The organism is Dactylosporangium darangshiense (assembly GCF_039537565.1).
Taxonomy (GTDB): Bacteria; Actinomycetota; Actinomycetes; order Mycobacteriales; family Micromonosporaceae; genus Dactylosporangium; species Dactylosporangium darangshiense.
Window position 1 is genome coordinate 168889 of record NZ_BAABAT010000004.1, and the last position, 56734, is coordinate 225622.

General features: G+C 72.1%; 50 protein-coding genes and 2 pseudogenes (2 of these 52 running past the window's edge). 33 read left to right on the plus strand and 19 right to left on the minus strand.

Going from position 1 to position 56734, the window contains the following annotated elements; translation table 11 throughout:
• The 10 genes and pseudogenes from ABD901_RS10630 to ABD901_RS10675 all read left to right on the plus strand — a co-directional run.
• A protein-coding gene (locus tag ABD901_RS10630; protein ID WP_345124587.1) for a basic secretory protein-like protein crosses the window boundary here: on the plus strand, nucleotides 1-1205 show its 3' portion. It extends 211 nt beyond the left edge of the window; the window shows 1205 of its 1416 coding nt (coding positions 212-1416); its start codon lies beyond the left edge, outside the window; the stop codon is at nucleotides 1203-1205.
• A gap of 27 nt (nucleotides 1206-1232) precedes the next feature.
• Nucleotides 1233-2582 carry an efflux RND transporter periplasmic adaptor subunit gene (locus ABD901_RS10635; RefSeq protein ID WP_345123919.1) on the plus strand — a complete coding sequence of 450 codons (1350 nt, stop codon included), beginning with the start codon at nucleotides 1233-1235 and terminating at the stop codon, nucleotides 2580-2582.
• Nucleotides 2579-3250: pseudogene (locus ABD901_RS10640) on the plus strand (ABC transporter ATP-binding protein); the annotation flags it as partial. The gene ABD901_RS10635 and the pseudogene ABD901_RS10640, both read left to right, overlap by 4 nt.
• Nucleotides 3250-4434 carry an ABC transporter permease gene (locus tag ABD901_RS10645; protein WP_345123921.1) on the plus strand — a complete coding sequence of 395 codons (1185 nt, stop codon included), beginning with the start codon at nucleotides 3250-3252 and terminating at the stop codon, nucleotides 4432-4434. The pseudogene ABD901_RS10640 and the gene ABD901_RS10645, both read left to right, overlap by 1 nt.
• A gap of 145 nt (nucleotides 4435-4579) precedes the next feature.
• Entirely contained in the window at nucleotides 4580-4795 is a 216-nt protein-coding gene (locus ABD901_RS10650; RefSeq protein ID WP_345123924.1) for a helix-turn-helix domain-containing protein, read from the plus strand.
• A 108-nt stretch (nucleotides 4796-4903) separates the two neighbouring features.
• Nucleotides 4904-5005 carry a 30S ribosomal protein bS22 gene (locus ABD901_RS10655; protein WP_007465623.1) on the plus strand — a complete coding sequence of 34 codons (102 nt, stop codon included), beginning with the start codon at nucleotides 4904-4906 and terminating at the stop codon, nucleotides 5003-5005.
• Between the two features lie 120 nt (nucleotides 5006-5125).
• Nucleotides 5126-6199: an NAD-dependent epimerase/dehydratase family protein gene (locus ABD901_RS10660; RefSeq protein WP_345123926.1), complete on the plus strand. Its 1074-nt coding sequence runs from the start codon at nucleotides 5126-5128 to the stop codon at nucleotides 6197-6199.
• Nucleotides 6111-7052, plus strand: coding sequence for a lysophospholipid acyltransferase family protein (locus ABD901_RS10665; RefSeq protein ID WP_380139825.1), 942 nt, complete (start codon nucleotides 6111-6113; stop codon nucleotides 7050-7052). The genes ABD901_RS10660 and ABD901_RS10665 overlap by 89 nt, the downstream gene beginning before the upstream one ends.
• Entirely contained in the window at nucleotides 7052-7855 is an 804-nt protein-coding gene (locus ABD901_RS10670) for an HAD family hydrolase (RefSeq protein ID WP_345123930.1), read from the plus strand. Before ABD901_RS10665 ends, ABD901_RS10670 begins: the two co-directional genes overlap by 1 nt.
• Before the next feature lie 89 nt (nucleotides 7856-7944).
• Complete coding sequence (locus ABD901_RS10675; RefSeq protein WP_345123932.1) at nucleotides 7945-9078, plus strand: hypothetical protein; 1134 nt, start codon at nucleotides 7945-7947, stop codon at nucleotides 9076-9078.
• Nucleotides 9079-9415: 337 nt separating this feature from the next.
• Here ABD901_RS10675 and ABD901_RS10680 read toward each other — a convergent pair whose 3' ends face one another.
• The 3 genes and pseudogenes from ABD901_RS10680 to ABD901_RS10690 all read right to left on the minus strand — a co-directional run bounded on the left by ABD901_RS10680 (nucleotide 9416) and on the right by ABD901_RS10690 (nucleotide 12610).
• The gene (locus tag ABD901_RS10680) at nucleotides 9416-10312 is read right to left on the minus strand and encodes an HAD family hydrolase (RefSeq protein ID WP_345123934.1); all 897 of its coding nucleotides are present in this window, start codon (nucleotides 10310-10312) and stop codon (nucleotides 9416-9418) included.
• 404 nt (nucleotides 10313-10716) lie between these two features.
• Nucleotides 10717-11592, minus strand: a pseudogene (locus tag ABD901_RS10685) (DUF5667 domain-containing protein); the annotation flags it as partial.
• Between the two features lie 160 nt (nucleotides 11593-11752).
• Nucleotides 11753-12610: a sigma-70 family RNA polymerase sigma factor gene (locus tag ABD901_RS10690; protein WP_380139823.1), complete on the minus strand. Its 858-nt coding sequence runs from the start codon at nucleotides 12608-12610 to the stop codon at nucleotides 11753-11755.
• 519 nt (nucleotides 12611-13129) lie between these two features.
• Between ABD901_RS10690 and ABD901_RS10695 the strand changes: the two genes are divergently transcribed.
• From ABD901_RS10695 to ABD901_RS10705, 3 genes are read left to right on the plus strand one after another with little or no spacing between them, the layout of a single operon-like run.
• Entirely contained in the window at nucleotides 13130-14629 is a 1500-nt protein-coding gene (locus ABD901_RS10695; RefSeq protein ID WP_345123938.1) for an AMP-binding protein, read from the plus strand.
• Entirely contained in the window at nucleotides 14626-14850 is a 225-nt protein-coding gene (locus ABD901_RS10700; protein WP_345123940.1) for a glutaredoxin family protein, read from the plus strand. Before ABD901_RS10695 ends, ABD901_RS10700 begins: the two co-directional genes overlap by 4 nt.
• A 5-nt stretch (nucleotides 14851-14855) precedes the next feature.
• Nucleotides 14856-15503 (plus strand): HAD family hydrolase, encoded by a 648-nt coding sequence (locus ABD901_RS10705; RefSeq protein ID WP_345123942.1) that lies wholly within the window; start codon nucleotides 14856-14858, stop codon nucleotides 15501-15503.
• Here the strand turns inward: ABD901_RS10705 and ABD901_RS10710 are convergent.
• Both ABD901_RS10710 and ABD901_RS10715 read right to left on the minus strand, forming a co-directional pair.
• Nucleotides 15474-16118: a response regulator gene (locus ABD901_RS10710; RefSeq protein ID WP_345123944.1), complete on the minus strand. Its 645-nt coding sequence runs from the start codon at nucleotides 16116-16118 to the stop codon at nucleotides 15474-15476. The genes ABD901_RS10705 and ABD901_RS10710 overlap by 30 nt on opposite strands.
• A gap of 114 nt (nucleotides 16119-16232) precedes the next feature.
• Nucleotides 16233-17534: a sensor histidine kinase gene (locus ABD901_RS10715; RefSeq protein ID WP_345123946.1), complete on the minus strand. Its 1302-nt coding sequence runs from the start codon at nucleotides 17532-17534 to the stop codon at nucleotides 16233-16235.
• A 460-nt stretch (nucleotides 17535-17994) separates the two neighbouring features.
• Here ABD901_RS10715 and ABD901_RS10720 point away from each other — a divergent pair, with 460 nt between their 5' ends.
• The 5 genes from ABD901_RS10720 to hemB are packed head-to-tail and all read left to right on the plus strand — an operon-like array spanning nucleotide 17995 to nucleotide 23494.
• Nucleotides 17995-18699: a redox-sensing transcriptional repressor Rex gene (locus ABD901_RS10720; protein ID WP_345123948.1), complete on the plus strand. Its 705-nt coding sequence runs from the start codon at nucleotides 17995-17997 to the stop codon at nucleotides 18697-18699.
• Complete coding sequence (locus ABD901_RS10725) at nucleotides 18696-20009, plus strand: glutamyl-tRNA reductase (RefSeq protein WP_345123950.1); 1314 nt, start codon at nucleotides 18696-18698, stop codon at nucleotides 20007-20009. The genes ABD901_RS10720 and ABD901_RS10725 overlap by 4 nt, the downstream gene beginning before the upstream one ends.
• Entirely contained in the window at nucleotides 20006-20935 is a 930-nt protein-coding gene (gene hemC / locus ABD901_RS10730; protein WP_345123953.1) for a hydroxymethylbilane synthase, read from the plus strand. The genes ABD901_RS10725 and hemC overlap by 4 nt, the downstream gene beginning before the upstream one ends.
• Complete coding sequence (locus tag ABD901_RS10735) at nucleotides 20919-22499, plus strand: bifunctional uroporphyrinogen-III C-methyltransferase/uroporphyrinogen-III synthase (RefSeq protein ID WP_345123956.1); 1581 nt, start codon at nucleotides 20919-20921, stop codon at nucleotides 22497-22499. Before hemC ends, ABD901_RS10735 begins: the two co-directional genes overlap by 17 nt.
• Nucleotides 22500-22513: 14 nt before the next feature.
• Nucleotides 22514-23494, plus strand: coding sequence for a porphobilinogen synthase (hemB, locus tag ABD901_RS10740; protein ID WP_345123958.1), 981 nt, complete (start codon nucleotides 22514-22516; stop codon nucleotides 23492-23494).
• 64 nt (nucleotides 23495-23558) lie between these two features.
• Here hemB and ABD901_RS10745 read toward each other — a convergent pair whose 3' ends face one another.
• Entirely contained in the window at nucleotides 23559-24230 is a 672-nt protein-coding gene (locus tag ABD901_RS10745) for a TetR/AcrR family transcriptional regulator (protein WP_345123960.1), read from the minus strand.
• Nucleotides 24231-24585: 355 nt separating this feature from the next.
• Between ABD901_RS10745 and ABD901_RS10750 the strand changes: the two genes are divergently transcribed.
• The 3 genes from ABD901_RS10750 (at nucleotide 24586) to ABD901_RS10760 (ending at nucleotide 30538) form a co-directional block, all read left to right on the plus strand.
• Complete coding sequence (locus ABD901_RS10750) at nucleotides 24586-27399, plus strand: PQQ-dependent sugar dehydrogenase (protein ID WP_345123962.1); 2814 nt, start codon at nucleotides 24586-24588, stop codon at nucleotides 27397-27399.
• Nucleotides 27396-29492 (plus strand): ThuA domain-containing protein, encoded by a 2097-nt coding sequence (locus ABD901_RS10755; RefSeq protein WP_345123965.1) that lies wholly within the window; start codon nucleotides 27396-27398, stop codon nucleotides 29490-29492. Before ABD901_RS10750 ends, ABD901_RS10755 begins: the two co-directional genes overlap by 4 nt.
• A 122-nt stretch (nucleotides 29493-29614) precedes the next feature.
• Nucleotides 29615-30538: a DUF3152 domain-containing protein gene (locus tag ABD901_RS10760; RefSeq protein ID WP_345123967.1), complete on the plus strand. Its 924-nt coding sequence runs from the start codon at nucleotides 29615-29617 to the stop codon at nucleotides 30536-30538.
• A 3-nt stretch (nucleotides 30539-30541) separates the two neighbouring features.
• Here the strand turns inward: ABD901_RS10760 and ABD901_RS10765 are convergent, their stop codons facing one another.
• Together ABD901_RS10765 and ABD901_RS10770 are read right to left on the minus strand one after the other, a co-directional pair.
• Nucleotides 30542-31540, minus strand: a complete 999-nt coding sequence (locus tag ABD901_RS10765) for a GNAT family N-acetyltransferase (protein ID WP_345123969.1) — start codon at nucleotides 31538-31540, stop codon at nucleotides 30542-30544.
• Nucleotides 31541-31625: 85 nt separating this feature from the next.
• A complete protein-coding gene (locus ABD901_RS10770) occupies nucleotides 31626-32726 on the minus strand; it encodes a lytic transglycosylase domain-containing protein (RefSeq protein ID WP_345123971.1) in 1101 nt (366 codons plus the stop codon).
• Nucleotides 32727-32781: 55 nt separating this feature from the next.
• Here ABD901_RS10770 and ABD901_RS10775 point away from each other — a divergent pair, with 55 nt between their 5' ends.
• Entirely contained in the window at nucleotides 32782-33000 is a 219-nt protein-coding gene (locus ABD901_RS10775) for an FmdB family zinc ribbon protein (RefSeq protein ID WP_345123972.1), read from the plus strand.
• Between the two features lie 273 nt (nucleotides 33001-33273).
• Nucleotides 33274-35961, plus strand: a complete 2688-nt coding sequence (locus ABD901_RS10780) for an ATP-binding protein (protein ID WP_345123973.1) — start codon at nucleotides 33274-33276, stop codon at nucleotides 35959-35961.
• Between the two features lie 151 nt (nucleotides 35962-36112).
• Here ABD901_RS10780 and ABD901_RS10785 read toward each other — a convergent pair whose 3' ends face one another.
• From ABD901_RS10785 to ABD901_RS10800, 4 genes are read right to left on the minus strand one after another with little or no spacing between them, the layout of a single operon-like run.
• On the minus strand, nucleotides 36113-36763 hold the full coding sequence (locus ABD901_RS10785; protein ID WP_345123974.1) for a hypothetical protein: 651 nt from the start codon (nucleotides 36761-36763) through the stop codon (nucleotides 36113-36115).
• 45 nt (nucleotides 36764-36808) lie between these two features.
• Nucleotides 36809-37375 (minus strand): DNA-3-methyladenine glycosylase I, encoded by a 567-nt coding sequence (locus ABD901_RS10790; RefSeq protein WP_345123975.1) that lies wholly within the window; start codon nucleotides 37373-37375, stop codon nucleotides 36809-36811.
• A gap of 36 nt (nucleotides 37376-37411) precedes the next feature.
• On the minus strand, nucleotides 37412-37924 hold the full coding sequence (locus tag ABD901_RS10795; protein ID WP_380137054.1) for an SRPBCC family protein: 513 nt from the start codon (nucleotides 37922-37924) through the stop codon (nucleotides 37412-37414).
• Nucleotides 37894-38412 (minus strand): DivIVA domain-containing protein, encoded by a 519-nt coding sequence (locus tag ABD901_RS10800; RefSeq protein WP_345123979.1) that lies wholly within the window; start codon nucleotides 38410-38412, stop codon nucleotides 37894-37896. The genes ABD901_RS10795 and ABD901_RS10800 overlap by 31 nt, the downstream gene beginning before the upstream one ends.
• Nucleotides 38413-38488: 76 nt before the next feature.
• Here ABD901_RS10800 and folP point away from each other — a divergent pair, with 76 nt between their 5' ends.
• On the plus strand, nucleotides 38489-39349 hold the full coding sequence (gene folP / locus ABD901_RS10805) for a dihydropteroate synthase (RefSeq protein WP_345123981.1): 861 nt from the start codon (nucleotides 38489-38491) through the stop codon (nucleotides 39347-39349).
• A 123-nt stretch (nucleotides 39350-39472) separates the two neighbouring features.
• Here the strand turns inward: folP and ndhC are convergent, their stop codons facing one another.
• Nucleotides 39473-39862 (minus strand): NADH-quinone oxidoreductase subunit A, encoded by a 390-nt coding sequence (gene ndhC / locus ABD901_RS10810; protein WP_345123983.1) that lies wholly within the window; start codon nucleotides 39860-39862, stop codon nucleotides 39473-39475.
• Nucleotides 39863-40005: 143 nt separating this feature from the next.
• Here ndhC and ABD901_RS10815 point away from each other — a divergent pair, with 143 nt between their 5' ends.
• From ABD901_RS10815 to ABD901_RS10825, 3 genes are all read left to right on the plus strand, one after another.
• Nucleotides 40006-41415 (plus strand): COG1361 family protein, encoded by a 1410-nt coding sequence (locus ABD901_RS10815; protein ID WP_345123985.1) that lies wholly within the window; start codon nucleotides 40006-40008, stop codon nucleotides 41413-41415.
• A 207-nt stretch (nucleotides 41416-41622) separates the two neighbouring features.
• Nucleotides 41623-43470 (plus strand): 2-oxoacid:acceptor oxidoreductase subunit alpha, encoded by a 1848-nt coding sequence (locus ABD901_RS10820; RefSeq protein WP_345123987.1) that lies wholly within the window; start codon nucleotides 41623-41625, stop codon nucleotides 43468-43470.
• Nucleotides 43463-44491: a 2-oxoacid:ferredoxin oxidoreductase subunit beta gene (locus ABD901_RS10825; protein ID WP_345123989.1), complete on the plus strand. Its 1029-nt coding sequence runs from the start codon at nucleotides 43463-43465 to the stop codon at nucleotides 44489-44491. The genes ABD901_RS10820 and ABD901_RS10825 overlap by 8 nt, the downstream gene beginning before the upstream one ends.
• 27 nt (nucleotides 44492-44518) lie before the next feature.
• Here the strand turns inward: ABD901_RS10825 and ABD901_RS10830 are convergent, their stop codons facing one another.
• Nucleotides 44519-45988: a leucyl aminopeptidase family protein gene (locus ABD901_RS10830; protein WP_345123991.1), complete on the minus strand. Its 1470-nt coding sequence runs from the start codon at nucleotides 45986-45988 to the stop codon at nucleotides 44519-44521.
• 100 nt (nucleotides 45989-46088) lie between these two features.
• A complete protein-coding gene (locus ABD901_RS10835; RefSeq protein ID WP_081971220.1) occupies nucleotides 46089-46256 on the minus strand; it encodes a DUF3117 domain-containing protein in 168 nt (55 codons plus the stop codon).
• Between the two features lie 222 nt (nucleotides 46257-46478).
• Here ABD901_RS10835 and ABD901_RS10840 point away from each other — a divergent pair, with 222 nt between their 5' ends.
• The 4 genes from ABD901_RS10840 to ABD901_RS10855 are packed head-to-tail and all read left to right on the plus strand — an operon-like array spanning nucleotide 46479 to nucleotide 50664.
• Nucleotides 46479-47285, plus strand: coding sequence for a PaaX family transcriptional regulator (locus ABD901_RS10840; RefSeq protein ID WP_345123993.1), 807 nt, complete (start codon nucleotides 46479-46481; stop codon nucleotides 47283-47285).
• An 18-nt stretch (nucleotides 47286-47303) separates the two neighbouring features.
• Entirely contained in the window at nucleotides 47304-48092 is a 789-nt protein-coding gene (locus ABD901_RS10845) for an enoyl-CoA hydratase-related protein (protein ID WP_345123994.1), read from the plus strand.
• Nucleotides 48093-48138: 46 nt separating this feature from the next.
• Entirely contained in the window at nucleotides 48139-49395 is a 1257-nt protein-coding gene (locus ABD901_RS10850; RefSeq protein ID WP_345123995.1) for a DUF1800 domain-containing protein, read from the plus strand.
• 42 nt (nucleotides 49396-49437) lie between these two features.
• Nucleotides 49438-50664 carry a DUF1501 domain-containing protein gene (locus tag ABD901_RS10855; RefSeq protein WP_345123997.1) on the plus strand — a complete coding sequence of 409 codons (1227 nt, stop codon included), beginning with the start codon at nucleotides 49438-49440 and terminating at the stop codon, nucleotides 50662-50664.
• A 61-nt stretch (nucleotides 50665-50725) separates the two neighbouring features.
• Here the strand turns inward: ABD901_RS10855 and ABD901_RS10860 are convergent, their stop codons facing one another.
• Both ABD901_RS10860 and ABD901_RS10865 read right to left on the minus strand, forming a co-directional pair.
• Nucleotides 50726-52051: a DNA-3-methyladenine glycosylase family protein gene (locus tag ABD901_RS10860; protein ID WP_345123999.1), complete on the minus strand. Its 1326-nt coding sequence runs from the start codon at nucleotides 52049-52051 to the stop codon at nucleotides 50726-50728.
• A 52-nt stretch (nucleotides 52052-52103) separates the two neighbouring features.
• Complete coding sequence (locus ABD901_RS10865; protein ID WP_345124001.1) at nucleotides 52104-52679, minus strand: O-methyltransferase; 576 nt, start codon at nucleotides 52677-52679, stop codon at nucleotides 52104-52106.
• Between the two features lie 134 nt (nucleotides 52680-52813).
• On the opposite strand from ABD901_RS10865, the gene ABD901_RS10870 reads away from it, so the two are divergent.
• Entirely contained in the window at nucleotides 52814-54172 is a 1359-nt protein-coding gene (locus ABD901_RS10870; protein ID WP_345124003.1) for a S1C family serine protease, read from the plus strand.
• A gap of 74 nt (nucleotides 54173-54246) precedes the next feature.
• The gene (locus ABD901_RS10875) at nucleotides 54247-54669 is read left to right on the plus strand and encodes a Sec-independent protein translocase subunit TatB (protein WP_345124591.1); all 423 of its coding nucleotides are present in this window, start codon (nucleotides 54247-54249) and stop codon (nucleotides 54667-54669) included.
• Between the two features lie 379 nt (nucleotides 54670-55048).
• Here the strand turns inward: ABD901_RS10875 and ABD901_RS10880 are convergent, their stop codons facing one another.
• Both ABD901_RS10880 and ABD901_RS10885 read right to left on the minus strand, forming a co-directional pair.
• Nucleotides 55049-56191: a P-loop NTPase gene (locus ABD901_RS10880; RefSeq protein WP_345124005.1), complete on the minus strand. Its 1143-nt coding sequence runs from the start codon at nucleotides 56189-56191 to the stop codon at nucleotides 55049-55051.
• Between the two features lie 116 nt (nucleotides 56192-56307).
• Nucleotides 56308-56734 carry the 3' portion of a DUF1003 domain-containing protein gene (locus ABD901_RS10885; protein WP_345124006.1) on the minus strand. Its footprint extends 173 nt past the window's final position, so 427 of the gene's 600 nt are visible here — the last part of the coding sequence; its start codon lies off the right edge, out of view — the gene reads right to left on this strand; the stop codon is at nucleotides 56308-56310.

A 56734-nucleotide genomic window follows, 5' to 3' on the forward strand; every position in this document is an offset into this window, starting at 1 on the left:
TTGCGCCGCCCGTCGCCGGCCAGGGCCTCGGCGGCGGGAACGGGCGCGGCACCGGCGGGCGGGCAAACCCCGCGGCCGACCGCCCGGGAGCGGGCGCCAGCCGCGGCCCCGCGCCGGCCACCGTCGATGGCCGGATCAAGCTCGCGCTGGAGGACCAGGGCGCCGCGCTGCTCGCCGGCGACCAGGACGCCTTCCTGCAGGTCGTCGACCCGTCCGCCGGCCCGCTGCGCGACGACCTGGCCCGCCGGTTCGCCTCGCTGCGCCAGCTGCAGGTCAAGGTCTGGCAGCCGGTGATGGAGGGGCGGCCGAAGGCCGAGGCCGGCGGCACCGCGACGGTGACGGTGCTGGTGAAGTACTGCTTCGTCGTCACCACCTGCGACCCGATGAGCCTCGAGGCCGCCACCAGGTGGAACGTCTCCGGCAAGGCGGTCACGCTGCTGGAGTTCGGCACCGCCAAGGACCTCGGGCCGCGCCCGTGGGAGGCCAGCGAGCTGCGCGCCGCCGTGGGGGAGCGGGTGGTGATGTCGACCACCGCGAAGTACGCCTCGCGGCTGCCCTCGATGCTCGCCGCCGCCGAGAAGGCCGCCGCGCTCGCCGACACCTTCGCCCGCTGGGGATCGCCGCCGGCGCGCTACGTCGTCTACCTGGCCGGGCCCGACGAGTGGTCGTCGTGGTACGGCATCCACCAGGAGTCCTGGGTCGCCGGCTTCGCGCTGCCGCTCACCGCAAGCGTGACCGAGATCGTGCTCAACGCCGCCCGGGTCGACACCAGGCAGACCCTCGACGTGCTGCGCCACGAGTTCACCCACGTCGTGACGCTGGCCGGGGTCGAGAAGGCCTACGAGCACACGTGGTGGCTGGTCGAGGGCATCGCGGAGTACGTGCGTGTGAAGGGCTCCGGCAAGGCGTTCGACGGGCTCGGCGACGTGCGCGCCTACGTGCGCAGCGGGCACTGGAAGGGCGAGATCGACCTCGACGACCCGCCGGACGGGTCGAGCACCTCCGACGTCAGCGGCCGCTACGGCGTGGCGTACCTCTCGCTGCAGCGCCTCGCCGACCGCTTCGGCGAGGACAAGCTGCTGGACTTCTTCGACTACGCCGCCCGCCAGGGCCTCGCGCTGAGCGACGCCGCGCCCAAGGCCTTCGGCCTGAGCTGGGACGACGTGCAGGCCGACTGCGCCCGATACGTGCGGGGCCGCGTCTGACACGGCGACGTATCTAAACTTGCCAGCGTGCATCGCGTCCCCCCGCGAACAACGGCCGTCGCCATCCTCGTCCTCGTATCCCTCACCGGCGCCTCCTGCACCGGTCAGGACTCCGGCATCGGCGTGGGCAACGCCGGTCGCGCCGACGTCGTCGAGGTCGTCGACGCGCCGGCCACCGTCACCGCCCGCGCCGCCGCAACGCTCACCGCGGCCGCCGACGGCACGCTGACGAGCCTGAGCGTCAAGCCGGGCGACACCGTCGCGGCCGGCCAGGTGCTCGCCGTCATCGACTCGCCGGCGGCGCAGCAGTGGCTCAAGGAGGCCGGCGACGCCCTGGACGCGCTCAAGCGCTCCGGCGGCGGCAGCGTCGGTGTCAAGAACCTCTCGGCGCAGCAGAAGAGGACCGACGACGCGGCCGCGAAGGCGTTCGCCGACGCGCGGACGGCCGCCGGGCAGATTGCCGACGCTGCGCTACGTTCGACGCTGACCGCCCAGATCGACCTCGCCGAGCGCACGTACCAGGAGGCGGCCGCCTCCGCGCGCGCCGTGATCCAGAGCGTCCAGCGCGGCCTCGCGAGCATCTCGCAGGCGATGGCGGCGCTCACCCAGGCGCAGCGGGCGCAGGCCCAGTCCGCCTACGACCTGGCGCAGTCCACGGTCGACCAGCTCACCCTGCGCGCGCCGGTCGCCGGCGTGGTCCAGCTGGGCGGCACGACGGCGGCGAGCGCGCCGTCGATCGGCGACCTGCTCGGCGCGGCGTCCGGCGGCCAGGTGCCGACGTCGGCGCCCACGGGCGGGTCCGGCGCCGCCGGTCCGGGCGTGGATCCCGCGGTACCCCTGGGAGGCCGGGTGTCGGCGGGAACGCCCATCCTGACCGTGGTCGACGTCTCCGAGCTCGGGCTGATGGCCGAGGTCGACGAGACCGACGTGCTGCTGGTGCAGCCGGGCGTGACCGCGCGGGTCGAGCTCGACGCCGCGCCCGGCGCCTCCTACGAGGCCACCGTGACCTCGGCCGACGTGCTGCCCACCACGTCGGCCCGCGGCGGCGTCGCTTACCGCTCGCGGCTGCGGCTCGGCGCCGGCCGATACGACGACGGCCGGGCCGCACCCGCGCCGCGGCCCGGCATGAACGCCGTGGCCCACCTGCAGGTCCGCTCGATCCAGAACGCGGTCACCGTGCCCGCCGCCGCCGTGTTCAACGTCGGCGGCAAGGACGTGGTCTGGCTGGTCCGCGCCGGCAAGGCGGTGCAGCAGCCGATCAGCATCGGCGTGGCCGGGCAGGACCGGGTGCAGGTGATCAGCGGCGTCTCCGACGGCGACCAGCTCGTCGTCCGCGGCACCGACAAGGTCAAGCAGGGCATGGAACTTCCTCGATGACGGCGGCGCTGGTCGCTGAGGATGTGGCGCGGCACTACGCGCTGGACGGGGTCACCGTGCCGGCGCTGCGCGGCGTGAGCTTCACCGTCGAGCCGGGCGACTACGTGGCGATCATCGGGCCGTCGGGCTCGGGCAAGTCGACGCTGATGCACCTGCTCGGCGGCCTGGACCGCCCGACGTCGGGCCGGCTGCTGATCGGCGGGCGCGACGTGGCGCGCCTCGACCCGCACGAGCTCGCCCGGCTGCGCAACGAGACCATCGGCTTCGTGTTCCAGTCCTTCCACCTGCTCGCCCGCACGAGCGCGGTGGACAATGTGGCGCTTCCCCTGGTGTACCGCGGAATCAGGGCGAGCGAACGTCGCAGGCGCGCGGTGGCGATGCTGGAGCGCGTCGGTCTCGGCCATCGCCTCGACCACCGGCCCAACCAGCTCTCCGGCGGCGAGCAGCAGCGCGTGGCGATCGCCCGGGCGCTGGTCACGGACCCGCAGGTGCTGCTGGCCGACGAGCCGACGGGCAACCTCGACACGAAGAACGGCCAAGCGGTGCTCGCCCTGCTGGAGGAGCTGAACCGTTCGCAGGGCGTCGCGCTGGTGATCGTCACGCATGACCGCGAGGTCGCCGCGCGCTCGGACCGGCAGATCGTCATGCGCGATGGCGAGATCGTCTCATGAGGCTGGCCGAGGCGTGGCGGGTCGCGGTCGATGCGCTGCGGGCCAACCGGCTGCGCAGCACGCTCACCATGCTCGGCGTGATCATCGGCGTGGCCGCGGTCGTCGTACTGGTGGCCATCGGCACGGGCACCAAGCAGGAGATCGAGCAGCAGGTGGAGGGCCTCGGCTCGAATCTGCTCATTGTGGTACCAGGTGAGGTCAACCTCGGCTCGGCGCCCTCGGTCTCGCGCATGGACCTCTCCGACGTCGACGCCGTGTCGAAGATCGTCGGCGACCGCGGCCGGGTCGCCGTCACCGTCGCGTCGGGCGAGACGGTGGCGGCCGGCAACACCGAGACGTTCGCCAGCATCAACGGCGTCATCGAGACCACGCCGCAGGTCTTCGTTCGCCACCTGGCCCGCGGCACGTACCTCACCCGTTCCGACGTCGACACCCAGCGCCGGGTCGCGGTGCTGGGCTGGAGCGTGGCGCACAAGCTCTTCGGCGACCGCGACGCCGTCGGCCAGCAGCTGACGATCGCCGGCGTGCGCTTCCGGGTCATCGGGGTGTTCGAGCAGCTCGGCCAGAGCCTCGGCATCGACCGTGACAACGAGGTCCACGTGCCGATCACCACCGCGCAGCGGCTGCTGTCGACCAACCGCGTCGACGGCATCGCGGTCAAGGCGCCCAACCGTGACGAGATCGGCGACCTGTCGGCGCGGATTATCGCCGAGCTCAGCCGCCGGCATCCGGGCACCCAGTTCAGCGCCGTCACCCAGGAGCAGATCCTGGGCGTCCTCGGCGACATCCTCGGCGTGCTGACCGGCGTGCTCGCCGCGATCGCCGGCATCTCCCTGCTCGTCGGCGGGGTCGGGGTGTCGAACATCATGCTCGTGTCGGTGCGGGAGCGCACGAAGGAGATCGGGCTGCGCAAGGCCGTCGGCGCCCGCCCGCGCGACATCGGGGTGCAGTTCCTGCTCGAGGCGGTGCTGCTGACCACGCTGGGCGGCTTCATCGGCATGGCGCTGGGCATCGGTGCGGCCCTGATCGTGGCCGCGCTGTCGCCGGTGCCGGCCGCGATCACGTGGTGGTCGCTCGCGCTCGCGTTCGGGGTGTCGGCGGGCGTCGGGATCATTTTCGGAGTGGTACCCGCACAGCGCGCGGGCCGCCTTGACCCCGTCGTTGCGCTCCGAACGGAATGATCAAGTCTCTGGCAAAGATTCCGACGAACCGGGGGTGCAAGTCACAGCAGTACCGTTACCGTACTGGTAACACGCTGATTGAGTAACGCTCGGTCCGGGTCGGCTGAACCGAGCGTATGGGCGAGCACGCTGGTCGGAGGTTGCGATGTCGAGCACGCCACACACCACCGAAGGCCGGCTGGGCGAGGTCAGGTTCCTCACCGTGGCCGAGGTGGCCACCCTCATGCGGGTGTCGAAAATGACCGTCTACCGCCTTGTCCACGCCGGTGACCTCGCCGCCGTCCGCGTGGGAAGGTCGTTTCGGGTGCCCGAACATGCGGTCGATGCGTACCTTCGCGAAGCGTTCCGTGAGACCGCATAGCGGGGTCGTTTTCCGATCCAGCAGCGGTACGGCTACCCTTGAACGGCTAACCATGTCTTTGGCGTGCCAGCAATGGCACGCGTTCCGCTGTATCGAGGAGATGCTCGTATGGGCTCGGTGGTCAAGAAGCGCCGCAAGCGTATGGCCAAGAAGAAGCACCGCAAGCTGCTGCGCAAGACCCGCGTCCAGCGTCGTCGTCTCGGCAAGTAGCCTTCCGGCTCGTCACTCGGTGGCCGGCCCCTCCAGCGGGGGCCGGGCCGCCCGGTTGTTCATGGCTTCTGTCGCGATCGGAGTCGCGTGAGCGGTCCGGAGCGAAGCGGAGGGGCCGACGTGAACGCGCCGCCCAGCGTCGTGCTGGTGACCGGAGTGAGCCGCTACTTGGGCGCTCACCTGGCCGCCCGGCTCGCCGCCGACGAGCGCGTCCGTCGTGTGGTCGCGCTGGACACCTCGGCGCCCGTAGGGGCGCTGGCCGAGGTGCTCTCCGCGGCCGGCCCCAAGCTCGACCTGCACCAGATCGACCTGCGCACCCCTGGGGTGCTGCGGGTGATGGTCGACGCCCGCGTCGAGGCGGTCGCCCACCTCGCCGTCGCCACCGCGACCGACCAGCACGGCGGCCGCGCGGCGATGAAGGAGCTCAACGTCATCGGCACGATGCAGCTGCTCGCCGCCTGCCAGCAGGCGCCGCGGCTGCGCAAGCTGATCGTGCGCTCGTCGACCGCGGCCTACGGCGCCTCCTTCCGCGACCCGGCGATCTTCACCGAGGACACCGAGCCGCGCGAGGTGCCCCGGGGCGGGTTCGCCAAGGACGTGCTCGACATCGAGGGCTACGTGCGCGGCTTCCGTCGCCGGCGCCCCGACGTGGCGGCCACGGTGCTGCGCTTCGCGCCGTTCATCGGCTCCGCCGTGGACACCCGCCTGACGCGGTACTTCGCCCAGCCCGTCGTGACGACCGTGTTCGGCCGCGACCCCCGGCTGCAGTTCCTGCACGTCGACGACGCGTTCGAGGTGCTGGTGCGCTCGGTCACCGAGGAGCACCCGGGCACGTACAACGTGGCCGGCGGCGGCACGCTGACGCTCTCCCAGGCGGTGCGCCGGGCGGGCCGCGTCACCATGCCCATCCTCGAGCCGGGCCTCAACGTCCTGGCCGGGCTCGGCCGCGCCGGCGTCACGCTCGACCAGCTCGACCTCTTCGTGCACGGACGGGTCGTGGACACCGGCAAGCTCATCCGCGAGTTCGGCTTCACGCCGCGCACGACCGCCGAGGCGTTCGGCGAGTTCGTGCGCAGCCGTCGCGAGCGCGAGCTGCTCCCCGCGGATACGATTCGGTCGGTCGAGCAGGCCCTGCTCGATGGCTTCCGCAGGACGCGTGCGGCCCGGGCCGCGTTGGAGAGTGGCGATGAGTGACCCTGGTCTCCCGGATGTGTGGGACGACCGGGTCGCCGGCGCGCTTGCATTCCTGCGCGAACGGCTGACCGGCGAATACGAGATCGACGAGTTCGGCTTCGACCGGCACCTGACCGACAGCGTGTTCCTGCCGATGCTGCGGCCGCTGTACAAGCAGTGGTTCCGCACCGAGGTCTTCGGCGCCGAGCACATGCCGAAGGAGGGCCCCGCGCTGGTCGTGGCCAACCACTCGGGCACGCTCGCGCTCGACGCCCTCATGCTCTCCGTCGCCGTGCACGACGAGACGGCGGCCCGCCGCCACCTGCGCCTGCTCGGCGCCGACCTGGTCTTCCGCATGCCGTTCCTGTCCGAGGTGGCCCGCAAGTCCGGCGCGACGCTGGCCTGCAACCCCGACGCGGAGCGCCTGCTGTCGGAGGGCGAGCTCGTCGGCGTGTTCCCGGAGGGCTTCAAGGGCATCGGCAAGCCGTTCGCCGAGCGGTACAAGCTGCAGCGCTTCGGCCGCGGCGGCTTCGTCTCGGCGGCCCTGCGCACCGGCACCCCGATCGTGCCGGTGTCGATCGTCGGCGCCGAGGAGATCTACCCGCTGATCGCCAACATCCGCCCGCTGGCCCGGCTGCTCGGCGCCCCGTACTTCCCGGTCACCCCCACCTTCCCGTGGCTGGGCCCGCTGGGGCTGATCCCGCTGCCGAGCAAGTGGATGATCGAGTTCGGCGAGCCGATCCCCACCGAGGAGTACGTCGACTCCGCCGACGACCCGATGGTGGTCTTCAACCTCGCCGACCAGGTCCGCGAGACGATCCAGCAGACGCTGTACAAACTCCTCGAACGCCGGCCGGACGCCTTCTCCGCCTGATGACGGGCGTGTCGGCGGTCGTCACGGACTTGGACGGCACGGTCGTGCGCCGGGACGGCACGGTCAGCGAGGCCACCCTGCGCGCCGCGGCCCTGCTGTTCGAGCTCGGCATCCCGCTGGTCGCGGCGACCGCCCGGACACCGGCGGGCCTGCGCGCGCTGGAGCCCCTGCGCCCGTTGCTGTCCCTCAGCGTCTGCTGCGGCGGCGCGATCGGCGTCGGGCCGGACGGCGAGACGACGGCGTGGCGCGAGGACCTGCCCCCCGCGGCGATCGAGGCCCTCGCCGCCGTCGCGCTGGCCCGCTGGCCACAGATCGGCGTGGCGACCTACGACGGCGGCCGCTGGCGCATGACCGAGCGGTACCTCGCGACCCGCCACACCAGGCATTTCGGCCCGACCGAGGTGTGCGACCTGGACGCGGTGCTCGCCACGCCCGCCTGCGCGATGGCCCTGGTCCACCCGCGCCTCGAGGCGGTCGACCTCATGGCCGGCCTGGCCGGGGCCGCGGGCGTGTCGCTGACCAGGGCGAGCGCGCAGGCCGTCGAGGTGACGGCGGCCGGCGTCGACAAGGCCAGCGGCGTGCGCCGGGCGCTGCTCGAGCTCGGCGCGGCGCCGGAGCGGGCGATCGCGTTCGGCGACATGCCGATCGACGTCGCCATGTTCGGCGTCGTCGGCCGCTCGGTCGCGATGGCCGACGCGCCGCCCGAGGTCCTAGCCGCCGCGACCGACCGCACGTCGAGCGTCGAGCAGGACGGCTTCGCCGCGTTCCTGTCCCGCACGGGCCTGATCGGCCCTTTCCTGTAGTCGTGCGCCGACGGCTTCGCCGCGTTCCTGTCCGCACGGGCGGGACGACGGGGCCTTGGCGGTCGTCGATCTCGCCTACACTGCGCGGTGTGACGAGCCTGGTCGGCGACGAGTTGGTCCTGCGCCCGGACGGCGGGCGCCTGCTGCGGTTGCTGCTGCCGCTCGCGGTCGCCGCCGCGCTGATCGGCTACGCGCTGGTGCTCGGCGCCGAGGGCGCCCGGCTGGTCGCGCTCATCGTCATCGTGGCCGTGGTCGCGGCGGCGCCGGTCATCGCCGGCCTGATTGCGGCGCTCGGGCACCTGACCAGCGCGCCGGCGCGGCTGGACCGCAACGGCGTGCACCTGCGGCGGCGGCGGCGCCTGGTGACGGTGCCGTGGGACGAGATCCCGCTGATCTGGCTGGACGATGCCGGGCGACGCCTGTGCGTGTCGCCCGATCCGCGGGGCGCGAGCGCCGACGCGTGGGACCCGCACGGGACCCGGTGGACGCGGCGGTTCCGCCCGCTGTCGGCGCCGGTGCCCCGTTCGGTGCCGCCGGAGCATTTGCGCGCGGCGGTGGCCACGCTCAGCGGCGGCGCCGTGACGCTGGCCGACCGCGGCCCGGAGGCGCCGCCGCTGGACGACGACCCCGTCGCCGCCCTGCGCGTGTACCGCTCCGGCCGGACCCGCCCGGTGTGGTCGATGATCACCACGGCGGCGTCGGCGGTGGTGCTCGTGCCGCTGATAGCGGGTGTGGCGGTGCCGTGGAACCAGCCGTGGTGGCCCGGGGTGTCGACGGTGGACCGCCTGCCCGACGCCTGCCAGGTCTTCGCCGGGGAGTACGGCACCGCACTCGGTGCGACCCCGCGCGAGCACACCGAGGACGGGCGGTTGTCGCAGGAGTGCGTTTATGCGGTACCGCAGGGTGACCTGAAGGTGACGATGGAGGCCCGGCACGCCGTGCTCGGCTCGAGCTCGGCCGACGCCAGGTCGCGCGCCAAGGACCTCGCGTCCCAGATGCGCGGCCAGGGCCGCAGGGTCGACGACGTCGGCGAGCAGGCCTGGCTGGCCGGCAACCCACAAGGCACGACGACCTTGATGGACCGCGCGGTGGTGGTGCTCGTCGCGCAGCGCTCGAACGTGGTGCTCGTCATCCAGTACGGCGGTGAGCGCGACCCCGAAGCCGCCCAGCCCGCCGTGCTGGGAGCGGCCCGTTCCACGCTGGCCGCCCTGAACGTCCACTAGCGACGTCGCCCCGGCGTTTTCTTTCCACGATCATGCGTTTTCGGGCCTGCTGTGACCCCTTCGACAGGACCAAAAACGCATGATCGTGGAGACAAAAATGTCGTTCGCGCCGAGGTTTCCTGATCGCCGGTCTCTCGACACTCGCATTGCCCGTCGCCAACGTCCGGTGAGCTACCTTACGACGACTTATCTCCTGTCAGGGTATAAATCCGACATGTCGTGGCGCGGAGCGCCCGACATGTCGAAATGACCAGCGCGTTGCCGGGGCGCGCCCGGGGAGAAGCGGTGGCCTGGAGTGCGGGGGTGGGGCGGCAGAGCGGGGGAGAGGGAGGCGACGTCAGGTGGTGGGGGTGCGGCGGCGGCGTCGGCGCATTGCGGTGAAGGTGGCCACGCCGCCGATCACCACGCCGGTTGCCAGGGCGGCGGGGACGGCGATCTTCGCGGCCTTGCGGCCGGTGCGGAAGTCGCGGATCTCCCAGCCCCGCTTGCGGGCCTCGCGGCGCAGGGCCGGGTCCGGGTTGACCGCCACCGCGTAGCCGACCGTCGAGAGCATCGGGGCGTCGTTGATCGAGTCGCTGTAGGCGGCGCAGCGGGTCAGGTCCAGGCCCTCGGCCAGGGCCAGGGTGGTGATCGCCGAGGCCTTCTCCGGGCCGTGCATCAGGTCGCCGACGAGGCGGCCGGTGTAGACGCCGTCCTCGATCTCCGCCACCGTGCCGATCGCGCCCGTGAGGCCGAGGCGGGCGGCGATGATGCGGCCGAGCTCGACGGGGGCCGCGGTCACCAGCCAGACGCGCTGGCCGGCGTCGATGTGCAGCTGGGCGAGGGCGAGCGTGCCGGACCAGATGCGGTCGGCCATGAGCTCGTCGAAGATCTCCTCGCAGAGGCGCTCCATCTCCTCGACCTTCCAGCCCGCGATGAAAGCCAGGGCGGTGGACTTGGCGCTGGAGACGGTGCCGGCGTGCTCGGAGGCGAGCAGGCGGAAGCGGGCCTGCTGGTAGGCGAAGCGGGCGAGGTCGCGGCTGGTGAAGTACTTGCGCTTGGCCAGGCCGCGGGCGAAGTAGTAGATCGACGCGCCCTGCATCATCGTGTTGTCGACGTCGAAGAACGCGGCCGCCGCCGGGTCGGCGGGGATCTCCAAGGCGGCCTCGACCTCGGCCGCGGCCCAGCCGGCGGCGGACACCACGATGCGGCCGCTCGGGCGTCGGCGACGCAGCGCTGAGGGGCGGATCGGCATTCTGTGCTCCCTTCGGCTGGCGGAGTCGAGAAGACTGGTGGGGTCGAGAAGCGACGCCGGCAACGTGACGCGACTGACCAACCGTACCGGCATCGAACAGCAACAGGGCCCGGTGACGCTGACCGGGCCCTGTCATGTCGCGGACGTGTCGCGAGGTTGAATCAGTGCAGCAGTCAGTTCGGCAGGCCGCCCTGTTCGGTCGTCGAGGGTGCCGGGGTCGGCTCGCCGGCGCCGGCGCCGGCGTTCGGGGAGGCGGGAGCGGACTCGGCGGCCGAGGAGTCCACGGTCGCGCCGGACGGGGCAATGCCGTTCTGGCCGGTCGGCGTGCTCTGTACGGGGGCGCTGGGCACCGGGCTGCCGGTGGAGCCGGTGCCGCCGGACTTGTTCGGGATCTTGCAGGCGCCGCTGATCGGGACCGGGCCGTAGCGGTCGGGTGCCGTCACCGCCGTCGCGCCGCACCTGACCAGCGGACGCAGCGCCTTGGAGCGCCGCTCGATCTCCTCGAGCAGGGTCAGCGACCTCGTGGCGCGGCTGCGGGCGTCGCCGGCCGCGGAGGCCTTGAGCTTCTCGGCGGCGCCGCGCTGCTTGTGCACGAAGCCGTCGATCGCGTCGAGCGCCGCGGTGTCCCTGCGGGTCACGGCGCTGGCCGTGAGCAGCCGCACGCCCTCGAGGGTCTCGCCGTCCATGTCGTCGAGGACCGAGGAGAGGCTGGGAGGTTCCTTGACGGCCTGGGCCTCGTCGAGGCGGGTCCGGGCGAACTCGAGGTACAGCTGGCCCTTGCTGATGTCCGAGCCGGCCAGCGCGAGCTGGGCCTTCTCGGTGGACCGCTTGACGGAGTAGAGCGCGTCGCCGGGGACGGCGTCGCCGCTCGCGGCCGACATGCCGGACAGGGCCAGGGTGCCGGCGGCGAGGCCGACCAGGATCGCGCCGCGGGTGCGGGTGCGGCGGCTGACGGCGGGCCGGCTGCCCGCGGGGCGGCGCAGCGAGCGCAGGCTCAGCCGGCGCGGCGGGTCGGGCGCCGCCTCCTTCGCCGTCGTACCGATGCCCTCGCGCTCGATCGTGGCCATGAGCATGGCCCGCAGACCGTCGCGGAACTCCTGCTGTGCCTCCACCCTGATCGGCAGCTCACCGAGCCGCCGCCCGACCGACACCAGGTCGGCCAGGGAGTCGTCGAACGTGGTCCTCGTGCGGTGCCGTCTTGCCCCTGCGGCCTCGTCGAGAAGCTGGGCGAACCGCTCAGCCCGTCGACGGTGGAAGACGGAGCCAGTCACCTGAGGCACCCCCCTTCGCTGATCGCGTCACTCAGGCGCGGCAGGGCAGCGGGATGGTGGGCCACCGCGGCCGCCGTGCGCCATGCCGACGGTCGCACCAGGACCAACGGTGCATGGCGGCGGCTGGTTACGGCGCCCGCCGGGGCACTGCAACCGGGGGTGACAGCGGTCACGCCTGGAATCCGTCGGGCAGCAGCCGGGCGAGCGCGCGGACCGCACGGTACTGCAACGCTTTGATGGCTCCTTCGTTCTTGTTCATGGTCTGGGCGGTCTCCGCGACGGAGAAGCCGTGCAGGAACCGCAGCACGATGCACTCCTGCTGCTCGGGGTTGAGCTGCTTGACGGCCTTGAGCAGGTCCACGTTGGTGATGTGGTCGATGACCGCCGCCTCGGGGCTGCCTTCGGGCCCCCGGTCCGGGCGGTCGGCGTCCAGCACGTCGCCGGTGGTGACCTCCAGCCGGTACCGGCCGGACTTGAAGTGGTCGGCGACCAGGTTGCGGGCGATGGTGACCAGCCAGGCACCGAGGTCGCGGCCCTGCCAGGTGAAGCTGCCGATGCGCTTGAGCGCGCGCAGGAACGTGTCGGCGGTCAGGTCCTCGGCGAGCTGGCGGTTGCCGACCCGGAAGTACACGAACCGGAAGACCGTGTCGAAGTACCGGTCGTAGAGGAGCCCGAATGCCGAGCCGTCGCCGGCCTGGGCCCGCTCGATGAGCGCCCAGACCTCGGCGGCCGGGTCGCCGCGCTCGGGGCGCGTCGGCTGCGGCGGGGCCGGCTCGCGCGGGCCGGTCTCGGTCAGCGTGTCCGTGCGGGCGCCGCCGAGGATCTGGGTCGGGATCGGCACGGTCTCCTCGCCGAGCAGGCCCGCGCCGGCGCCGCCGAAGGGCTTGCCGTTCATCCCGGCGTTGGGTCGCACGTTCGGGGCCGGGCCCGGGCGCGCCGGTGCCTCGTTGGTGTGTGGGCGCCCGCGGGTGCGGGGCGTGCTCCCTGCCTCGCCGCGGATGACCGTGCTGAACATGTCGCGCAGCATCGACAGCCCACCGGCGAGTGCGTGCTCCGCCTCGAACACGTCCTGGTAACCGCTCATGCGTCGCAAACCACTACGAAGACGGCTATCGCGGGCACTTCGGCCTCCTCGGGGTGAGGGGTGTCGACTCGCAAAAAGGGGTGAGTCGACGTTCGGTCGTGACAGGTCCGGCGTCCCCCGCGTGCTGGCGGCTCTTGGCGTGAGGGCACATTCTTCCCACGGATCGATGCCCGTCGGCGCACATGCTGTCCGTCACGCCGCCGCGACACGCAGTACGGCATGCCGGAAAAACGGCGAAACGGGACGTAACCGCGGCGTTATTGCTGATGGGCTACTCGTGCCTCACACACGAACGGACGAAGGTTTACTCAGTCGGCGGGCCGGGGGTGCACGTCCCCGGCTCAACCGCAGGAGGCACCATGCCACGGGAGAGGGTGATTGGTGACGGGTGATGTTTCATCGCCGCGCGTCTCACCCTCACCACTGCGTGATCCGCCACCGGCTGTGCAAGACTCGTCGACCGTGCAGGACGTTACGAACTTCGCCGACCTGGTGCGGCGAGCCGCCTCCGCCGGCGGCACTCGACCCGCCCTGCGATCGCACGACGCCGTGCTCACCTGGTCCGAGCTGGACCGCCAGGTGGACGCGGTCGCCGGCGGCCTCGCCGCACTCGGCCTGGCCGCCGACGAGCGCGGACGGCCCCGCGTCGCGATCGCGCTGCCCAACGTGCCCGAGTTCGCCGCCGTGTTCTTCGGCGTGCTGCGGGCCGGACTCATCGCGGTGCCGGTCAACCCCGCCTACACCGCCCGTGAGCTGCGCCACGTGCTCGCCGACTCCGGCGCCGCCGTGCTGGTCGCGACCCGCCCGGTGCTCAGCGCGGTGGCCGACCAGGCGCCGCCCGTGCGGTACACCCTGGGCGGAAACCTCGCCGAGCTGCTCGCCGGCGGCAAGGCCGAGCCCGCGGTCGGCGGCGGCGAGGACCTCGCGGTGCTGCTCTACACGTCGGGGACCGCCGGCGCGCCGAAGGGCGCCATGCTGCCGCACCGCGCGCTGCTGGCCAACCACGAGCAGCTCGAGCGCATCGAGCCGCCGCCGGTGACCCCCGACGACGTGCTGCTGCTGGCCGTGCCCCTGTTCCACGCCTACGGGCTGAACTCCGGGCTCGGCGCGGTGGCCTACCACGGCGCGTGCGGCGTCCTCGTGGAGCGCTTCGACCCGGCCGACTCGCTCGAGGTGATCGAACGGCACGGCGTGACCGGCGTGGTCGGGGTGCCGCCGATGTACATCGCCTGGTCGCTCATGGGGGATCGCCTCGCGACGGCCTGGGCGGGCGTGCGGCTCGCGGTGTGCGGCGCCTCGCCGCTGGACCACGCCGCCGAACGGCGCTTCACCGAGGCGACCGGTCGTTCGGTACACCAGGGCTACGGCCTGACCGAGGGCGCACCGGTGCTCACCAGCACCCTGGCGAGCCCGTCGATCAAGCCGGGCTCGATCGGCCGGCCGATACCGGGCGTCGAGGTGCGCCTGGTCGACGCCGACGGCGAGGACGTGGAGCCCGACGAGGAGGACGGCACCACCGACCCCGGCGAGATCGTCGCCCGCGGCCGCAACTTCTTCCTGGGGTACTGGCCGGACGGCGCTGACGCGCCCGAGGAGGACGGCTGGTGGGCGACCGGCGACGTCGCCTACGCCGACGAGGACGGCGACCTGTTCATCGTGGACCGGCTCGGCGAGCTGATCCTGGTGAGCGGCTTCAACGTGTACCCGCACGAGGTCGAGTCGGTCCTCGCCGCGCACGAGGAGGTGGTGGAGGCGGCGGCGCTCGGCGTGCCGCACCCGTACACCGGCCAGACCGTCAAGGCCGTCGTGGTGCGCCGCCCGGGCTCGCAGGTGACCGCCGAGGAGCTGATCGCGCACTGCGAGCGCAACCTGGCCCGGTTCAAGTGCCCGACCGCGGTGGAGTTCGTCACCGAGCTGCCACACTCGGCTACGGGCAAGGTGCGTAAGGGGGTGCTGCGATGAGGCTCGTGCTGTACACGCGGCCGGGCTGCCACCTGTGCGAGGAGGCCAAGGCGGTGCTGGAGCGCGTCGGTGAGCCGTTCGCGGAGGTCGACATCGAGGGCGACGACGCGCTCGAGGAGGAGTACGGCTTCCGCATCCCGGTGCTGCTGCTGGACGGCAAGGAGCACGGCTACTGGCGGGTCGAGGAGGACCGGCTCCGCAACGACCTGGGGCTAACCTAACCCGGGTGAAGCACCTGGTTTGGGACTGGAACGGGACCCTCCTGGACGACCTGAAGCTTGTCGTCGACGCCACGAACGTCTGCCTGGCCACCGTCGGAGGTCCGGTGATCACCGCCGACGACCATCGACGCGACTTCCGGCGGCCGATCCTGGACTACTACGCCCACGTGCTGGAGCGCCCGGTCGAGCAGGTGGAGTTCCAGCTGCTCGACGACGCGTTCCACGACGCGTACCGGCAGCGCATCGACGAGGTGCGGCTGGTGCCGGACGCGCTGGAGGCGATGGAACGCTGGACCGGCACCCAGTCGCTGCTGTCCATGTTCTTCCACGACGAGCTGCTGGTGGAGGTCGAGCGGCACGGCATCGGCGCCCGGCTGGTGCGCGTCGACGGCCTGCCCGGCACGGTCGGCGGGCACAAGAAGGCGGAGTACCTGCGCCGCCACCTCGACGCGCTGGCGCTGGACCCGGCCGACGTGGTGCTGGTCGGCGACTCGGTCGACGACGGCGAGGCGGCGCGCACGGTCGGCGCGTCGGCGGTCCTCTACGCCGGCGGCTTCACCGACACCGCCCTGCTGCGGGCCACCGGGCTGCCGGTGGCGTTCTCGCTGGTCGAGGCGGTCGACCTAGCCCTGCAGATAGGTGAGCACCGCTAGCACCCGGCGGTGCTGCTCATCGTCGGGCGGCAGGTCGAGCTTGGTGAAGATGTTCTTCACGTGCTTCTCGACCGCGCCGTCGGTGACGACGAGCTTGCGGGCGATGGCGGTGTTGGAGCGCCCCTCCGCCATCAGCCCGAGAACCTCGCGCTCGCGCGGGGTGAGGCTGCGCAGCGGGTCGTCGCGCCGGCGGCGCACGAGCAGCTGGCCGACGACCTCGGGGTCCAGGACCGTGGCGCCGCCCGCGACCCGCTCCATCGCGTCGAGGAACTCGGCGACCTCGGAGACGCGGTCCTTCAGCAGGTACCCGACGGCGCCGGCCCGGTCGGCGAGCAGGTCGTCGGCGTAGGAGACCTCGACGTACTGCGACAGGACCAGGATCGGGGTCTTGGGCACCCGGGCCCGGGCCTCGACGGCGGCGCGCAGGCCCTCGTCGGTGTGCGACGGCGGCATCCGCACGTCCACGATGGCCACGTCGGGCCGGTGGGCGACGACCGCCTCCACCAGGCTCGGACCGTCCCCGACGGCGGCGAGGACCTCGTGGCCGCTCTCGGTGAGCAGGCGCACGAGGCCCTCGCGCAGCAGTACCGCATCATCAGCAACGACAACCCGCACCCGCCGATCGTAGGCGACGACGACAGGAACGCAGTGCCCGCGAAGCGGGCGTGGGGGGTCCGGGGTGGGAACCCCCCGGCGCGTCCGCGCCGGAGGCGCGCGCCAACGACGCTTTCAGATCGGGAGGATGGCGACCAGCTTGGTGCCCTGATCGACCGGGCTCGTGACGGTCAGCTCGCCGCCGGCCGCCCGGACGCGGTCGGCCAGGCCGTTGAGGCCATGGCCCTTGGCCAGGCTCGCGCCGCCGATGCCGTCGTCCTCGACGGTGACCAGCATCCCGTACGCCGAGCGCTGCAGTGTGACCTTGCACTCCGTCGCGTGGCTGTGCTTGGCGACGTTGGTGAGCGCCTCGGCGACGACGAAGTACGCGGTCGTCTCGACGTGGGTCTGCAGCCGCCCCACCTCGGGCAGCTCCAAGTCGACCGGGACGATCGAGCGGGCCGCCAGGGCCGTCAGCGCGGCGCGCAGGCCACGGTCGACCAGGATCGGCGGCGCGATGCCGCGCGACAGCGCCCGCAGCTCCTCGAGCGTCTCGCGGGTCTGTGCGAGCGCCTCGGCCACGGTGGCGCGGGCGGCCGTCGGGTCGTTGTCGAACTGCAGGTCGGCGCGGCCGAGGTCCATGGCGAGGCGGACCAGGCGCTGCTGCGGCCCGTCGTGGATGTCGCGCTCGAGCCGGCGCAGGGCGGTCGCCTCGGCCGACACCGCGGCGGTGGTCTGCGCGCGGGCCCGGTCGCGGCTGCGCTCGGCCTCGACGACCCGCTCGCGCAGCTCGTTGACGCCGCTGAGCAGTGCGCGGGCCGACCACGCCTCGAGCAGGGCGGAGGCGCGCACGACCGGGACGAGGGTGAGGGCGAAGACGAGGCCGATGCCGGTGTAGAAGGCGACCCGCAGGTCGGTGCCCGAGCCGAGGCCGAGCAGCTCCGGCAGGTCCTTGTTGTCCGGCGGGCGGGGGATGGACCAGTCCCACAGCACGGTGGTCAGCCCGCCCAGGGCGCCGGCCCACCAGGTCAACACGAACGAGAACGCGATCGTGCTGGGGATGAAGCGCAGCACGCCGTGCAGCAGGTCCAGCCACGACTGCCCGTCGCTGAGCGGCACGAACGTGCGCCGCCAGAAGCCGGCGCCGGGCTCGGCCCGCTTGTAGTACGGGTGTGGCAGGTGCCGGCGCAGGACCGGACCGACCCGGGCCCGTTCCAGGGTGGCGAAGCCGCGCGCCTGGAAGATCGTGGCGAACAGGATCGGGAATCCGACGACCGTCACCATGAGGCCCACGCCGACGGCGAAGCCGGTAATGCAGAGCACCAAGGTGATGAGGCCGAGGGGGAAGCCGAGCAGCACGTACTGCGTGTCGATGCCCAGCTGGCGGAAGATGCGGGAGAAGCGGCCCGGGCCGAGCGGGGTGATGGTCGTCGTCATGTCATCGACGCTAGGCATCAGGCCCCCTGCCTCCCATCCCGCGGTCCAGCCACTTGATGGTAGGGGCAACCCTACTGGGAAAACGTGTAGTCTGCCTACGTACGCGACGGACGGCGGCGCTGAACGACGCCGACCACGCTGGGGCGGCGAGGAAAATACAGCGTGTCGGGTGGGGCGAATGCCTGAATTGCGGTGATACTGGCCACAACGCTCGCTCGCTGCCGACCGCGTCGGAGAAAGGGGGCACGACGTGCCGTGGGGGCATTTCTCAGGCCCGCGATACACACGTGCAGGCGCTGACCTCTGCGTGGTGGGTGCTGAGTCTTCAAGATCGCGATTTGTGCACGGCTTCACAAGCGCCTACTCTGTTGCAACGACGAACCCCGCTAGCACAGGCGGTAACCGCGTTGGTCACCGGCCCGGCAAGCGGCCTTGCAACCAGTCGTCGTCTCGGAGACTCATGAGCCAGCAGCGCACCGGCCCAACGGACGGACCGGACTTTCCGGACCTGCCGGAGGCGACCGTCGCCAGGCTTCCGGAGTACCTGCGTGCCCTGCACCACCTCGCCGAGGACGGGCACGACACGGTCTCCTCGGAGGGTCTGGCCGCGGCCGCGGGCGTCAACTCCGCCAAGCTCCGCAAGGACCTGTCCCACCTGGGCCGCACCGGCACCCGCGGCGTCGGCTACGACGTCACGCTGCTGATCGACCAGATCGAGCAGGTGCTCGGCCTCACACAGCGGCGGGCCGTCGCGCTCGTCGGTGTGGGTAATCTCGGTCACGCCCTGGCCGGCTACGCCGGCTTCGGCAGCCGTGGCTTCCGCATCGCCGCGCTCTTCGACGCCGACCTCGGCCGGGTCGGGGAGCACATCAACGGCCTGGTCGTGCGGCACATCGACGACCTGCCCGAGGTCGTGGCCGAGGAGTCGATCTCCATCGCGGTGATCGCCACGCCGGCACACGCCGCCCAGCACGTGGCCGACCGCCTGGTGGCGGCCGGCGTCACGAGTGTCCTGAACTTCGCACCGTGCGTCTTGAACGTTCCCGACGGCGTCGACGTGCGTAAGGTCGATCTGGCGATCGAGTTGCAGATCCTGTCCTTCCACGAGCACCGCAAGTCAGCGCTCACCGCGCTGCCGACGGCGCAGAAGGCGGTGGGAACGTGAGCAAGAACGCGAACCTGCTGGTCGTGGGACTTTCCCACCGGACCGCAGGGGTTGCGCTGCTGGAGAAGCTCGCCCTCAACCCGGGCGAGATGTCCGGCGTGCTCGGCGAGATCGTCGGACAGCAGTACGTCGACGAGGCCGTGGTCCTGTCCACCTGCAACCGGGTGGAGATCTACGCCGCCGTCACCGCGTTCCACGGAGGCCTCGCCGACATCGGCGGCGCGCTCGCCGCCCGCGCCGGGATCGCCATGCACGAGCTCGCGCCCCGGCTCTACGTGCACTACGAGGTCGACGCCGTCCGGCACGCGTTCCGGGTCGCCGCCGGCCTCGACTCGATGGTCGTCGGCGAGGCGCAGATCCTCGGCCAGCTCCGCGACGCCTACGGCGCCGCCGGCGAGCAGGGCACCGCCGGCCGGCTGCTGCACGAACTGCTGCAGCAGGCGCTGCGCGTCGGCAAGCGGGTCCACGCCGAGACCGAGATCGACCGGGCCGGGCAGAGCGTCGTCAGCGCCGCCCTCGCCTACGGCCAGGGCGCCACCGCGCCGGTCGAGGGCCGCCCCGCGCTCGTGATCGGCGCCGGCGCCATGGGCGCGCTGTCGCTGGCGACGCTGCGGCGGGCCGGCGCTTCGCCGCTCTACGTGACCAACCGCAGCCACGCCCGGGCCGAGCGCCTGGCCGAGCTGCACGGCGCCGAGGCCGTGCCCTTCGCCGAGCTGCCGACGCTGCTCGAGCGCGTCGACGTCGTCGTGAGCGCCACCGCGTCGCCGGAGCCGGTGCTCGACGCGCCGCTGGTCTCGGGGGCCCTTGGCACGGCCGGCGAGCGCGACCTGCTGGTGCTGGACCTGGCGATGCCGCGCGACGTCGCGCCGGCCGTGCGCGACCTGGCCGGCGTGACGGTGGTCGACATCGAGCTGCTGTCCGAGTCGCTGTCGACGACCGCCGACGCCGAGGAGCGTGCCGGCGAGGAGATCGTCGCCGCCGAGGTCGAGGCGTTCCTGACCTGGCTGCGCGGCGCCGACGTGGCCCCGACAGTGGCCGCGCTGCGGGCCCGCGCTGACGAGGTCGTCGAGACCGAGCTGCGCCGGCTGGCCCAGCGCTGCCCCGAGCTGTCCGACGAGGCCCGCGCCGAGGTGTCGCACAGCATCCACCGGATCGTCCAGCGGCTGCTGCACCAACCGACCGTCCGTGTGCGCCAACTGGCGGCGGCACCGGGCGGCGAGGCTTATGCTCAGGCGCTGCGTGAGCTGTTCGATCTGCAGGTTCCGACTTCCGAGATCAATCCTTCCGAGGCTTCCGAGGTGCATCCGTGACGCTGAGGTTGGGCACCCGGGGCAGCGCGCTGGCCATGGCGCAGTCGACGACCGTCGCCGACGCCGTGCGCGAGCGCACCGGGCGCGACGTCGAGCTGGTCGAGATCGTGACGTCGGGCGACCGCTCGAGCGCGCCGATCCAGCAGCTCGGCGTGGGCGTGTTCGTCTCCGCCCTGCGTGACGCGCTGCTCGCCAACGAGATCGATTTCGCCGTACACTCGTACAAGGACCTGCCGACCGCGACCGCCAAGGGGCTCGTGGTGGCCGCCGTCCCGCAGCGGCAGGACCCGCGCGATGCGCTGGTCGCCCGCGGCGGGCTGACGCTCAACGAGCTGCCCGACGACGCCCGCATCGGCACCGGGGCGCTGCGGCGCATTGCGCAGATCAACGCGCTGGGGCGGCGCCTGCATGCGGTACCGCTGCGGGGCAACGTCGACACCCGCCTGCGCAAGCTCGCCGAGGGCGAGTTCGACGCCATTGTGCTGGCGCACGCCGGGCTCGCCCGGCTCGGGCGCGGCGCCGAGGCGACCGAGGTGCTCGATCCGCTGCTGATGCTGCCCGCACCGGCGCAGGGCGCGCTGGCGGTCGAGTGCCGTGAGGACGATGCCGAGCTGCGCGAGGTGCTCGCCGCGCTCGACGACGAATACACCCGCGCGGCGGTTGCCGCCGAGCGGGCGCTGTTGGCCGAGCTCGAGGCGGGCTGCTCCGCCCCGATCGCGGCGCTGGCCGAGGTCGCCGAGGGCGACGAAGGGCCGGAGATTTATCTGCGCGGTGCGGTGTTCAGCCCGGACGGCGGCTTCGCCCTCCGGCTCTCGCGCACCGGAACGCTCGCCGACGCCGCGGAGGTGGGCCGAGCCCTGGCCCGCGACCTACGCGAAGAAGGCGCCGACAACGCACTGGGAGTGCAGCATGACCCGCACCCGTAAGGGCACCGGCCGGATCGCCTTCGTCGGGGCCGGCCCCGGCGACCCCGGCCTGCTGACCCGTCGCGCCCATGAGGCGCTCGTGACCGCCGACCACGTCGTCTACGACCGCAACGTACCCGAGCCGCTGCTCGCCGCGATCCGCGCGGAGGCCGACCCGGAGGCGCAGTTCAGCCCGGCCGAGGGGGCCCCGGGCGACGTCGCCAAGGTGCTGTTGTCCGCGGCCCGTTCCGGCCTTCGTGCCATTCACCTCGTCGGCGGAGACCCGCTCGCGCACGAGACCGTGCTGAAAGAGGTGCAGGCCGTCGCCCGCACCGCGGTGCCGTTCGAGGTCGTGCCCGGTATCGGGCAGGCCGCCGGTGTCGCCACCTACGCCGGCGTGCCGCTGCCGGGCGTGCGCGTGACCGCCGACGTCGACGACGTGCAGTCCGTCGACTTCGAGTCCGTCGCCGCCGCAGTGTCCCGCGGCTCCTCCGCCCTCGCCGTCGACGCCGGCGACCTCGCCGGCGTCCGCGACGGGCTTTTGGCCGCCGGGGTCGACCCGGCGACGCCCGTGTCGATCACCGGCGACGGGACCGGCGAGACGCAGTACAGCTCCGCCTCCACCGTCGACAGCATGGTCGCCGCCGCGCTCGGCTTCGCCGGCCGCGTGGTGCTGTGCCTCGGCGCCGGTGTCGCGCAGCGCGAGAAGCTCGGCTGGTGGGAGAACCGCCCGCTGTACGGGTGGAAGGTCCTGGTGCCGCGCACCAAGGAGCAGGCCGGCGCGATGAGCGAGCGGCTGCGCGCCTACGGCGCCATCCCGTGCGAGGTGCCGACGATCGCCGTCGAGCCGCCGCGCACCCCGGCGCAGATGGAACGCGCCATCAAGGGCCTGGTCGACGGCCGGTACGCCTGGACCGTCTTCACCTCGGTCAACGCCGTGCGCGCCGTGTGGGAGAAGTTCGCCGAGCACGGCCTCGACGCTCGCCACTTCGGCGGCGTCAAGGTCGCCTGCATCGGCGAGGCGACCGCAGAGGCGGTCCGCGGCTTCGGCATCGTGCCCGAGCTGATCCCTTCCGGCGATCAGTCCTCCGAGGGCCTGCTGGCCGAGTTCTCGCCGCACGACGAGATCCTCGACCCGGTCGGGCGGGTGCTGCTGCCCCGCGCCGACATCGCCACCGAGACGCTCGCCGCCGGGCTCACCGAGCTCGGCTGGGAGGTCGACGACGTCACCGCGTACCGCACGGTCCGCGCGGCGCCGCCGCCGGCCGACATTCGCGACGCGATCAAGTCCGGCGGGTTCGACGCGGTGCTCTTCACGTCGTCGTCCACGGTGCGCAACCTGGTCGGCATCGCCGGCAAGCCGCACGCCCGCACGGTCGTCGCGGTCATCGGGCCGAAGACGGCCGACACCGCCGTCGAGTTCGGCCTGCGGGTCGACGTTCAGCCGCCGCACGCCTCCGTGCCCGACCTCGTCGAGGCGCTGGCGGGCTACGCTGTGGAGTTGCGCGAGAAGCTGGCCGCGATGCCCGCGAAGCAGCGTCGCGGTTCGAAGGTGCAGGGCCCGACCGCCCTGAGGTTTCGCTAGAGGGGATCACTCCCGTGGGTTTTCCTGAGGTCCGGCCGCGCCGGCTGCGTCGCACGCCCGCGATGCGCCGGCTCGTGGCCGAGACGCACGTGCAGCCGTCCAACCTGATCCTGCCGATGTTCGTGAAGGAAGGGCTGAGCGAGCCGCGGCCGATCAGATCCCTGCCCGGCGTCGTGCAGCACTCCCGCGAGTCGCTGCGCAAGGCCGCCGTCGAGGCGGTCGCCGAGGGCGTGGGCGGCCTCATGCTCTTCGGCGTGCCGGAGCGGCGCGACGAGACCGGCTCCGGCGGCATCGACCCCGACGGCATCCTCAACGTCGCCATCCGCGACGTGATCGCCGAGGTCGGCGACTCGACGGTGGTCATGGCCGACCTGTGCCTGGACGAGTTCACCTCGCACGGGCACTGCGGCGTGCTGGCCGCCGACGGTTCCGTCGACAACGACGCCACGCTGCGGCAGTACGAGCTGATGGCCCTCGCGCAGGCCGAGGCCGGCGCGCACGTGCTCGGCCCGTCCGGGATGATGGACGGCCAGGTCGGCGTCGTGCGCAGCGCCCTGGACCGGGCCGGGCACATCGACGTCTCGCTGCTCGCCTACGCCGTCAAGTACGCCAGCGCCTTCTTCGGCCCGTTCCGCGAGGCCGTCGAGTCCGCGCTGACCGGCGACCGCAAGGGCTACCAGCAGGACCCGGCCAACCTGCGCGAGGCCCTGCGCGAGGTCGCCCTCGACGTCGAGGAGGGCGCGGACATGGTCATGGTCAAGCCCGCCCTGCCGTACCTCGACGTGGTCGCCCGCGTCGCCGAGATGGTGGACGTGCCGGTTGCCGCTTACCAGGTCTCCGGCGAGTACGCGATGGTCGAGGCCGCCGTCGCCAACGGCTGGCTGGAGCGCGAGCGGGTCATCCTCGAGACGCTCACCTCGATCCGCCGGGCCGGCGCCCAGCTGATCCTCACCTACTGGGCCAGTGACGCGGCTCGCCTGCTGCGCAAGATCTGAATGCCTCCGCCGGTCCGGTCCGGTCCGCCGCCGACGACAACGTCCGGCAGGGACCGGACCGGCGTCAGTTCTCGCGGCCCTCGGCGCTGAGGCCGCTGCGCTCGGCCAGGGCATGCATCGCGCGCAGGATGCCGACGCGGTCCGGTGCCGGCTCGGCCGGGAGGTCGGCGGGGGCGCGCAGGCCCGCGAGCGTGTAGCCCAGCTGCCGCCGCCACGCCGTCGGGGCCGTCGTGCCGGTGCGCTCGACCAGGCCCGCGTTGGCCATCAGCATCGGGACCACGTCCTCGTGCTGGAAGTCGGAGCGCAGCACGCCCGCCGCGCGGGCGCGGTCGATCAAGGCGGTCAGGCCGCTGAACGCGCGGCCGCGCAGCTGCTCCAGCTCCGGAACGCCGGAGACGGTCGCCGTGAGCAGGTCGGCGAAGGCGCGGCTGCCGGCCTGGACCTCGCAGAGGAACGTCAGGTGCTCGGCGAACGCCGCCCAGGGGTCCTCGACCGCGAGTGCGCGCTCCGTCGCGGCCACGACCTCCTCCAGGGCGCCGGCGAAGACGGCGGCGACCAGGTGGCCGCGGCTGGGGAAGCGGCGGTACAGCGTGGCGTTGCCGACCTTGGCGCGGCGCGCGATCTCGTCCAGGGGCGCCTCCAGGCCGCGCTCGGCGAAGACGACCTTCGCGGTCTCCACGAGCTGCCGGCGGTTGCGCTCGGCGTCCCTGCGTAACTCCCCCTGCTGCGCCGCCATGGTCTACAGCATATGCAAATTTTCGTGTCCGGCTCGGCGGTCTGCCATCTGGCGGCTCGCCATGTCGCCATGCTAGGTGCGACGACAAATCCGTATAAATCCGTACGTCGGGCGCCTTTTGCCTGGCCAAGCAAAAGTTTCCGCTGTGACGACAGGAAGTATGGACAGTCGTAGCCAAAGACCCTAGTGTGTCCCCCACGACACCAGGGTGTTTCGTCGATGTATCCGGGCCGGCTTCGGACGCGACCGCACCCCGGCTCGGGCATCCGGCGCGGCGGCGCGCGCCCTGCCTGGCACCACAACGTCAGGAAGGGACACAGTGAACCAGCAGCCCTCACGTCATCGATGGCGGCCAATGGGTGCCGCCCTCGTGCTCGTCTCGGCGAGCCTCACCACCACGACGCTCGCCACCCTGCCGGCCACGCCGGCCGCGGCGGCGATCAACCCGGCCGACTTCCAGCAGGTCACCCTGGCCAAGGGGGAACCGGAGGTGGGCGAGCCGCTCACCATCTCCGTCCTGCCCGACCGCTCCGTGCTGCACACCGCCCGCGGCGGGGCGCTGCGGCGCACGGACGCGAGCGGCAACACGACCGTGATCGCGAACATCCCGGTGTACACGCACGACGAGGAGGGGCTGCAGGGCGTCGCGGCAGACCCGAACTTCGCCAGTAACCGGTACATCTACCTGTACTACGCCCCGCCCCTGAGCACTCCGGCCGGCGACGCCCCCGCCACGGGCACCGCCGCCACCTGGACCACCTGGACCGGGGTCAACCGCCTGTCCCGGTTCACGCTCAACGCCGACTACACCGTGAACATGGCCAGCCAGGTCAACATCCTGGACGTGCCGGCCAACCGGGGCATCTGCTGCCACGTCGGCGGCGACATCGACTTCGACGCGGCCGGCAACCTGTACCTGTCGACCGGCGACGACTCCAACCCGTTCGACTCCGCGGGCTACTCGCCGATCGACGAACGGACCGACCGCAACCCGGCGTACGACGCGCAGCGCTCCGCCGCCAACACCAACGACCTGCGGGGGAAGATCCTGCGGATCAAGGTCGCCGCCAACGGGACCTACTCGATCCCCTCCGGCAACCTCTTCGCGCCCGGGACCGCCAACACCCGGCCGGAGATCTACGCCATGGGCTTCCGCAACCCGTACCGCATGACCGTCGACAAGGCGACCGGCATCGTCTACGTCGGCGACTACGGCCCGGACGCGGGCACCTCCGACGCCAACCGCGGGCCGTCCGGGCAGGTCGAGTTCGACCGGATCACGGCGCCCGGCAACTACGGCTGGCCGTACTGCACCGGCACGAACACCACTGCCGAGACGTACAACGAGTGGAACTTCGCCACGAACAGCACCGGCGCGAAGTTCAACTGCGCCGGCGGCCCGACGAACAACTCGTTCCGCAACACCGGCCTGACCACGCTGCCGGCCGCCAAGCCGGCGTGGATCCGCTACGGCGGCGACGCCGGCAGCCCGCCCGAGTTCGGCGGGGGCTCCGAGTCGCCGATGGGCGGCCCGGTGTACCACTACGACGCCGCCAACCCGTCGACCACGAAGTTCCCGCAGTCGCTGGACGGCATGTTCTTCGCCGGCGAGTTCGGGCGCGGCTGGATCAAGCCGATCAAGATCAACGCCGACGGCTCGCCGGGCGCGATCGACAACTTCCAGTGGAACGGCAAGCAGGTCATGGACATGGCCTTCGGTCCGGACGGGTCGCTGTACGTGCTGGACTACGGCACCGGGTACTTCAACGGCGACGCCAACTCGGCGCTGTACCGCTACGACTACGTCGGCGCCGGCGGCAACCGCGCACCGACCGCCGTGGCCGGCGCCAACGTGACGTCGGGCGCCGCGCCGCTGGCCGTGAACTTCTCCTCGGCCGGCTCCTCCGACCCCGAGGGCGGCGCGCTCACGTACTCGTGGACGTTCGGCGACGGCGGCAGCTCGACCGCGGCCAACCCGTCGCACACGTACTCGGCGAACGGCAACTACTCGGTGACGCTGACCGCGAAGGACCCGCAGGGCGCCATCGGCACCGCCAACGTGCTGATCAGCGTCGGCAACACGGCCCCGACGGTCACGATCCAAGGCCCGAACCCGGGCCAGCTGGTGTCGTTCGGTGACTCGGTGCCGTGGAGCGTCACGGTGACCGACCCCGAGGACGGCGCGATCGACTGCACCAAGGTGACGATGACCTACGTGCTCGGCCACGACCAGCACGCGCACCAGATCACGTCGCAGAACGGCTGCGCCGGCACGATCACGATCCCGGTCGACGGCGAGCACGACTCGGCGTCGAACATCTTCCCGATCTTCGACGCGCAGTACACCGACAAGGGCGGGCTGACGGTCCACGCGCAGAGCATCATGGCGCCGCGATACCGCCAGGCCGAGTTCTACAAGACGTCCTCCGGCGTCGACCCGATCGTGAAGACGACGGCCGAGGGCGGCAAGACCGTCGGCAACATCAACAACGGCGACTGGATCGGGTTCGACCCGTACAAGCTCAACAACGCCACCTCGTTCACCGCCCGGGTCTCCTCCGGCGGCGCGGGCGGCACGCTGCAGCTGCGCACGGGCTCGCCGACGGGCACGATCATCGGCTCGGCGACGGTGCCGGTGACCGGCTCGTGGGAGACGTTCACGACGGTCGGCGGGCCGATCACCAACGCGCCGGCCGGTCCGACGTCGCTGTACCTGACCTTCGCCGGCAGCGCGACCGCCGCGCTGTTCGACGTCGACAGCTTCACGTTCACCACCGGGGTGGGCGGCAACGGCGTCGGGCCGGTCAAGGGGCTGGCGAGCAAGTGCCTGGACGTGCGGGCCGCGGCCACTGCCGACGGGACGCAGATGCAGCTGTACACCTGCAACGGCACCAACGCGCAGACGTTCGTGGTCGCGGGCCAGCAGCTGAAGGTGTTCGGCAAGTGCCTGGACATCTCCGGCGGCGCCACCGCCGACGGCACGAAGATCCAGCTGTGGACCTGCAACGGCACCGGGGCGCAGAACTGGGCGGCCCAGGCCGACGGCTCGCTGAAGAACCCGCAGTCGGGCAAGTGCCTCGACGTAGCCGGGGGTAACAGCGCCGACAGCACGGTCGTGCAGTTGTACACCTGTAACGGAAGCGCCGCGCAGAAGTGGACCCTGCCATGAGGATTCGCAGCATCTCCGCAGCGGTGACCCTGGCCGTGGTCGTGGCCGCGGTCCTGCCGGCCGCCGCGCCGGCGAGCGCCGCCGACGCGCCCTATGACGTGCTGGTCTTCAGCAAGACCGCCGGATTCCGGCACGACTCGATCCCGGCCGGCATCCAGGCCGTGCGCGACCTGGGCGCGGCGAACAGTTTCACCGTGACCGCCACCGAGGACGCGAACGCGTTCACGACGGCGAACCTGGCGCAGTACGAGGCGGTGGTGTTCATGAGCACCACCGGGGACGTGCTCAACGACACCCAGCAGGCGGCGTTCGAGAGCTACATCCGCGGCGGCGGCGGGTACGTCGGCGTGCACGCGGCCGCCGACACCGAGTACAGCTGGCCCTTCTACGGCACCCTGGTCGGCGCCTGGTTCGCCAGTCACCCGGCGATCCAGCAGGTCAACTCGCGCACGGAGGACCGGGCCAACCCGGCGACGTCGCACCTGCCGCAGACCTGGACGCGCACCGACGAGCTGTACAACTACCAGACCAACCCGCGCAGCACCGCACACGTGCTCGCCACGCTCGACGAGTCGTCGTACTCCGGCGGCACGATGGGCGCCGACCACCCGATCACCTGGTGCAAGACCATCGACTCCGGCCGCTCCTTCTACACCGGCTTCGGGCACACCCAGGAGTCGTACGCCGACGCCAACTTCCGCGGCGAGCTGCTCGGCGGCATCCGGTACGCGGCCAAGCGCGCCCAGGCCGACTGCCGGCCCGAGACGGGCTACACCGCGCTCTACAACGGCGCCACCACCGGCTGGTCGCAGGCGGGCCCGGGCGGCTTCACCAACTCCGACGCCACGCTGAGCTCCACCGGAGGCCTGGGACTGTTCTGGTACAGCGCGAAGCAGTACGGCACCTCGTACTCGCTCAAGACCGACTTCCGGATCACGGGCGACAGCAACTCCGGCGTCTACGTCGGGTTCCCCAACCCGGGCAACGACCCCAACATCGCGATCAACCAGGGGTACGAGATCCAGATCGACGCCACCGACACGCCCGACCACACGACGGGCGCGATCTACAACTTCCAGTCCGCGAACATCGCGGCGCGTGACGCGGCGCTGAACCCGCCCGGCGCGTGGAACACCTACGAGATCCTGGTCGAGGGGCAGCGGATCCGGGTGTACCTCAACGGCTCGCTGATCAACGACTTCACCAACACCGACCCGGCGCGCAACCTCGACGGGTACGTCGGCATCCAGAACCACGGATCCGGCGACCAGGTGTCGTTCCGCAACGTCCGGATCAAGGAGCTGGGCGGCGCCGTCACCGGCACCGTGCAGGCGGAGTCGTTCTCGTCGGCGAGCGGGGTCCAGCCGTTCAGCAAGCCCGGCGCCAACAACGGCCAGACGCTCGGCTACATCGAGCCGGGTGACTGGGCGGCGTACAACTCGATCGACGTTGGCGGCGCGACCAGCTTCCGCGCCCGGGTGGTGTCCGGCGGCCCCGGCGGGCAGATCCAGGTCCGCACGGGCTCGACGACCGGCCCGATCCTGGGCACGATGACGGTGCCGAACACCGGCTCGTGGGAGACGTTCGCCGACGTGTCGGCGCCGCTCACCGGCGTGCCGGCGGGCAGCGCGAACGTGTACCTGACGTTCACGGGGACGGGCACCGGCCTGTTCGACGTGGACGACTTCACGTTCGTCAAGCCGACCGGGACCCGGACGGGGCCGGTGAAGGGCCTGGCGGGCAAGTGCCTGGACGTGCGGGCCTCGGGCACCGCCGACGGGACGCAGATCCAGCTGTACACGTGCAACGGCTCCAGTGCGCAGAGCTGGACCGTCAACGGGCAGACGCTGCGGGCGCTGGGCAAGTGCCTGGACATCTCCGGCGGCGGCACCGGGGACGGCACCAAGATCCAGCTGTGGACGTGCAACGGCACGGGCGCGCAGAACTGGGCGGCACAGGCCGACGGCTCGCTGCGCAACCCGCAGTCGGGCAAGTGCCTGGACGTGGCCGGCGGCAACTCGGCCGACAGCACGGTCGTGCAGCTGTACACCTGCAACGGCAGTGCCGCGCAGAAGTGGACGCTGCCGGCCTAGCCCGGTGATGTTCGAAGACGGGGGCTGTACGCAGACGTGCGGCCCCCGTCGCGTGGTTGCGTCGCAGTGACCATTTCCATCGGGGGCAGCATCGGTTGCGCATTTCCCCTAGGCTCGGCCGAGTGCTGGGGACTCGGGTAGGGAGAATGCTGCTCGCCGCCGTGCTGCTCACGGGTGTGGCGGGGATGTCGGGGTGCGGCAAGAGCGCGGAGTCGTCGCCGCCGGGCGACGTTGCCGAGGCGCCCGCGAGCACCGATCCGTTCCCGGTCGCGGAGCTCGAGGGCGAGGACAGCGGGCTGGCCGCGGCGCCGTCCCCGACGCCGTCGAAGAAGCCCAGCCCGAAGCCGATCAGCACGGTCAAGGCCGGCGGCGACACCGGCGGCGGCAAGGTCAACACCAACGACGGCGTGCCCAACCTGGGCAGCGGCACGTTCACCAAGGCCGCGGGCGGCACCGGCGTCGTCGGCTCGGCGGACGCCGCCACGCTGGTGAAGTACCAGGTCGAGATGGAGAACGGCATCACCTGGGGCGCCAACCCCGTCTGGACGACCGGCTCGCTGGCCGACGAGGTGGACCGCGCGATCGCCTCGCCGCTGGGCTGGACGATGTCCGCCGCCCACCCGGTCACCTACAACCTGGGGCAGACCCACATCAACGGGGCGTCCTGGAAGTTCCAGCGGGTCAGCGACGGCAACTACAACGTGGTGCTGCGCCTGGCCACGCCCGGCACGGTCGACAAGCTGTGCAAGGCAGTGGGCGTGACCACGCAGGGCATCTACTCGTGCCGCTACGGCAAGACGATCCTGCTCAACCTGCGCCGCTGGCTCAAGGGCATCGACGGGCAGGCCGGAGTCGACTTCCACGCGGAGACCGTCCTGCACGAGATGGGCCACTTCCTGGGCTTCGACCACATGAAGTGCCCGGGGTCCGGCCAGGCCGCGCCGGTCATGCAGACGCAGACGATCGCGCTCAACGGCTGCAAGCCCAACGCGTTCCCGTTCGCCGAGGACGGGACCTTCGTGCAGGGGCCGTGGGCCTCGAGCTGAGCGCTACTTGAGGCGGCGCAGCAGGTCGACGACGTCGGCCTCGTACTCGCGCCACTCGCGGTCCGGCTTGAACCCCAGCTCGGCGTTGACCTGCAGCAGCGGCTCGTTCTCCAGCGCGTTCCAGGTCTGCACGTCCAGCAGGTCCGGCTCGGCGGCGCGCAGCTCGAACAGCATCCGGGCCTTGATCACGCGGCTGATGCCGTAGCCGCGGTGGGCGGGCACCTCGATGGTGTCGTACTGGTCGGCGCGGGTGGGCCGCTGCGCGGGCACGACGACCTCGGTGAGCCCGGCGATCGTCTCGGACTGCTCGTGCACCGCGAGGACGATGTACGGCTTCAGGCCGCGCGCGTGCAGGGTGCGCAGGCTCGCCGCGAGCCGCTCCGAGTCGTAGGAGCTCGGGCGCAGCTCCAGGTCCTCGACGACGGCGGCGCGGGCGGCCTCCTTCGCCGCGGCGTAGCCGGCGTACAGGTCCGGCGGGGGCCCGCCCGGGTAGTACTCGACGCGGTATCCGGCGCTGATGCCGGCGGCCATCTCGCCCAGCCGCAGCCAGTCCACGCCGCCGAGGTCGAGCAGGTTGCGCATCTCGATGAAGGCGCACTCGAAGCCGTGCGCCTCGAAGAACTCGATGCTCGGGGTGCCGCCGATGACCTCGACGCCGACGGACTCGAAGCCCTCCTCGGCGGCGCGGCGTGCGACGGCGGCCAGCAGCGCGGTGCCGACCCGGCCGCGGCGGGCGCTCGGCACCACCGACAGCTCGAGCACGCCGATCTCCTCGAGGGCGAGCAGGCTCGCGTGCCCGAGGATCTCACCCGAGTCGGAGGTTGCCAACCACGACGTGCGCCGCTCGCCCGGCATGGTGACCGCGAGGTACTCGCGGAACATCGTTTCGCGCCACGGCGGGTCCTCGGGCACATCGAACGTCACGATGTCGTTGAGCGCCCGCAGCACCGCCTCGATCTCGGCCGCGGACGCGGTCCCTGGGTCCCACTCGCGCACCTTCACGCCCTAAGCCTGCCCTTGTTTGTGGCTGAGCGGAAGTACCAGGGCGCAGAGCGTGGCATTGATCTACTCGCGGGGTGATGCGGGCTCAGCCCTGCCGGTCCCGGCGGCCGTAGTCGTTGGTGGCGTTGAAGACGGCGGCGCGGTACTCCTCCGGCACGTTGTACGAGTGGATGGCGGCGTTCCAGCCTTCCAATGTGGACAGGTCCCGGTCGCCGGCGCAGAGGTAGGCGGCGGCGGTGAGGGCGGCGTCGTCGATGTCGTTGATGTCGGACATGCCGTCGTTGTCGGCGTCGAGGCCGTACTGGCGCCAGGTGGAGGGCAGGAACTGCATCGGGCCGACGGCGCGGTCCCAGCTGCGGTCGTTGTCGAGGGCGCCCTGGTCGGTGTCGGCGACGGCCTGGCGGCCGTTCTGGCCGTCCAGCGGCGGGCCGACGATCGGCGGGGTCGAGCGGCCGTCGTCCTGGAGCACCGAATTGTTGGTGCGGCCGTGGTCGGACTCGATCTTGCCGATGCCGGCGAGGGTGGTCCAGGTCAGGTGGCAGCGCGGGGTCGTGCGGGCGGTGACCGCCTCGGCGTAGCCGTAGGCCTGCAGCGCCACGACCGGGATGTCCAGGCGCACCGAGCGGGTGGCGGCCCAGGCGCCGTAGACGTCGGCGGGGCGCACGCGGGTGCCGGCCGGCGGGCTGTAGGTGGGGGAGCCCGACGGGTTCTGCGGCTGGGGCGCCTCGCCGGTGGCGGGCGCGCCGGTGGCCACGGGCGGCTCGTTGGTGCCGTCGGGCGCCCGGGCGCTGCCCAGGGAGTCGGCCTTCGGCGGGATCACCTTGCCGCCGGCCAGGCCGGCCGCCCCGGCCACGCCGAGCATGACGGTGAGGAGCAGGCCGAGCACCAGGAAGCGGAACGCGGGCCGGGCGCGCAGGCGGGCGAAGCGCTCCCGCCGCTCGTCCATCGCGCGCCGCGGCGACTGCAGCACGTCACCCGCCGTGGGCTCGGGTGCCGCGTGTTTGGGCTGGTGGGATGGCTTGTCACCCGGCGCGGGCGAGGCCGCCGCGGGCTCCGGCGGGATGATGTCCACCGGCATCCAGCGATCACCGGACTGCTCCGGAACCGGCGGCCGGATCGCGACCGTCGGCGGAGTGTCCACAGTGGTCGATCGGTCGACCTCCGGCGCCTCGTCGTTGCTAGCCACGCTGTCGAGTATTTCGAATTCCCGGGCGCGTGTCACCTTGGCTTAGCCTGTGTGGATGCCTCGCTACGAGTACCGCTGCCGCGCCTGCGGCGACACCTTCGAAGTGCAACGCCCGATGAGTGAAGCCAACGTGAAGACTGCCTGCCCCGCGGGACACGACGACACCGTCAAGCTGCTGTCGACGATCGCGGTCGGCGGCTCCGCGCTCAATGCGCCGCGGGGTGCCGCGCCCGGTGGCGGCGGCGGATGCTGCGGCGGAGCGTGCGGTTGTTGAAACATTGTTACGGGTCGGTTTCGGACTCAATTGGCAAAACGGCTTTGATGTTGTGGCCTGTCGTGCCACAACCGCTACCGCAGCGTTGTCGTTACGTCACGCGAAACCCACTCGAGCTTCTCCCTCCATCGTTGCTGACCAGCACGGATCGCTCCGGACGACCGGTCCGGGATCGACCTTGAGGTCTACTGTTGGGGGCCGTTTCTACGATGTGCGCGCCCCCGGGGTGGGGAAATATGGGGCACGCCTGAAATAAGGAGGCGGAGGTTTCACGTGTCGGGGCGGACGCACCTGCCCAGCGGGCTGGTGACTTTCCTCTTCACTGACATCGAGGGCTCGACGCGCTTGGCCCAGATGCTCGGTGCGGGATACCGGCCGGTGCTCCACGAGCACCGGGACGTGATTCGCCGCGCGCTGTCCAGAGCGGACGGTGTGGAGCTGTTCACCGAGGGTGACTCGCTCTTCGTCGCCTTCTCCGACGCGACCGCCGCCCTCGCCGCCTGCGCCGAGGCCCAGCGGGAGCTCGCCGCACACGACTGGCCAGGCCCCGAGGCCCGTCCCCGGGTCCGGATGGGCCTGCACACCGGCTTCGCCGAGCCCTACGGCGGCGAGTACACCTCGCCCGAGGTGCACCGGGCCGCCCGCGTGGCCGCCGCGGCGCACGGCGGGCAGGTGCTGTGCTCCGCCGCCACCGCCGCCCAGGTCGGCCTGGCCGGCGGCCCGCTCGAGGACGACGCGTGGCTGCTCGACCTCGGCCTGCACCGGCTGCGCGGCTTCGACGGCTGCGAGCGCATCTTCCAGCTCGTCGCGCCCGGCCTCGACCGGCAGTTCCCACGCCCGCGCACCATCGACGCGCCCGCGCACAACCTGCCGGTGCAGACCACCCGGTTCATCGGCCGCGCCGCCGAGCGTGCCGCCGTGCGCGACCTCATCGGCCGGCACCGCCTCGTCACCGTCGTCGGCGCGGGCGGCGCCGGCAAGACCCGCGTCGCCGTCGAGGCGGCCGGCGAGATCGTCGAGCGCTTCCGCGACGGCGTCTGGTTCGCCGACCTGAGCGCCGTGGCCAACGGCGACCTCGTGGACGTGAGCGTCGCCGCCGCCCTCGGCCTGCGCCCCGAGCCCGGCCGCCCGGTCGCACAGACCATCGTCGACCATGTGCGCGACCGCCGCCTGCTCGTCGTGCTGGACACCTCCGACGCCCAGCTGCCCGCGGCCCGCCGGCTCGTCGCCCGGCTGCTCGCCGCCGGCCGCGAGGTCGCCGTCCTGGCCACCAGCCGCGAGCCCCTCGGCGTCGCCGGCGAGGTCGTCTGGCGCATCCCGCCGCTGTCGGTCGAGGCGGCCGGCGGCGGCGGCTTCAGCGACGCCGTGGCCCTGCTCGTCGACCGCGCTTCCGCGGCGCGGGGCGGCCGCCCGGTCGAGCCCGGCGACATCGCCCACCTCACGCGCGTGGCCTCCGCGCTGGAGGGCCTGCCGCTCGCGCTGGAGCTGGCCGCGGCCCGCCTGCGCCTGCTGTCCGCCGCCCAGCTCGCCGAGCGCATCGGCGACGTGCTCGGCACCCTCGACGCCGGTTCGCGCCTGGTCGACCTCGACGAGGTCCCCGCCTCCAACCGCCACCGCACGATGCAGGCGGCGGTCGACTGGTCGTACCGCACCCTCGACCCGCGCGCCTCCCGCCTGCTGCGCTGGCTGTCGGTCTTCGCCAGCCCCGTCGACCTGCCCGCGATCGAGTGGCTGCACGACGGCGACCCGCTCGACCCGCTGGCCACCCTCGTCGACAAGTCCCTGCTGCAGGCCGAGGCGGGCGCCACCAACGCGACCTACCGCATGCTCGACCCGATCCGCGCCTACGCCGCCCGCCTGCTCGTCGAGGCCGGCGAGGAGGAGTCGGCCCGCGAGCGGCACGTCGCCTGGTGCCGACAGGCCGCACACGACGCGTACGTCGACGCCGACGGCCGCCCCGTCACGCTCTCGCTCTACACCCTCGACCCGCTTGCCGACGAGCTGCGCGCCGCCCTGCACTGGACGGTGACCCGGGGCAGCGCCCGCCAGGGACTGGCCCTCGCCGGCGCGCTGGACCAGTGGTGGCGCGAGCGCGGCCTCGTGCGCGAGGGCCGGATGTGGCTTTTCCGCCTGTACGAGCGGATCAGCGCCACGGGCGAGCCCGTCCCCGACGCCGAGCTGGCCGCGGCCTACCACATGCACTCCCTGCACGCCGGCGCCGACGGCGAGACCGTCGAGGAGCTCCGTTTCTCGCAGCGCGCCGAGTCCGCCGCCCGCCGGGCCGGCGACCCCGGCCTCATCGCCCGCATCCTCGCCGCGCGCGGCGTGCCGCTGCTCGAGATGGGCCGCGCCGACGAGGCCGAGCGCCTGGCCCGCGACGTCATCACCTGGTCCGAGGACCAGGGAGTCGCCGGCGAGGCCATCTTCGCCGTCTACGCCCTGGCCCAGCTCCTGTGGCGCCGCGGCGAGCTCGACGAGGCCGCGAGCCTGCTCGCGAGCGCCCGCCCCTTGGAGAACAGCCGCCCCCTGGACCGCGGCCGCCGCACCGTCGACATGCTGCTCGGCATGGTCGCCCTGTCCCGCGGCGACCTGGTGGCCGCGCACGACCACCTCATCGTGGCGCTGCGCTCGCGCATGACACACGGCTTCCACCTGCGCGTCTGCGAGACCTTGAACGCCGTGGCCGTGCGCTGCGCCCTCGCCGGGGACGCGGAGACCGCCGCCCGCCTGTTCGGCGCCGCACAGGCCGCCCGCATCCGCCTGCGCTGCTCAACGGGCGCGTTCGGCGCCTTCTGGACCGAGCAGCAGGCAACGCTGCGCTCGACGATGGGCGACACGGCTTTCGACACCGCATATGCCGCAGGCGCCGCCCTGACCCTCGAGGAATCGGTGGCCCTGGCCCTGACGATCGAGCACCCGGACCTGATGGCCGGCTCGATCCGCTTCTCCGCGGTGGAGTAGCTGTGCTGTGTAACTAGCTCGCTGCGCTCGCCCGGGGGAGCTTCGCTCCACCCGAACCCCCTCAAAACCGCAGCGGCGTGGCCGGAGACGAGCAGGTGCTCTATTCGGTGGCAGGTGGACGCCGAGCGTTACTCGCGTTGCCGGGAGCCGGTCAGTCCTCTTCGGGGTCCTGGTTGGCCTCGGCGCCGAGGACGTACGCCTGCATGGCCAGCTCGTCTCCCGCCGGCCACACGAACGCGGGCAGCTCGGCCGGCCCGAGCTCGCGGACGTAGCTCCAGAACGCCCGCACCGCATCGCCGGGTGACGCGGCCTCGATGGGCATGTCGACGCTCACGAGCCAGGTGCGCCGCTCCCGCCCCGACTTGCTCTCATCCGCCACGGCCCGCCGAGCGATCGCCTGGTACGCCTCCTCGCCGAGCACCCACGCCCCGACCTGGGCGACGCCTTCGGCCTCCCCGGCCTCCTCGGTCTCCCTGGCCTTTCCGGGCTCCCCGGCCTCCCCGAGCCCCGTGGCCTCCCCGGTCTCCGCGGCGGCCGAGGACGGAGCAGCGGGGCGGGTGGGGATCGAGGCGAGCACGCCGCCGGCCGGCAGGGGCGCGTCGAGCCGGTTCACCGTGTATCGCAGCCGGTCACCGCCCTCGGCCCGGGCCAGGCCGAACACGACGGCCGGCGACACGGCGGCCACGAGCAGGGCCTCATCGCCGGCGGTGAACCGTCCCCCGGCGATCGAGAGCGCCTCGCCGCCGTACAACCGCTCGCTCTCGTACTGCTCCCCGGAGACGACCACCACCCACTTAGCCATACGGTCATTGCATCACGAAGCGGAGAGGCAGTGTCCCGGCCGGTCTCACAGGTCCACGAAGCACCCCTGCACGTGGTCGTTGACCATGCCAGTGGCCTGCATCAGCGCATAGGCCGTGGTCGGTCCCACGAAGCGGAAGCCGCGGCGCTTGAGGTCCTTCGCCATTGCGGTCGACTCGGCGGTGACGGCCGGGACGGCGGTGAAGTCGACCGGGCGGGGCCGGGCCTCGGGGGCGAACGACCACAGCAGCGCGGAGATCCCGCCGGGCAGCTCGGCCGCGGCGCGGGCGTTGGCGATGGCGGCCTCGATCTTCGAGCGGTTGCGCACGATGCCGGTGTCGGCCAGCAGGCGTTCGATGTCGGACTCGCCGAAGGCGGCGACCTTCTCGATCTCGAAGCCGGCGAACGCGGCCCGGAACGACGGGCGCTTGCGCAGGATGGTGATCCACGACAGGCCGGACTGGAACGCCTCGAGGGTCATGCGCTCATACAGCCCGTTGTCGTCGCGGACGGGCCGGCCCCACTCGTTGTCGTGGTAGTCCAGGTAATCGGGGGTCGAGGCGCCCCAGCCACACCTGGCGAGCCCGTCTTCGCCTATCACCACGTCGCTCATGGTCAGGAAGTTACTCCTGGGGTACGACAAAAATGGCTACTGCAGCCGCCCGGACTCCACCATGCGGGCGAAGCGGCGCAGCGCCCCGGTCAGGCCCGCCTTCGATCCCGGCCAGAGCAGCGGCCACGTCACCTTGCCCGCGGGACCGGCCGGCAGGTGGAACCACTCGTGCCACACCACCTGGGTGCGGTCGGTACCCAGTGGGGTGCAGCGCAGCACCCCGGGGCCGCGCAGCACCTTGCCGTAGTGCACGACCCGCACCTCGAACGGCGGGTCGACCTTCACCACGCGCATGAGGTCGCGCAGCGTCGCCGGGCCGACCTGGGTCACCGCCTCGATCTGGCTGCCCTCGCCGCCGTCGCCGGAGAGCACCCGGACCGTGGTGAAGGGGATCCACTCGCCCTGCCGCGACCAGTCGGTGAGCGCGGAGAAGACCCGGGCGGCCGGTGCGGCCACGATGACCGTGGCCGTCACCTCGCCCGGGCCGGGCCGTTCCGCCTCGGCGAAGTCCTCGGCGGTCACTTCACCACCGGTGACGGGCGACCCCACGTGTCGTCTGCGGAGGTGCCCCAGCTGGTGTCCGACGAGGGCTTCTCCTCGTCGAGGTCGATCTCGGAATCCGCGTCGGCGACGGGCGCGGGGGCACTCGGCGGGGTGTCGGCGATCGCGGACGCGCCGGATGCGGCCGCCTGGCGGGCGTCGCGCAGGGCGTCGGCGTCCTCCTGCCGCCCCTCGCGGAGGGCCTTGATCTCGGCTTCGAGGACCTGGATCAGCTCCTCCTTGTAGCCGATGTCGTAGCCGGCACGCCGCAGCGCGGTGTCGACCTGGTTCATCCGGTACCCCCGGACGACCGTGTCGAACCGCAGCTGGTTCACGTCACCCTCGACCAACGGGCGCGACGACGGCAGCGGTACGGAGCGTCCGTCGGGCTCATGTCCTTCGATCCCCGGGTCGTCACCGGTGATCAACAGGGACACGCCGAACCCGATGGCCCCGACGACCACAGCGGCGATCAACACCAGGAGGAACTCAGCCATAGGGGGAATCGTGGCACGCTGAGTACGCCTGGGCGAGCCCGGCACACCCAAATGAAGGAAACACGGAGGTCACGCAATGTTCCGTCTGGGCGCCCGGCGCTTCGCCGACGGCGAGTACGCAGTGATGGCGATCATTAACCGGACCCCGGACTCCTTTTTCGACAAGGGCGCAACGTTCGCGGAGGACGCCGCGCTGCGCGCCGTGGAGGCCGCCGTCGCCGAGGGAGCGGACATCATCGACATCGGCGGGGTCAAGGCCGGCCCCGGCGAGACGGTCGACGCCGCCGAGGAGTTGCGCCGCACGCTGCCGACGATCGAGAAGATCCGGTCCATGTTCCCCGAGGTCGTGATCTCGATCGACACCTGGCGGGCCGAGGTGGCCCGGGAGGTCGTCGCGGCGGGCGCGGACCTGATCAACGACACGTGGGCCGGCGCCGATCCGGCCCTGGCCGAGGTCGCCGCCGAGACCGGCGCGGGCCTGGTCTGCTCGCACGCCGGGGGCCTGACCCCGCGCACCCGGCCGCACCGGGTGGCTTTCCAAGATCCGGTGACGGATGTGGTACGGACAGTCACCGCTCTAGCCGAAAGAGCCCTCGCCCTGGGTGTACGCCGGGACGGCATCCTCATCGACCCCGCACACGACTTCGGCAAGAACACCCGCCACTCCCTCGCCATCACCAACCGCCTCGGCGAGCTGGTCGAGACGGGCTGGCCGGTCCTCGTCGCCCTGTCGAACAAGGACTTCATCGGCGAGACCCTCGACCTGCCGGTGCCTGACCGGCTGGAGGGCACGCTGGCGGCGACGGCGGTCTCGGCCTGGCTGGGCGCCCGGGTGTTCCGCGCACACCAGGTGCGCGCCACCCGCCGCGTGCTCGACACCATCGCCGCGATCCGCGGAGAACGTCAGCCCGCCGTGGCCCGCCGCGGCCTGGCCTGATCGATTCGGGCCCCGGGCTCCCTGCTCGGGGCCGGCCGCGGTGCTGTGCGGCGATGGAACCGGGCATATACGAAATGTCGGATAAATCTGGCGCGCCAGCGCCGGATTTATCCGCGCAAAACCTCACGTCCAGCGCAGGATGTTCTTGCGCCACGCGTACAAGATGCCGAGGAACAGCACGGCCACGAACACGCCCATCTCGACGACGACCGAGACGCCGTACCCGGGCAGGTCGTACACGACGGCCCAGGGAAAGAGGAACACGCTCTCCACGGCGAACAACACGTACAGGTAGGCGTACACGTAGTAGCGAATCTGTGCCTGCGCCCAGTCGCCGCCGACCGGGTCGAGGCCGCACTCGTAGGTCTCGTACTTCGCGCCCCTGGCGAGCTTCCAGTCGGCCGAACGGCGTGGCCCCAACAGCCGGTTGGCCGTAAACGCGGCGACGAACACGCCGGCTCCGACCAGCAGAAGGAGGCCGAGCGTCGCATATCCGCCCAGATATCCGTTCATCGTACGCACCGTACACGCATCATCACGATCTCCGACATGCCGAAAACGCGAGTCCGTCTCCATAATGAGCGACAGTTCTTGCCGGAGTGCAACCAAGTCACGCCCGGCCTGCCGTTGAGACGAGACTAGAAGGACACCCCCTCATGGAAGCACCCACGGGCCGCCCAACCAGGTGGCTGCGTGCCGGCTCCTTCGTGCTCTTGGCCGCCGTCTGCTCGATGCTGCTCGCCTCGCCCGCGTGCGCCGATCCCGGGGTCGAGGAGACCAGCCCACCGCCCGTCGAGGTGCCCACCACCGAAGCACCGACGCAGGGCCCCACCACCGAAGTGCCCACCCAGGAGCCGACCACCGAGGCGCCTCCGCCGCCGACCACCACCGAGGCGCCGCCGGCCCCCACGCCCGTGCACCGGTTCAAGATGACCGTGAGCACGGTGTCGGTGGGCGACGGGTACTGGCAGGGCAACGGCTCGGCCGAGCTGGTCATCTCGCTCAAGAACATCGGCGAGCACGTCGGGCGCGACACGATCACCGGCTACTACGCGTTCCCGAGCGGGGCGCAGGCGACTGGTGCGTACGGCACCGGCGGCTGCCGCGTCGACAACGGCGTGCTGAGCTTCAGCTGCCCGCTCGGCGAGCAGGCCCTCGGCCAGGTCGTCGTCAAGGTCAACGTCGATCCGGGCGCGTGGAAGACCATCGGGGCCGGGCTGGTCACCGCCTCGATCGGGCCGGTGCAGCGCACGGCGCCGATCTCCTTCGCGTTCACCACGCCGCCGACGCCGGGCATCGACCTGAGCACCACCGAGCCGCAGCTGCCGGCCGCCACCTCGCCGCAGGACGAGGCGACCCAGCTGTCGGTCCGGCTGCGCAACACGGGCGGGACGAAGGCCGCCGGCGCGCTCGAGGTGGTCACCCCGCCCGGTGTCGACCTGGTCGGCTTCCCGTCGGCCTGCCGCTCGCACCGGCGCATCTCCGCCGACCGGGACCGCTGCGAGCTCGGCGACCTCGGAGCCGGCAAGGAGGTGACGGCGGTGTTCGGCCTCACCGTCAGCGCCGCCGCCCGGGCCGAGCTGCCGCTGACCGGGGCCGTGCACGCGTACCTGACCCCGCTGGGCCTCGACGCGATCGAGAGCCGCTCGGACTTCAAGATCAGCGCTCCGCCGCTGGCCGGCACGGACGCCCCGCTGCCCACCCAGGCGCCCGTGTCCCCGGCCGCGCAGCCCAGCATCGGCGAGCTCAGCCTGCGCAAACAGGCCAGCGACAGCCAGCAGTTGTCCAGCCTGCCGTACATCGGCGGCATCGTCGGCCTGGTCGCCATCGCCGGCGGTCTGGTCGTGTTCTCGCTGCGCCGCCGCGGCCGGGACGAGGACGCCCTGGCCCCGGACGAGGTCGAGGACGTGGTCCTGGTGCCGGCGCCGCGGGCAGGCGACACGCCGCCCTTCACCACCATCCCGCGCTCGCCGATCCCGCGGGCGCTGACCCTGCCCAGGCTGCCCAACGGCCCGGTCGCCGGATCGGGCTTCCGTGAGCCCACCGACGCGGACGGTGACGAGTAGGGGTTTGCTAGGGGTGGCCGCCCGGTGACGATACGGGCCAGAATTGTTCGGATTCGCGATCCGCGCACAACGGCGCGCGCGGCGCAATGACGAAAGTCGCAGCTTCGGGTTCACGGAAGGGATATGCGCCGCAGGTTCGGCCTGCCCTCCGACGTACCCTCAGGGGTGTAGGGACAACACGATCGCCGCAATAGGAGGTCAGCTCACGTGACCAAGCAGGTCCGCCAGCTGGATCGGGTGGTCATCAGGTTCGCTGGCGATTCCGGCGACGGCATGCAGCTCACCGGTGACCGCTTCACATCCGAGACCGCTCAGCTCGGGAACGACATATCCACCCTGCCGAACTTCCCCGCCGAGATCCGTGCCCCCGCCGGCACGCTCCCGGGTGTGTCGAGCTTCCAGGTGCATTTCGCCGACTTCGACATCCTCACGCCCGGTGACGCCCCCAACGTGCTGGTCGCGATGAACCCTGCCGCCCTGAAGGCCAACCTGGCCGATCTGCCCAAGGGTGCCTCGATCATCGTCAACACCGACGAGTTCACCAACCGCAACCTCGCCAAGGTGGGGTATTCGGCGAACCCGCTCGAAGACGGCTCGCTGGACGGCTGGAACGTCGCACCGGTCGGCCTGACCTCGATGACGGTCAAGGCCCTCGCGTCGTTCGAGATCTCCAAGAAGGACGCCGAGCGGGCGAAGAACATGTTCGCGCTCGGCCTGCTGTCGTGGATGTACTCCCGCCCGCACGAGTCCACGATCGCCTTCCTCGAGCGCAAGTTCGCCTCGCGCCCCGAGCTCGTCGCCGCGAACATCGCCGCCTTCAAGGCCGGCTGGAACTTCGGCGAGACGACCGAGAACTTCGCGGTGCGCTACGAGGTCAAGCCGGCCCGCATGGTCGCCGGCAACTACCGCAACATCACCGGCAACGCCGCGCTCGCCCTCGGCATCGTCGCCGCCGGCGTGCGCTCCGAGCTGCCGGTCTTCCTCGGTGCGTATCCGATCACCCCGGCCTCGGACATCCTGCACGAGCTGAGCAAGCACAAGAAGTTCGGCGTGACGACGGTGCAGGCCGAGGACGAGATCGCCGCGATCGGCGTGGCCCTGGGCGCCTCCTACGGCGGCGCGCTCGGCGTGACCACCACCTCCGGCCCGGGCGTCGCGCTCAAGGGCGAGACAATCTCGCTCGCCGTCGCGCTCGAGCTGCCGCTGCTGATCATCGACGTGCAGCGGGCCGGCCCGTCGACCGGCCTGCCGACCAAGACCGAGCAGGCCGACCTCAACATGGCGCTGTTCGGCCGGCACGGCGAGGCCCCGGTCGCGGTGCTCGCGCCGCGCTCGCCCGCGGACTGCTTCACCACGGCGCTGGAGGCGGCGCGCATCGCGCTGACCTACCGCACCCCGGTGATCCTGCTCTCCGACGGGTACATCGCGAACGGCTCCGAGCCGTGGCGCCTGCCCGAGATCGCCGAGCTGCCCGACCTGCGCGTGCAGTTCGCCACCGAGCCCAACGGCGAGGACGGCAAGACCTTCCTGCCGTACCTGCGCGACCCGCAGACGCTCGCCCGGCCGTGGGCCGTGCCGGGCACCCCGGGCCTGGAGCACCGCATCGGCGGCCTGGAGAAGGCCGACCGCACCGGCGACATCTCCTACGACCCGGCCAACCACGACTTCATGGTCCGCACCCGGGCCGCGCGCATCGAGGGCATCGAGGTGCCCGACGTCGAGGTCGAGGACCCCGACGGCACCGCCCGCGTCCTGGTGCTGGGCTGGGGTTCGACGTACGGGCCGATCGGCGCCGCCGCCCGCGCGCTGCGCCAGCGCGGCCTGGCGATCGCCCAGGCCCACCTGCGGCACCTCTCGCCGATGCCGAAGAACCTCGGCGAGGTGCTGAAGTCCTACGACAAGGTGGTCATCCCGGAGATGAACCTCGGCCAGCTCGCCGGGGTCATCCGGTCGCGCTACCTGGTCGACGCCATCGCCTACAACCAGGTCCGCGGCCTGCCGTTCACCGCGGCCGAGCTGGAAGGTGTGCTCGAGGAAGTGGTCAAGAATGCCTGAGCCTCTGAAGCTGACGACGAAGGACTTCAAGTCCGACCAGGAGGTGCGCTGGTGCCCGGGCTGCGGGGACTACGCGATCCTGGCGGCGGTCCAGTCGTTCATGCCCGAGCTCAACATCCCGAAGGAGCGGATCGTCTTCGTCTCGGGGATCGGCTGCTCCTCGCGGTTCCCGTACTACATGAACACCTACGGCATGCACTCGATCCACGGCCGCGCGCCGGCGATCGCGTCCGGCCTGTCGGTGTCCCGCCCCGACCTGTCGGTCTGGGTCGTCACGGGCGACGGTGACGCGCTGTCCATCGGCGGCAACCACCTGATCCATGCGCTGCGCCGCAACGTCAACCTCAAGATCCTGCTGTTCAACAACAAGATCTACGGCCTGACGAAGGGGCAGTACTCGCCGACGTCGGAGATCGGCAAGATCACGAAGTCGACGCCGGCCGGCTCCGCGGACTCGCCGTTCAACCCGATCTCCCTGGCGCTGGGCGCGGAGGCGAGCTTCGTCGCGCGCACCATCGACTCGGACCGCAAGCACCTGCAGTCGGTCCTGCGCGCCGCCGCCGAGCACCGCGGCTCCGCGTTCGTGGAGATCTACCAGAACTGCAACATCTTCAACGACGGCGCGTTCGACGCGCTCAAGGAGCCCGCCACCCGCGACGACTTCCTGATCCGGCTGGAGCACGGGCAGCCGATCACGTTCGGCAAGGACGGCGAGTGGGCGGTCACGCACCCGCCCGGCGGCTTCGGCCTCTCCGTCGTGCCGACCGCCTCGGTGAGCGCCGAGGAGATCGTCGTGCACGACCAGACGGTCGCCGAGCCGGCGTATGCGTTCGCGCTGTCCCGGCTGCCGGGCCTCGACCTGCGCAACACGCCGATCGGCGTGTTCCGCGCCGTCGGCCGCCCGGCCTACGACGACATCGTGCGCGACCAGCTCGTCGCCGCGAAGGCCAAGGCGAACGGCACCCCGGACGAGGAGCTCGCCGCCCTGCTCAACAGCGGCGACACCTGGACCATCCTGTAACTGCCGTGATCGGGGGCCATCGCCGTCTCAGGCGACGGTGGCCTCCAGCCAGCGGGTCAGGGTGCGCACGCCCCAGCCGGTCGCGCCCTTGGTGAGCTCGCCGTCGTTGGAGTCCGACCAGGCGGGCGAGGACATGTCGACGTGCGCCCAGTTGCCGCGCATGGCGCCGGTGAACTCGCGCAGGTACAGCGCGGCGAGCACCGACCCGGCCCCGATGTCGGTGGAGTTGACGACGTCGGTCAGGTCGCCGTCGATCTCCTCGGCGTAGTCCTCGTTCAGCGGCATCCGCCACACCGACTCGCCGGAGGCGGCCGCGGCCGTGGCCAGCGCGCCCGCCAGGGTGTCGCTGTGGCTGTACAGCGCCGCCGTCCGCTTGCCCAGCGCCACGCCCTGCGCCCCGGTGAGGGTGGCGAGGTCGATCATCACGTCGGGCCGCAGCCGGCGCACGGCGTAGGCCATCGCGTCGCCGAGCACCAGGCGGCCCTCGGCGTCGGTGTTGAGGATCTCGGTGGTGATCCCGCCGTAGTGCGTGACGACGTCGCCCGGGCGCATCGCGTCGGCGCCGACCGCGTTCTCGGCCAGCGGTGCCAGCGCGGTGATCCGCACCGGCAGGCGCATCTCGGCCGCGGCGAGGGTCGCGCCGATCACCGCGGCGGCGCCGCCCATGTCCTTGCGCATGAGCTTCATGCCGCTCAGCGGCTTGATGCAGATACCGCCGGTGTCGAACGTGATGCCCTTGCCGACCAGCACGACGTGCCGCTTCGCGCCCCTCGGGCGCCACGACAGCTCGACCAGCCGCGGGCCGCGCTCGCTCGCCGCACCCCGGCCCACGGCCAGGATCGCGTTGAAGCCCTGCGCGGCCAGGTAGGCGGGCTCGCGCACCTCGACCGTCAGCCCCGGCACGCCGGTGGCGGCCTTGACCACCTGACGGGCGAACCAGGCCGGCGTCTTGCGATCGCTGGGCATGTTGGTCAGGTCGCGGGCGAGCAGCGTGGCGGTGACGACCGCCCGGGCCTGGTCGAGCGCGGCCGTCAGCGCATCAGGGGCCGGAGCGTTGCCCGGTAGTGCGATCGTGACGCGGCGCAGCGGATCGGGCTCGGCGTCGGTGAGGCGGAACCGGTAGGAAGCCAGCCAGAGGCCCTCGGCCAGGCCGCGGACCGCGTCGGCGGCCGTGTCCTGCGGTACCAACACTCGTAACGATGTCTCGGAGCGAGCCGAACGGGCCAAGGCCGCGCCAGCGGCCCGCCATCCGGCCTCATCCGCCTCGCCGATGCCGACGAACAGCAGCCGCGACGGCTTGCGCGCCGGTCGCGGCAGGGTGTGCACGGTCCCGGCCGACCCGGAGTGCTCGACGTCCTCGAGGAACGCCTCACATTCGGCCAGGTCGGCCGGACCGAGCTTCAGCAGGTCCAGAGCGCCGGAGGGGGCGCCGGACGGGACGACGACAGCGACCGCACCGGAGGCGCTGCGGGCTGCGGCGAACCTGATGTCCAGCACGGGGACCCTCCTCTATTTCTGTTTTCCTGCGCACACCGATGGGAGCGACCACAGATGGCCACCCCAGTCAACCCGAAAGCAAAGCTGAATGCAGGAAGACTCAGCCAGTGGCGGTCTTCAGCGCCTCGCTGAGCTCGTTGGCCTCGTCCTTGGTCATCTCGACGACGAGCCGCCCACCACCCTCGAGCGGGACGCGCATGACGATGCCGCGGCCCTCCTTGGTGACCTCCAGCGGACCGTCGCCTGTCCGCGGCTTCATGGCCGCCATGTTGTCTCCCTTCGCTTCCTGATGTCCCAGACACCAGGTGGCACAGCCGTCCCCGCATGCCCGGCGCGCCTGCTCACGGGGCCTCGACCGGACCCGCCGGCCCCGTGATGTACGCACCAACCGATGATTTTCCCTGATGATGGCCCCAAGACCCAAACCGGGACGCGAACCTTGTGACAACTCGTGGCGCGAAATGCCGGACAGCTGTCACAATAAGCGGCCATGCAGGCCCGGTCCGCCCTCTTTGATCTCTATGGCGACCATCTTCGCCCGCGCGGTGGGCGGGCCGCGGTCGCGGCTCTCGTGCGCCTGCTCGCTCCCCTCGGCATCACTGCCCCCGCCGTCCGTACCGCGGTGTCGCGGATGGTCCGGCAGGGATGGCTGCATCCTCTACGTTTGCCGACTGGCCCCGGCTACGGCATCACCCCGAAGGCGGCACGCCGACTCGACGCCGCCGGCGCCCGGATCTATCGAACCCAGCGCTCCGGCGGCCCCGCAAACGCCTGGACCGGCCGCTTCGATCTCATCACGCTCGAACCGCCCGCGCACCGCGGCGCGCGGGCGAGACTGGTGGCGAACCTCGGATTCCTCGGGTACGGGTCGATCGACGCCTCCACGTGGATCGCCCCGCGCCCCGGCGAGGGCGTCGACGCCCTGCTCACGGAGGCCGGGGTGCGCTACGACCGATTCTCGGCGGAGCATTCCGGTGGCACCGAGGGAGCCGTGAAACTGGTGGCCAGAGCGTGGGACCTGGAGGCGATCGCCGCCGCGTACGGCGAGTTCGTCGAGCGCCTCAACCCGCTCGTGTCCGGCGTCGGCCCGGCCACCCCCGACGAGCGCGCCTACGCCGTGCGGTTCACGCTCGTGCACGCCTGGCGCGCGTTCCTGTTCCGCGACCCGCAGCTGCCGCCCGCCCTGCTGCCCGCGCGCTGGGCCGGCACCGCGGCCGCCGCCTTCTTCGACCACCACGCCCTACGGCTGCGCCCGGCGGCGGACCGTTTCGTCGACGCGTGCCTGACCTTGAACTGATTTGGAAATGGAGTACCGATGGAGCTGCTCGTCGAACGCACCGAATCCGGCGTCGCGATCCTCACGCTCAACCGGCCGGAGGCCCTGAACTCGCTGGACACCGCGCTGAAGGTGGCCCTGCGGGACACGTTGCAAGAGATTCAGGGCGATGATTCGGTACGCGCTGTGGTCCTCGCCGGCGCCGGCCGCGCGTTCTGCGGTGGCCAGGACCTGCGCGAGCACGTCGAGTCGCTGGAGGCCGGCACGGGTTCGTCGCTGTCGACCGTGACCGAGCACTACAACCCGATCGCCACGCTGATCGGCGGCATGCCCAAGCCCGTCGTCGCCGCGGTGCGGGGCATGGCCGCCGGCGCCGGCGCCTCCCTCGCCCTGCTCGCCGACTTCCGCATCGGCGGCCCGAAGACCGCGTTCCTCATGGCCTTCGCGAACGTCGGCCTGGCCGGCGACACCGGTATCTCCTGGTCGCTGCCCCGCATCGTCGGCCACGCCAAGGCCGTCGAGCTGCTCCTGCTGGCCGAGCCCGTCCCCGCGGCGACCGCCTTCGAGCTGGGCATGCTCACCCGCCTGACCGAGGACGACGAGGACGTGCTGCCCACCGCCCTCGAGCTCGCCGACCGCCTCGCCGCCGGCCCGACGATCGCCTACGGCCAGATCAAGCGCGAGCTCGCCACCGGCGGCTCCGGCTCGCTCGCCGACGCGCTCGCGGTCGAGGCCGAGGCCCAGGCGACCTGCGGGCACACCGCCGATCACCACAACGCGACGGCCGCGTTCGTGCAGAAGCAGCGCCCGGTCTTCAAGGGAGCCTGAGCCCCTCTTAACAAGTTTCGTACAAAACCGGCATAGCCTGGGGTCCATGGCCGATCGTGAGAAGGTTGCGCATGTGTTGCGCCGGGCGACGTTCGGGCCCACGGCGGAGGAGGTCGACGCGGCCGAGTCCAAGGGCCCGGCCGCGACCCTCGACGCCCTGTTCAACCCCGCCGCACCCGACGCCGGTGCGGCCAGGACCCCGCCGCCGAAGCTCGGCATGGTCGTCAACGAGAAGAGCGACCGCGCCGAGCAGATCCGCACGGTCGGCGCCTGGTGGCTCGACCGCATGGTCCAGGCCGAGCACCAGGTGCACGAGAAGCTGACGTTCTTCTGGCACGGCCACTGGGCCACGTCCGCCGACAAGGTCAAGTCCGGCCCGATGATGCTCGCCCAGCAGCAGACGCTCTACAGGACCGCACTCGGCGACTTCGCCACCCAGGCCCACACGATGCTGCGCGACCCGGCCCTCATCGTCTGGCTCGACGGCCAGAAGAACACGGTCAAGGCCCCCAACGAGAACCTGGCCCGCGAGCTCATGGAGCTCTTCACGCTCGGCGTCGGCAACTACACCGAACACGACGTCCGCGAGGGCGCCCGCGCCTTGACCGGCTGGACGGTGGACGCCAAGTCCGGCACCGCGACGTTCAACGCGAAGCGCCACGACGACAAGCCGAAGACCATCCTGGGCAAGACCGGCAACTTCGACGCCGACGACTTCGCCGACATCCTGCTTGCCCAGCCCGTCAGCCCCGAGTTCATCGCCCGGCGGCTCTGGCTGCGGTACTGCAGCGACGCCCCGATCCCGCAACCCGCCCTGGACCGCGCCAAGACCCAGCCGACCAGCTCCGCCATGCTGCGCGAGCTCCTGACCGCGGACGGCCACACCGAGCTCGTCAAGCAGCCCGTCGAGTGGCTGGTCGGCGCCCTGCGGCAGCTGCAGATCCGCCCCGGCGACCTCAACGACAACCAGCGCAAGCAGCTTGCCTCGGGCCTCACCCAGCTGGGCCAGGTCCCCCTGCGCCCCCCGAGCGTCGGCGGCTGGCCGGCCGGCGCCGCATGGCTGACCACCTCGGCCACCCAGGCCCGCATCAGGTTGGCCCAGACGTTGGGCGCGCGGGCACCGCAGCCGGTGATCGACCGCCTCACCGCCGTCCCACCGCCCCAACGCCCCGCGGCCTTGGCCCGCCTGCTGGTCGTGGACAAGTTCACGGACCGCACGCTGGCAGCGCTGACCCCGGCCGCGAACGACGCCCGCCGCCTGCTGACGCTGGGCCTGGCCAGCCCCGAGTACGCCGTCAACTGACCATGCCTCGCTCCAATCGTTCACACCGTTGAAGGAGGCGGCATGGACGCCCTCACCCGCAGGAAGTTCCTGATCGCCAGCGGCGTGGTCGGTGGCGCGGCCCTCGCCGCCGGCGGCGCCTGGACGCTGCGCGACGTCTTCGACACCGCCGCCTGGGACGACCGGCCCGGCGACGCCAAGACGCTCGTGCTCGTCACCCTCTACGGGGGCAACGACGGGCTGGCCAACGTCATCCCGTACGCCGACAAGGCCTACGCACCGGCCCGCAACGAGCTCGCGTACAAGCCCGAGGAGGTCCTCAAGCTCGACGGATACCTCGGCCTCAATCCCGGGCTGGCCGGCCTCAAGCGCATGTTCGACGCCAAGAAGCTGGCCATCGTCCGCGGCGTCGGCTACCCGAAGCCCGACCACAGTCACTTCCGTTCGATGGACATCTGGCAGACCGCGCAGCCGGACCGGCCCGGCAACACCGGCTGGCTCGGCCGGTGGCTGGACGCCTTCGGCGGCGACCCGCGCCACGCCGTCTCCTTCGAACCCGTCCTCCCTCCGTTGCTCGCCGGCGAAACCACGGCCGGCGCCGCCATCCCCGTCAGCGGCCTGACCCTGCCGAATGGGCTCAAACCCGAGGTGCTGACCGCGTTCGGCAAGCCCTCCGACGGCGAACCCGCGCTGCAGGCCCGCGCCGCTCGCGCCTTCGCCGACCTCGTCGAGGTCGACGCCCTCATCCACAGCGTCGACGAGGCCGACGGCGACGAGGGCGCCTCGTCGTCGTCCGGCACCGCGACCGGCGGCCGCTCCGACCTCAAGACGCAGCTGGACCTCGTGGCCCGCTGCGTCGAGGCCGGCGTCGCGACCCGCGTGTTCTCCGTCTCGCTCGGCGGCTTCGACCTGCACGCCGAGGAGCGCAACTCGCAGGAGGTCCTGCTCAAGCTCCTCGACACCGCGCTGACCGGGTTCGCCGACCGCATGGCGAAGACCGAGGCGGGCCGCAAGGTCGTCGTGGCCGTCTACTCCGAGTTCGGCCGCCGCGTCGCCGCGAACGGCTCCGACGGCACCGACCACGGCACGGCGTCGAACATGTTCATCCTGGGCAGCCCGGTGAAGGGCGGCCTCTACGGCGAACAGCCCAGCCTCTCCGACCTCGACAACGGCGACCTGAAGTTCACGACCGACTTCCGATCCGTATACGCCACCCTCCTACGCGACGTCCTCGGCGCCGACCCCGAGCGGATCCTCGGCTACAAGTCCCAGCTCGAGGGCATCCTCTAGGGCCCGGCCGACCGCACCCGCTCCGGCGAGCGGATGCGGTCCCCGGCCCGCGCCGCGCCGGTCAGCCGCCCACGAACTCGGCGGCCGGCGCGGCCTTCTCAACGGCACCCGGCGCGACCTGCCCCGCGCCTGTCCGCGCCGCCTGCCCCGCGGCGGCCATCGCCGCCTGCCCAGCGCCTGTCAGGGCGGCCTGCTCCGCGGCGGCGAGCGTCGTCGTCCGCACGGCAATCCCCGCGGCAGCCGGCGTGGCTTGGTCCACGGCGGCCAGCGCGACCTTGCCGGCGGCGGCTGTTGTGTCGTGCGCCTCGAGCTCGACGGCGCCCGGGCCCGGGTCCGAGGGGCTCCACGGCGCCGCCGTGCGGCCGCGGCCCGTGGCGCGCGGACGGGTGCTGCCGCCGGGCGTGCGCGGCCTGCGGGTCGACCCGGCGCGCTGCCGCTGGCGTTCGGCGCGCTCGCGGGCCTTGCGGTCCTGTTCGAGCCAGCCCACGGCGGTCCGGCACGTATACGCCCACCAGCCAACCCACGGCCCATACCGCTCCCGCAGCTCGGCCGGCGTCGGCGGCGGGTCGCCGTAGACGGAGACGGCCGTGCTCACGAACCGGTTCATCTCCAGCGGCGCGGCGTCGGGCCGGCCGAGGGCCCGCATCAGCAGCGCGTGCGCGGTGTACTCCCCGACGCCGCGCACCGACAGCAGCGCGGCCCTCGCGTCCTCGTAGGGCCCGTGGCGCAGCAGCTCCTCGTCGAGTGCCGCGACCCCGGCGATCACCTCGGCAAGGCGCGTCGCCTTGCTCATCATCCCCACGAACGGCGCGAGATGTTCGGGCGTCAGCCGCGTCAGCAGCGCGAACTCGGGGAAGGCGGTGTAGTCCTCACCCGCGACCCGCCCGGTCGGTCCGAGGTGGACGGTGAGCCGGCGCTTGCGCAGCGCGGCATACCACTCGGTGGAGTTCTGCACCAGCGTGAAGTACACGACGGCCTCGGGCAGGCTCGAGAACCTCGGCTGGTGCAGGCCCGCCGCAACCTCGAGCAGTGGGCGGACGCGCTCGTCGCCCTCGGCGATGCGCAGGAACTCCGCCCGCTCGTCGTCGAGCCCCAGCCAGGAGGAGACCCGCGCGCCGACCGCCTCCAGGTCGCGCTCGCCGAGCGGCGACTCGCTGAACACGGTGAGCCTGACGCCCGGCGCCCCGTCGTCGCGCTCGGTGACCTGGGTCACGACCGCGGACTGCGGGTCGGACGGGTGCGTGAACGCGCGCCGGACCATGCCGTCGAGCAGCCCTACGTCGTGCAGGCCGGGCCGGAAGCCGGCGATCGCCCGCAGCGAGCACTCCAGGTCGTAGGGGGCCGTCGCGGAGAGAAGGATTTGGGTGGTGGTGTGCAGTTCGGTCATGGGTGCATGGTCGAACGCGGGTACGACAGTTTTGGCGGGGGGCGTGAGATGGTTACTGCGCGCGAGCGGCGAGTAGCAGACCGTCGTCGAGGGGGAGTAGCGCGGGGACCCACGCGTCGCTGTCGCGCAGCGATTTGACGGCTTCACGAAGCAGTACCGTCTCCGCATCCCTCATCGTGGGATCACTGACCCGCCCGCCGGCGAGCGCGTCGGCCAGCGCGAGCGTGCCGCCGGGCCGCAGCAGCCGCTCGGCCGCGGTCACCACCGGCCCGTACTCGCTGGGGTCGTGGTCGACGAAGATGAGGTCGTACGCGCGGTCGGCGAGCCGCGGCAGCACGTCCAGCGCCCGGCCGGTGATGATCCGCGTGCGGGAGGGCGGGTTACCCGCGGCCGAGAAGACGCGCCGGGCGACACGCTGGTGCTCCGCCTCGAGGTCGATCGTGGTCAGCACGCCGTCGCGGCGCATGCCGCGCAGCAGCCACCCGCCGCTCACCCCGGTGCCGGTGCCGACCTCGACCACGGCTTTTGCGTTGCTGACCGCGGCGATAACCCGCAGCGCCGCGCCGCAGCCCCGGCTCACCGCGCTGATGCCGAGCTCGAACGCCTGCTCCCGGGCGGCCGTCAGCATCGGATCCTCGGTGACGTACCCGTCGATGAAATCAGCGGTCCGAGCGGAAGCGGTAATGGGGCACCCCTCTACATGAGTCGATGGCCGCAAGCCTAGGAGACCTCGCCCCCGCATGCTCGAAGCCGGGTCGTGTAATGCTGGATGCGAAACGGACGGAGGAGCCGATCGTGACAGACGGTTCGGCCTGGCGTCAGCCGGGCCCCGGCGCGCCGGCCAGCAACAGCGGCTGGGGGGCGCGCCCGACGTGGGCCGCACCCAACGCGCCCCAGTCGGCAGCGCCGCAGCCGGCGCCCAACAGCTGGTGGTCCGACGCGCTCGCCGACCCGTGGCGCGACCCCGACGCACCCGTCGTGGTGGTCAAGACCCCTCCGGACGAGGCTCCGGAACTGGAGAAACCGCCGCCGCCGTCCCCCGGCCCGCGCGTGGGCATTGGTCTGGTACTCGTCGTGTCGATCGTCACGGCCCTGCTCGCCGGCGCTCTCGGCGGCACGCTCGGCTACGTCTTCGCGGTCGGCGGGGGCGGCGGCCAGCTCGGCAGCGGCCAGGTCGGCAACGCCCCGCTGAACAACCGCGCGCCCGAGTCGCTCGCGACCCTGGTCAAGAAGGTGCTCCCGAGCGTCGTCACGATCAGCATGCGCGTCGGCAACGGCACGTCGCTCGGCTCCGGGTTCGTCGTCTCCGCCGACGGCCACGTCATCACCAACAACCACGTCGTCGAGGGCGGTAACAACACCGCTACCGTGCGTTTCAGTGACGCCACCGTCGCCACGGCCAAGGTCATCGGCAGCGACCCCGAGTCCGACATCGCCGTGCTGAAGATCGACACCAACGGCCTGCCTGAGGGCAAGCTCGTGCCCGTCGAGTTCGGCAACTCCGACCAGGTGCAGGTCGGCGACCCCGTCGTCGCCGTCGGCGCGCCGCTGGGCCTGACCAGCACGGTGACGTACGGCGTGGTCAGCTACCTCGACCGCCCCATCCGCACCAGCGAGGGCGGCGCCGCGCGGTACTACTCGGCAATCCAGACCGACGCCGCCGTCAACCAGGGCAACTCCGGCGGCCCGCTCTTCGACGCCGGCGGCCGTGTGATCGGCATCAACTCCGTCATCGGCACCCTGTCCGAGGACCAGTCCAGCGCAGGCAACGTCGGCCTCGCGTTCGCAATCCCGATCAACCACGCCCGCCGCATCGCCACCGACATCATCAACACCGGCAAGGCCCGCCGCACCGTGATGGGTGTGACGGTCGACACGTCGTACCAGAACCCGCTCGGCGGCGCTCGCCTGTCGCAGGTCGAGGCCGGCGGACCGGCCGAGGCCGGCGGGCTCAAGGCCGGCGACGTGGTCATGGCCGTGAACGGCAAGCCGATCGAGGAGTCGTGGGACCTCACGGCGCTCGTGCGCAAATACGCGCCCGGAGACACCGTGGAAATTCAATACCTCCGCGGTACCACAAGAGCCAAAGCATCCGTAACCCTGGTCGCCGACGCGAAGTGACCTGACAGCCACTCCCGGAACCGCCCCTGGAGTGCGTAGTCTTGCGGCTGGAGCGCGAGGGGGAGGGCCGGTACATGGGCTTGGAGAACATCGGCGGCTGGGAGTTCATCGTGATCATCCTGGTCGGGCTGTTCATCTTCGGCCCCGACCGGCTGCCGAAGGCGATCAGCGACGGCGTGAAGATGCTGCGTCAGCTCCGCCAGATGGCACGCAACGCGACCGGCGACCTCAGCAAGGAGCTGGGCACCGACATCCAGCTCGAGGACCTGCACCCGAAGACCTTCCTGCGCAAGCACCTGCTGAGCGAGGAGGACGAGGCCGCGCTGCGCAAGCCGCTGCAGGGCATCTACGACGACGTGCGCGGCGTCGCCGACCAGGTCAAGCGCGACGCCGAGTCCGCCGCGTCGGCCGCCAAGTCGGTCACGTCGCCGTCCGCCGCGACGCCGGCCCCGGCACAGCAGCCCGCGATCCGCGCCTCCTGGGACGACGTCACCTGACCCGCGCCCTGGGCCGCGTGCCCAGGCACCTGCTCGGCTCAGCATCTCTGCCCCCGCCCCTGGCTCCGGCCCAGAAGCTCCGGGCCAGCGGCACTCTCCCGCAGCCCCGGCCTAGCACCTCCGGCTCGGTCCCCCGGCTCCGGCCCAGCGGCTCTCTGCCCTCCGGCCCCGGCCAGCGGTCCCAGCGCCGCAATCCCGCCTCCCGGGAACCCATCGGCCAGGCTTTCGCGGCGCAGGGAGAACTCGTTGGCCGCCGAGGCCACCCGAGGCCACCGAGGACGCCGAGACCAGTGCGGGCCGCGTCCGGGGCGCACTCCAGCCGAGCCCGGTGCCGGCGGCGATCTTGGCTCGCGCAGGCGGCCGTGAGGAGCGCGACCCGTCAGCGGCCGGCGGGCTTCAGGCCCAGGGGCTTGCCGACCAGGCTCTCGCGGCGCAGGGCGAGCTTGTCCGCAACCGACGTCAGCGCGGCCGCGGCCGGGGCCTCCGGGGTGGCCAGGACGAGCGGCAGGCCCGTGTCGCCGGCCTCGCGCAGGCGGGTGTCGAGCGGGATCTGGCCCAGCAGCGGTACCTTCGCGCCGACGAGGCGGGTCAGGGAGTCCGCCACCGTCTGGCCGCCGCCCGCGCCGAAGACCTCCATGCGCGTGCCGTCGGGCAGTTCGAGCCAGGACATGTTCTCCACGACGCCGACGATGCGCTGGTGGGTCTGCAGGGCGATCGAGCCGGCCCGCTCCGCGACCTCGGCGGCGGCGGCCTGCGGGGTGGTCACGACCAGGATCTCGGCCGACGGCAGGAGCTGGGCCAGGGAGATGGCCACGTCGCCGGTGCCGGGCGGGAGGTCGAGCAGCAGGACGTCGAGCTCGCCCCAGTACACGTCGGCGAGGAACTGCTGCAGAGCGCGGTGGAGCATCGGGCCGCGCCAGACGACGGCGGTGTTGCCCGGGGTGAACATGCCGATCGAGATGACCTTCACGCCGTGGGCGGAGGGGGGCATGATCATGGACTCGACCTGGGTGGGGCGGCCGTCGGCGCCGAGCATGCGGGGGACCGAGTGGCCGTAGATGTCGGCGTCGACCACGCCGACCGACAGGCCGCGGGCGGCCAGGGCCGCCGCCAGGTTGACCGTGACGCTCGACTTGCCGACGCCGCCCTTGCCGCTGGCCACGGCGTAGACGCGGGTGCGCGAGCCGGGCTGGGAGAACGGGATGACCGGCTCCTGCACGTCGCCGCGCAGGCTGGTCTGCAGGGTCTTGCGCTGCTCGGGGGTCATGACGCCGAAGTCGATCTCGACGCCGGTGACACCCGTGACGGCGCCGACCGCGCGCGTGATGTCGGTGCGCAACTTGTCCTTCAGCGGGCAGCCGGCCACCGTGAGCAGGATGCCGATCGCGGCGACCCCGTCCGGGCGCAGGGTGATGTCGCGGACCATCCCCAGCTCGGTGATGGGGCGGCGGATCTCGGGGTCGTCGACGGTCGCGAGCGCGGCGGTGATCGCGTCCTCAACGGTGGTGGCCGGGGCTGACATGTGTGCCATGCTACTGCGGATCTAGCCCCTTCCCGCGTGATGGCGAAACGCGGGAGGAGCACGTCACAATCGACAGCAGACGCCGCGCGCCCCGCCCCTTGGGGCACGCGGCGCAATCACCTGCGGCGCCGCGGCGGCTCGTCCGTGTCGACCGTATCGTCCGGTTCGTCCAGCGACGTTCCCAGCGGATCGGACAGCGAGCCGAGCGCCTTGCGGACCTTCTTGCGCTCCGCCTTCGCCCGCCGGTCGGCGGCCTCGTCGAGCTCCTCCGCCACCCGCGCCAGCTCCGAGCGCAGGAAGTCGCGCGTGGCCACCTCGCCGAGGGCGATGCGCAGGGCGGCGATCTCCCGCGCCAGGTACTCCGTGTCGGCCTTCTGCGCCGCCGCCCGCCGCCGGTCCTCCTCGGACGCCAGGCGGTCCCGGTCGGCCTGCCGGTTCTGCGCGAGCAGGATCAGCGGCGCCGCGTAGGAGGCCTGCAGGGAGAGGATGAGCGTGAGGAACGTGAAGGTGTACGGGTCGAACTGCCAGCTTCTCGGCGTGAGC

What these genes read in the sequence shown, in the direction of transcription:
- ABD901_RS10790 (WP_345123975.1), bottom strand. Translation starts at nt 37,375, where the DNA reads ATGAGCGACGTGGTGATAGGCGAAGACGGGCTCGCCAGGTGTGGCTGG.
- ABD901_RS10720 (WP_345123948.1), top strand. Translation starts at nt 17,995, where the DNA reads ATGAGCCAGCAGCGCACCGGCCCAACGGACGGACCGGACTTTCCGGAC.
- ABD901_RS10755 (WP_345123965.1), top strand. Translation starts at nt 27,396, where the DNA reads ATGAGGATTCGCAGCATCTCCGCAGCGGTGACCCTGGCCGTGGTCGTG.
- ABD901_RS10690 (WP_380139823.1), bottom strand. Translation starts at nt 12,610, where the DNA reads ATGCTGCGCGACATGTTCAGCACGGTCATCCGCGGCGAGGCAGGGAGC.
- ABD901_RS10860 (WP_345123999.1), bottom strand. Translation starts at nt 52,051, where the DNA reads ATGACCGAACTGCACACCACCACCCAAATCCTTCTCTCCGCGACGGCC.
- ABD901_RS10700 (WP_345123940.1), top strand. Translation starts at nt 14,626, where the DNA reads ATGAGGCTCGTGCTGTACACGCGGCCGGGCTGCCACCTGTGCGAGGAG.
- ABD901_RS10880 (WP_345124005.1), bottom strand. Translation starts at nt 56,191, where the DNA reads ATGTCAGCCCCGGCCACCACCGTTGAGGACGCGATCACCGCCGCGCTC.
- ABD901_RS10750 (WP_345123962.1), top strand. Translation starts at nt 24,586, where the DNA reads ATGGGTGCCGCCCTCGTGCTCGTCTCGGCGAGCCTCACCACCACGACG.
- ABD901_RS10650 (WP_345123924.1), top strand. Translation starts at nt 4,580, where the DNA reads ATGTCGAGCACGCCACACACCACCGAAGGCCGGCTGGGCGAGGTCAGG.
- ABD901_RS10855 (WP_345123997.1), top strand. Translation starts at nt 49,438, where the DNA reads ATGGACGCCCTCACCCGCAGGAAGTTCCTGATCGCCAGCGGCGTGGTC.
- ABD901_RS10835 (WP_081971220.1), bottom strand. Translation starts at nt 46,256, where the DNA reads ATGGCGGCCATGAAGCCGCGGACAGGCGACGGTCCGCTGGAGGTCACC.
- folP (WP_345123981.1), top strand. Translation starts at nt 38,489, where the DNA reads ATGTTCCGTCTGGGCGCCCGGCGCTTCGCCGACGGCGAGTACGCAGTG.
- ABD901_RS10845 (WP_345123994.1), top strand. Translation starts at nt 47,304, where the DNA reads ATGGAGCTGCTCGTCGAACGCACCGAATCCGGCGTCGCGATCCTCACG.
- ndhC (WP_345123983.1), bottom strand. Translation starts at nt 39,862, where the DNA reads ATGAACGGATATCTGGGCGGATATGCGACGCTCGGCCTCCTTCTGCTG.
- ABD901_RS10825 (WP_345123989.1), top strand. Translation starts at nt 43,463, where the DNA reads ATGCCTGAGCCTCTGAAGCTGACGACGAAGGACTTCAAGTCCGACCAG.
- ABD901_RS10735 (WP_345123956.1), top strand. Translation starts at nt 20,919, where the DNA reads ATGACCCGCACCCGTAAGGGCACCGGCCGGATCGCCTTCGTCGGGGCC.
- ABD901_RS10850 (WP_345123995.1), top strand. Translation starts at nt 48,139, where the DNA reads ATGGCCGATCGTGAGAAGGTTGCGCATGTGTTGCGCCGGGCGACGTTC.
- ABD901_RS10655 (WP_007465623.1), top strand. Translation starts at nt 4,904, where the DNA reads ATGGGCTCGGTGGTCAAGAAGCGCCGCAAGCGTATGGCCAAGAAGAAG.
- ABD901_RS10815 (WP_345123985.1), top strand. Translation starts at nt 40,006, where the DNA reads ATGGAAGCACCCACGGGCCGCCCAACCAGGTGGCTGCGTGCCGGCTCC.
- ABD901_RS10715 (WP_345123946.1), bottom strand. Translation starts at nt 17,534, where the DNA reads ATGACGACGACCATCACCCCGCTCGGCCCGGGCCGCTTCTCCCGCATC.
- ABD901_RS10840 (WP_345123993.1), top strand. Translation starts at nt 46,479, where the DNA reads ATGCAGGCCCGGTCCGCCCTCTTTGATCTCTATGGCGACCATCTTCGC.
- ABD901_RS10670 (WP_345123930.1), top strand. Translation starts at nt 7,052, where the DNA reads ATGACGGGCGTGTCGGCGGTCGTCACGGACTTGGACGGCACGGTCGTG.
- ABD901_RS10775 (WP_345123972.1), top strand. Translation starts at nt 32,782, where the DNA reads ATGCCTCGCTACGAGTACCGCTGCCGCGCCTGCGGCGACACCTTCGAA.
- ABD901_RS10785 (WP_345123974.1), bottom strand. Translation starts at nt 36,763, where the DNA reads ATGGCTAAGTGGGTGGTGGTCGTCTCCGGGGAGCAGTACGAGAGCGAG.
- ABD901_RS10680 (WP_345123934.1), bottom strand. Translation starts at nt 10,312, where the DNA reads ATGCCGATCCGCCCCTCAGCGCTGCGTCGCCGACGCCCGAGCGGCCGC.
- ABD901_RS10745 (WP_345123960.1), bottom strand. Translation starts at nt 24,230, where the DNA reads ATGGCGGCGCAGCAGGGGGAGTTACGCAGGGACGCCGAGCGCAACCGC.
- ABD901_RS10875 (WP_345124591.1), top strand. Translation starts at nt 54,247, where the DNA reads ATGGGCTTGGAGAACATCGGCGGCTGGGAGTTCATCGTGATCATCCTG.
- ABD901_RS10865 (WP_345124001.1), bottom strand. Translation starts at nt 52,679, where the DNA reads ATGCTGACGGCCGCCCGGGAGCAGGCGTTCGAGCTCGGCATCAGCGCG.
- ABD901_RS10645 (WP_345123921.1), top strand. Translation starts at nt 3,250, where the DNA reads ATGAGGCTGGCCGAGGCGTGGCGGGTCGCGGTCGATGCGCTGCGGGCC.
- ABD901_RS10800 (WP_345123979.1), bottom strand. Translation starts at nt 38,412, where the DNA reads ATGGCTGAGTTCCTCCTGGTGTTGATCGCCGCTGTGGTCGTCGGGGCC.
- ABD901_RS10870 (WP_345124003.1), top strand. Translation starts at nt 52,814, where the DNA reads ATGCTGGATGCGAAACGGACGGAGGAGCCGATCGTGACAGACGGTTCG.